This window comes from Nostoc sp. C117, from assembly GCF_043099735.1.
GTDB lineage: Bacteria > Cyanobacteriota > Cyanobacteriia > Cyanobacteriales > Nostocaceae > Nostoc.
In genome coordinates, this window is sequence record NZ_CP170991.1 from 6,808,742 (window position 1) to 6,866,412 (window position 57,671).

45 protein-coding genes, 1 tRNA gene and 2 pseudogenes (2 of these 48 running past the window's edge) are annotated in these 57,671 nt (G+C 41.3%); 25 read left to right on the forward strand and 23 right to left on the reverse strand.

What is annotated here, in order from left to right; translation table 11 throughout:
- Positions 1-1,428, forward strand: partial view of a cytochrome-c peroxidase gene (locus ACFG4S_RS29155; protein ID WP_392532383.1) — the 3' portion only. It extends 594 nt beyond the left edge of the window; only the last 1,428 of its 2,022 coding nucleotides appear in the window; its start codon lies off the left edge, out of view; it ends in the stop codon at positions 1,426-1,428.
- Between the two features lie 342 nt (positions 1,429-1,770).
- On the opposite strand, the gene ACFG4S_RS29160 is transcribed toward ACFG4S_RS29155, so the two are convergent.
- Positions 1,771-5,634 carry a tetratricopeptide repeat protein gene (locus ACFG4S_RS29160; protein ID WP_392532384.1) on the reverse strand — a complete coding sequence of 1,288 codons (3,864 nt, stop codon included), beginning with the start codon at positions 5,632-5,634 and terminating at the stop codon, positions 1,771-1,773.
- A 273-nt stretch (positions 5,635-5,907) separates the two neighbouring features.
- Complete coding sequence (locus tag ACFG4S_RS29165) at positions 5,908-6,594, reverse strand: hypothetical protein (RefSeq protein ID WP_392536103.1); 687 nt, start codon at positions 6,592-6,594, stop codon at positions 5,908-5,910.
- A gap of 388 nt (positions 6,595-6,982) precedes the next feature.
- Here ACFG4S_RS29165 and ACFG4S_RS29170 point away from each other — a divergent pair, with 388 nt between their 5' ends.
- A complete protein-coding gene (locus ACFG4S_RS29170) occupies positions 6,983-9,145 on the forward strand; it encodes a DNA polymerase III subunit gamma/tau (RefSeq protein ID WP_392532385.1) in 2,163 nt (720 codons plus the stop codon).
- A gap of 53 nt (positions 9,146-9,198) precedes the next feature.
- Here the strand turns inward: ACFG4S_RS29170 and ACFG4S_RS29175 are convergent, their stop codons facing one another.
- Positions 9,199-10,605 (reverse strand): glycosyltransferase, encoded by a 1,407-nt coding sequence (locus tag ACFG4S_RS29175; protein ID WP_392532386.1) that lies wholly within the window; start codon positions 10,603-10,605, stop codon positions 9,199-9,201.
- 202 nt (positions 10,606-10,807) lie between these two features.
- Complete coding sequence (locus ACFG4S_RS29180; protein WP_392532387.1) at positions 10,808-10,954, reverse strand: hypothetical protein; 147 nt, start codon at positions 10,952-10,954, stop codon at positions 10,808-10,810.
- Between the two features lie 274 nt (positions 10,955-11,228).
- Here ACFG4S_RS29180 and ebsA point away from each other — a divergent pair, with 274 nt between their 5' ends.
- Positions 11,229-11,603, forward strand: a complete 375-nt coding sequence (gene ebsA, locus ACFG4S_RS29185) for a type IV pilus biogenesis protein EbsA (RefSeq protein ID WP_392532388.1) — start codon at positions 11,229-11,231, stop codon at positions 11,601-11,603.
- A 590-nt stretch (positions 11,604-12,193) separates the two neighbouring features.
- Here ebsA and ACFG4S_RS29190 read toward each other — a convergent pair.
- From ACFG4S_RS29190 to psbZ, 5 genes are all read right to left on the reverse strand, one after another.
- Complete coding sequence (locus ACFG4S_RS29190) at positions 12,194-13,459, reverse strand: glutamate-5-semialdehyde dehydrogenase (RefSeq protein ID WP_392532389.1); 1,266 nt, start codon at positions 13,457-13,459, stop codon at positions 12,194-12,196.
- Between the two features lie 4 nt (positions 13,460-13,463).
- On the reverse strand, positions 13,464-13,871 hold the full coding sequence (locus tag ACFG4S_RS29195; protein ID WP_392532390.1) for a hypothetical protein: 408 nt from the start codon (positions 13,869-13,871) through the stop codon (positions 13,464-13,466).
- Between the two features lie 677 nt (positions 13,872-14,548).
- Positions 14,549-14,620 (reverse strand) — tRNA-Gly (locus tag ACFG4S_RS29200).
- Positions 14,621-14,778: 158 nt separating this feature from the next.
- Positions 14,779-15,360, reverse strand: coding sequence for a 6,7-dimethyl-8-ribityllumazine synthase (gene ribH, locus ACFG4S_RS29205; protein WP_392532391.1), 582 nt, complete (start codon positions 15,358-15,360; stop codon positions 14,779-14,781).
- 188 nt (positions 15,361-15,548) lie between these two features.
- Positions 15,549-15,737: a photosystem II reaction center protein PsbZ gene (psbZ, locus tag ACFG4S_RS29210; RefSeq protein WP_179068007.1), complete on the reverse strand. Its 189-nt coding sequence runs from the start codon at positions 15,735-15,737 to the stop codon at positions 15,549-15,551.
- A 164-nt stretch (positions 15,738-15,901) separates the two neighbouring features.
- On the opposite strand from psbZ, the gene ACFG4S_RS29215 reads away from it, so the two are divergent.
- Positions 15,902-18,613, forward strand: a complete 2,712-nt coding sequence (locus tag ACFG4S_RS29215; protein ID WP_392536104.1) for a CBS domain-containing protein — start codon at positions 15,902-15,904, stop codon at positions 18,611-18,613.
- Positions 18,614-18,638: 25 nt separating this feature from the next.
- Positions 18,639-19,237, forward strand: a pseudogene (locus ACFG4S_RS29220) (Uma2 family endonuclease).
- A gap of 74 nt (positions 19,238-19,311) precedes the next feature.
- On the opposite strand, the gene ACFG4S_RS29225 reads toward ACFG4S_RS29220, so the two are convergent.
- Positions 19,312-20,055 (reverse strand): Uma2 family endonuclease, encoded by a 744-nt coding sequence (locus tag ACFG4S_RS29225; protein WP_392532392.1) that lies wholly within the window; start codon positions 20,053-20,055, stop codon positions 19,312-19,314.
- A gap of 371 nt (positions 20,056-20,426) precedes the next feature.
- On the opposite strand from ACFG4S_RS29225, the gene abc-f reads away from it, so the two are divergent.
- From abc-f to ACFG4S_RS29250, 5 genes are all read left to right on the forward strand, one after another.
- Positions 20,427-22,043, forward strand: coding sequence for a ribosomal protection-like ABC-F family protein (gene abc-f / locus ACFG4S_RS29230; protein ID WP_392532393.1), 1,617 nt, complete (start codon positions 20,427-20,429; stop codon positions 22,041-22,043).
- Positions 22,044-22,249: 206 nt separating this feature from the next.
- Positions 22,250-22,576, forward strand: coding sequence for a DUF6825 family protein (locus ACFG4S_RS29235; protein WP_392532394.1), 327 nt, complete (start codon positions 22,250-22,252; stop codon positions 22,574-22,576).
- 137 nt (positions 22,577-22,713) lie between these two features.
- Positions 22,714-24,399, forward strand: coding sequence for an ABC1 kinase family protein (locus ACFG4S_RS29240; RefSeq protein WP_392532395.1), 1,686 nt, complete (start codon positions 22,714-22,716; stop codon positions 24,397-24,399).
- 15 nt (positions 24,400-24,414) lie between these two features.
- Positions 24,415-25,152: a Stp1/IreP family PP2C-type Ser/Thr phosphatase gene (locus ACFG4S_RS29245; protein ID WP_392532396.1), complete on the forward strand. Its 738-nt coding sequence runs from the start codon at positions 24,415-24,417 to the stop codon at positions 25,150-25,152.
- 678 nt (positions 25,153-25,830) lie between these two features.
- Positions 25,831-26,028, forward strand: a complete 198-nt coding sequence (locus tag ACFG4S_RS29250; protein WP_392532397.1) for an NblA/ycf18 family protein — start codon at positions 25,831-25,833, stop codon at positions 26,026-26,028.
- 450 nt (positions 26,029-26,478) lie between these two features.
- Here ACFG4S_RS29250 and ACFG4S_RS29255 read toward each other — a convergent pair whose 3' ends face one another.
- The gene (locus ACFG4S_RS29255; RefSeq protein ID WP_392532398.1) at positions 26,479-28,035 is read right to left on the reverse strand and encodes a serine/threonine-protein kinase; all 1,557 of its coding nucleotides are present in this window, start codon (positions 28,033-28,035) and stop codon (positions 26,479-26,481) included.
- Positions 28,036-29,498: 1,463 nt separating this feature from the next.
- Here ACFG4S_RS29255 and ACFG4S_RS29260 point away from each other — a divergent pair.
- The 3 genes and pseudogenes from ACFG4S_RS29260 to ACFG4S_RS29270 all read left to right on the forward strand — a co-directional run.
- On the forward strand, positions 29,499-32,297 hold the full coding sequence (locus ACFG4S_RS29260; RefSeq protein WP_392532399.1) for a PAS domain S-box protein: 2,799 nt from the start codon (positions 29,499-29,501) through the stop codon (positions 32,295-32,297).
- 106 nt (positions 32,298-32,403) lie between these two features.
- Complete coding sequence (locus ACFG4S_RS29265; protein ID WP_392530881.1) at positions 32,404-33,903, forward strand: IS5 family transposase; 1,500 nt, start codon at positions 32,404-32,406, stop codon at positions 33,901-33,903.
- An 83-nt stretch (positions 33,904-33,986) separates the two neighbouring features.
- Positions 33,987-34,226 (forward strand): annotated as a pseudogene (locus ACFG4S_RS29270) (sensor histidine kinase); the annotation flags it as partial.
- 75 nt (positions 34,227-34,301) lie between these two features.
- Here ACFG4S_RS29270 and ACFG4S_RS29275 read toward each other — a convergent pair.
- A complete protein-coding gene (locus ACFG4S_RS29275) occupies positions 34,302-35,084 on the reverse strand; it encodes an RDD family protein (protein ID WP_392532400.1) in 783 nt (260 codons plus the stop codon).
- A gap of 45 nt (positions 35,085-35,129) precedes the next feature.
- A complete protein-coding gene (locus tag ACFG4S_RS29280; protein ID WP_392532401.1) occupies positions 35,130-35,981 on the reverse strand; it encodes a hypothetical protein in 852 nt (283 codons plus the stop codon).
- Positions 35,982-36,061: 80 nt separating this feature from the next.
- On the opposite strand from ACFG4S_RS29280, the gene ACFG4S_RS29285 reads away from it, so the two are divergent.
- Together ACFG4S_RS29285 and ACFG4S_RS29290 are read left to right on the forward strand one after the other, a co-directional pair.
- Positions 36,062-37,045 carry a stage II sporulation protein M gene (locus ACFG4S_RS29285; protein ID WP_392532402.1) on the forward strand — a complete coding sequence of 328 codons (984 nt, stop codon included), beginning with the start codon at positions 36,062-36,064 and terminating at the stop codon, positions 37,043-37,045.
- A gap of 108 nt (positions 37,046-37,153) precedes the next feature.
- Positions 37,154-37,873: a chromophore lyase CpcT/CpeT gene (locus ACFG4S_RS29290; protein ID WP_392532403.1), complete on the forward strand. Its 720-nt coding sequence runs from the start codon at positions 37,154-37,156 to the stop codon at positions 37,871-37,873.
- Positions 37,874-37,907: 34 nt separating this feature from the next.
- Here ACFG4S_RS29290 and ACFG4S_RS29295 read toward each other — a convergent pair whose 3' ends face one another.
- The 3 genes from ACFG4S_RS29295 to ACFG4S_RS29305 all read right to left on the reverse strand — a co-directional run bounded on the left by ACFG4S_RS29295 (position 37,908) and on the right by ACFG4S_RS29305 (position 39,510).
- Positions 37,908-38,099: an RNA-binding S4 domain-containing protein gene (locus tag ACFG4S_RS29295; RefSeq protein ID WP_392536105.1), complete on the reverse strand. Its 192-nt coding sequence runs from the start codon at positions 38,097-38,099 to the stop codon at positions 37,908-37,910.
- A 17-nt stretch (positions 38,100-38,116) separates the two neighbouring features.
- Positions 38,117-38,272: a hypothetical protein gene (locus tag ACFG4S_RS29300; protein WP_392532404.1), complete on the reverse strand. Its 156-nt coding sequence runs from the start codon at positions 38,270-38,272 to the stop codon at positions 38,117-38,119.
- A gap of 182 nt (positions 38,273-38,454) precedes the next feature.
- A complete protein-coding gene (locus ACFG4S_RS29305) occupies positions 38,455-39,510 on the reverse strand; it encodes a glycosyl hydrolase (protein ID WP_392532405.1) in 1,056 nt (351 codons plus the stop codon).
- Positions 39,511-40,147: 637 nt separating this feature from the next.
- On the opposite strand from ACFG4S_RS29305, the gene ACFG4S_RS29310 reads away from it, so the two are divergent.
- From ACFG4S_RS29310 to ACFG4S_RS29330, 5 genes are all read left to right on the forward strand, one after another.
- On the forward strand, positions 40,148-40,576 hold the full coding sequence (locus tag ACFG4S_RS29310; protein ID WP_392536106.1) for an RICIN domain-containing protein: 429 nt from the start codon (positions 40,148-40,150) through the stop codon (positions 40,574-40,576).
- A gap of 135 nt (positions 40,577-40,711) precedes the next feature.
- Complete coding sequence (topA, locus tag ACFG4S_RS29315) at positions 40,712-42,874, forward strand: type I DNA topoisomerase (RefSeq protein ID WP_392532406.1); 2,163 nt, start codon at positions 40,712-40,714, stop codon at positions 42,872-42,874.
- A gap of 190 nt (positions 42,875-43,064) precedes the next feature.
- Positions 43,065-43,346, forward strand: a complete 282-nt coding sequence (locus ACFG4S_RS29320) for a hypothetical protein (RefSeq protein ID WP_392532407.1) — start codon at positions 43,065-43,067, stop codon at positions 43,344-43,346.
- 365 nt (positions 43,347-43,711) lie between these two features.
- Positions 43,712-45,382 (forward strand): dipeptide ABC transporter ATP-binding protein, encoded by a 1,671-nt coding sequence (locus tag ACFG4S_RS29325; RefSeq protein WP_392532408.1) that lies wholly within the window; start codon positions 43,712-43,714, stop codon positions 45,380-45,382.
- Positions 45,383-45,545: 163 nt separating this feature from the next.
- Complete coding sequence (locus tag ACFG4S_RS29330) at positions 45,546-46,037, forward strand: GNAT family N-acetyltransferase (protein ID WP_392532409.1); 492 nt, start codon at positions 45,546-45,548, stop codon at positions 46,035-46,037.
- A gap of 117 nt (positions 46,038-46,154) precedes the next feature.
- Here the strand turns inward: ACFG4S_RS29330 and ACFG4S_RS29335 are convergent, their stop codons facing one another.
- The 5 genes from ACFG4S_RS29335 to ACFG4S_RS29355 form a co-directional block, all read right to left on the reverse strand.
- Entirely contained in the window at positions 46,155-46,367 is a 213-nt protein-coding gene (locus ACFG4S_RS29335; RefSeq protein ID WP_392532410.1) for a type II toxin-antitoxin system HicB family antitoxin, read from the reverse strand.
- Complete coding sequence (locus ACFG4S_RS29340; protein WP_392532411.1) at positions 46,351-46,617, reverse strand: type II toxin-antitoxin system HicA family toxin; 267 nt, start codon at positions 46,615-46,617, stop codon at positions 46,351-46,353. Before ACFG4S_RS29340 ends, ACFG4S_RS29335 begins: the two co-directional genes overlap by 17 nt.
- 470 nt (positions 46,618-47,087) lie before the next feature.
- The gene (locus ACFG4S_RS29345) at positions 47,088-47,477 is read right to left on the reverse strand and encodes a 6-pyruvoyl tetrahydropterin synthase family protein (protein WP_392532412.1); all 390 of its coding nucleotides are present in this window, start codon (positions 47,475-47,477) and stop codon (positions 47,088-47,090) included.
- A 151-nt stretch (positions 47,478-47,628) separates the two neighbouring features.
- Positions 47,629-47,808 carry a hypothetical protein gene (locus ACFG4S_RS29350; protein ID WP_392532413.1) on the reverse strand — a complete coding sequence of 60 codons (180 nt, stop codon included), beginning with the start codon at positions 47,806-47,808 and terminating at the stop codon, positions 47,629-47,631.
- Positions 47,809-48,002: 194 nt separating this feature from the next.
- Positions 48,003-49,145: a BMP family ABC transporter substrate-binding protein gene (locus tag ACFG4S_RS29355; protein ID WP_392532414.1), complete on the reverse strand. Its 1,143-nt coding sequence runs from the start codon at positions 49,143-49,145 to the stop codon at positions 48,003-48,005.
- A 476-nt stretch (positions 49,146-49,621) separates the two neighbouring features.
- Here ACFG4S_RS29355 and ACFG4S_RS29360 point away from each other — a divergent pair, with 476 nt between their 5' ends.
- Positions 49,622-51,178, forward strand: coding sequence for an acyl--CoA ligase (locus ACFG4S_RS29360; protein ID WP_392532415.1), 1,557 nt, complete (start codon positions 49,622-49,624; stop codon positions 51,176-51,178).
- 154 nt (positions 51,179-51,332) lie between these two features.
- On the opposite strand, the gene bioD is transcribed toward ACFG4S_RS29360, so the two are convergent.
- The gene (bioD, locus tag ACFG4S_RS29365) at positions 51,333-52,022 is read right to left on the reverse strand and encodes a dethiobiotin synthase (protein WP_392532416.1); all 690 of its coding nucleotides are present in this window, start codon (positions 52,020-52,022) and stop codon (positions 51,333-51,335) included.
- A gap of 201 nt (positions 52,023-52,223) precedes the next feature.
- Positions 52,224-53,981: a protein kinase gene (locus ACFG4S_RS29370; RefSeq protein ID WP_392532417.1), complete on the reverse strand. Its 1,758-nt coding sequence runs from the start codon at positions 53,979-53,981 to the stop codon at positions 52,224-52,226.
- 762 nt (positions 53,982-54,743) lie between these two features.
- On the opposite strand from ACFG4S_RS29370, the gene ACFG4S_RS29375 reads away from it, so the two are divergent.
- From ACFG4S_RS29375 to ACFG4S_RS29390, 4 genes are all read left to right on the forward strand, one after another.
- On the forward strand, positions 54,744-55,760 hold the full coding sequence (locus tag ACFG4S_RS29375) for a ribose-phosphate pyrophosphokinase (RefSeq protein WP_392532418.1): 1,017 nt from the start codon (positions 54,744-54,746) through the stop codon (positions 55,758-55,760).
- Positions 55,761-55,931: 171 nt separating this feature from the next.
- Entirely contained in the window at positions 55,932-56,507 is a 576-nt protein-coding gene (locus ACFG4S_RS29380) for a Uma2 family endonuclease (RefSeq protein WP_392532419.1), read from the forward strand.
- Positions 56,508-56,854: 347 nt separating this feature from the next.
- On the forward strand, positions 56,855-57,565 hold the full coding sequence (locus ACFG4S_RS29385; RefSeq protein ID WP_392532420.1) for a DUF2993 domain-containing protein: 711 nt from the start codon (positions 56,855-56,857) through the stop codon (positions 57,563-57,565).
- Positions 57,566-57,633: 68 nt separating this feature from the next.
- Positions 57,634-57,671 carry the 5' end (the start) of a DUF2231 domain-containing protein gene (locus tag ACFG4S_RS29390; RefSeq protein WP_392532421.1) on the forward strand. The gene runs 514 nt beyond the window's last position, so the window shows 38 of its 552 coding nt (coding positions 1-38); its start codon is at positions 57,634-57,636; the stop codon falls past the right edge of the window.

The window sequence follows — 57,671 nt, forward strand, 5'->3', positions numbered from 1 at the left end:
ATCAATGCGGTATTCAATTTCCGCAACTTTTGGGACGGACGAGCACAAAACATCTTCAACGGCGTAGATCAATTTGGCACAAGAAACCCTAATGCTCAACTTTATAAGTCAACAACCCCATCTGACCTAAAACCAGTCAGTGTTCAACTAAAAAATTCATCTCTAGCTTCACAAGCAGTAGCGCCACCAGTCAGCTCCGTCGAGATGTCCGGAAACGGCCGCACATTTGAGGAGATTGGTGACAAATTTGGGTCTGGACGGGTCAATTTATTAAAACGCGTTGTCTCTGAGGACGGACTAATAACAACCAATATTTCTAAAAGGTTACGTGGAATAAGACCACTTGCCAAGCAAACCGTAGATCCGACTGACAGCGTTTTAGGTAATTACAGCAGAGCATCTCAAAACCAAAAGGGACTAACAATCACCAGCTATGAAGAGATGATCAAAGCAGCCTTCAAGCCTGAGTGGTGGCAATCTTCTAAATATATTCAGGTTGATACAGCAAACAATAATATCCGAAAAGTTGTCCTCGCTCCGGATTCGTCCGATACTACCAAAGAGTACACACAATTGGAATACAACTTGTCACTCTTCTTTGGGCTAGCAATTCAACTGTACGAATCTACACTAATATCTGACAATGCACCCATTGACCAGTTCTTGAAAGGAAAAACTAGCGCTCTAACTGCTGATGCACAGGCAGGTCGAACTATTTTTGAGGAAAGTGGTTGCATTAGTTGCCACGGCGGAGCAGAATTTACAGCGGCTTCGGTCAGGCAAGTAAAGACTTACGGACGACTTAGCCGTTCGCGAGCACCAGGCGCACCGATTGAAGATACTGGTTTTTTTACTATTGGAGTCAAACCAGCACTTAACGATTTAGGTGTAGGTGCTAACGACGGTTTAAAACCGGAGTCGCGATCGCTTTCGGAGGCGCGGCTAGCTCAATTAGGAAAGTTTCAAGAAGTTTTTGGTGAAGTGCCAAACATCATACCTAGTTCTGGTCTTCATGATGTAGCAGATCAAGGATCGTTTAAATCTCCAGGACTTCGCAATGTGGAGTTGACCGCTCCTTATATGCACAATGGTGGAATGTTAACTCTCGAACAAGTGGTCGATTTCTACAATCGGGGTGCGGCTGATGATAATGCCAGTATACCTAAATTGCGTTTGCTTGGATTGACAGAGAAGCAAAAACAACAATTGGTAGCCTTTTTAAAGGCACTGACTGATGAGCGAGTCCGTTACGAAAGAGCGCCTTTTGATCATCCACAACTGTTTATCCCCAATGGACATCCAGGAGACGAAAATTCCGTCACCGATGACGGCACAGGGAAAGCCACTGATGCCTTTATAGAGATCCCATCTGTCGGCAGTAATGGGCGTAGCAAACCTAATCCTAACTTTCTTGAAAAGACTTTCTAAAAAGTAGGGTAATCGCATCTAATGTTTTAGCTAAATTTACAGATTATCCCTTTTTAATTACTCTTGCCAAAGAGTAATTAAAAAGGGTTCGGGTTATGAAAGAGGCTGTTTGAAAAGTCTAACAGGTTGTAAAAAAACTCTGGTGATTGGTGGAGTTTAGTTCAATATTTAATGCAATTGAGTCGCTATAAGCAGAGACTTATTTACAAAGAATGAGAGCAATAAAGCTTATATATTCAGCTTTATTGCCTTCATATCAAACCTTCCGGCTTTTATCTCAAAGAGCTTAACCCGAACTCAGGTTAACTAGTTGGACTGTAATTCTGACTCCTGAATTCTTCTTCAGTTTGGCTTACCTGTAATCGTAAATGCAGCCCAATAATAGGGATGATTATAAAGCTTTTTATCGGATGCCATTTTACTATTTCTATATAATTGTGTTGCTAAATAAGCTCTAATTCGTACTTCCTCAGGATGCAGATTATTAAGTAAATCTTCATACCATTTTGTCAGTTCTCCAGCAGTTAGTTCTTTTAGCCATAGTGTTGCTTCAGCTAAGGCTGTAACTGGTGATTGATTGGGCTGTAATCTTCGGTAAAATTCTATCACTGCTAAGGCACTAGCCGAAGATTCTACACTCCACAGAGTACTCACTACATGAGGAACACCCTGATTCAAAAAACCATTGACTAAACTCACATATTCGCTGCTGGTAATGTGGGTGCTGGTACTGACATTTTCACAGACAGAGAAAGTCACAAGGTTGTAACTTGCTAAATTTTGTTGGCAAATTTCCTCTAAAGTCAGTTTCTCTTCACCTGCTAATGCCAATTCTGATTTTTTCGGTTCATTTAAGTTATTAGTGACATAACCAGTAAAGTGAAAAATATTGTAATTATTAAATAATGCATTTTCTACAATATTTTTTGTAGCTTCTAAACCCTGAATTCGCTGGTTGTTGTTAAACATTTCGCTGACGATTTCCGACTCCAGTTTGGCAAATTTCAGCGCGGGATAACTTGCACTTTCCGGGTGTTCTACACTAAGCAATAACTGATTTTGCCAGGGGAAAAAATCTTCATTTCTGATGGACAAACCTATTTGGGCACTAGGCAAATAAGTAACTGTGAAATTTGACTCGACATTTGGTAATTCTTCCTGAGATGGAGAAGAGAGATGGAAAAGAGTATGAATAGGCAATCTGTACAAATCGCGATGAGGAATTAAAATCAGTTGGGTGATACCTTCAAGTTCTTGAGCAATTGTGGAAATGTTCAGGATTTCATACAACTGCAAGAGCTTTTGTTCCATATCCACTCGCCAAGAATGCTGACTTTTACTTTCTTTATCTTGGGCTGTGGCGCGATATTCTTGATATTGTTGATGCCAATCTTCTAGCCAATTGTCAAATTCAATTAGGCGTCGCACTCCTTCGGGTAGAGGCAATTCATTTAGACGAATAGCATCTTCTCCTAAAGTTATTGCCCCAACATCTTGGATGGGTGTAAATAGTAGAATCGGTGATGGCGCTTGGTCTTTAAGAATGAAGGTGTGTAGGGCAACTGGACTAATATGCCAGTAAATAATTGCCGTTGTGGGATTGAATAGCTCTTGAATCGCCCCATAATGAGGTGAATAAATATTACGATCCCAGCGAAAAAGCAGCCAATTTAAACAAGTATTTTTTCCTTGCTCGGCAATTTCCCAAGCTTCTACTAGATCGCCGGAATCTACAGCTAAATCAACTGCCAATTGATCGAAACCTGCAAATTTCAAAGCTAACTGTTTTTTACTTTCTTCAGAACGAGTCTCTTCGCTCAGTAATTGTCGTAATAAGTCTGTGCCGCGTTGCAGTAATTCTTGAACTTGGGTTGTTTGTCCTAAACCCATCAGCACTTTACTAAGGGATTGTAAAACTTCTAGATGCAACTGGGGAAAATATTCTAATGTGAGGGTTAACAGCGCTTGATGATATTCAGATGCAGCTTTCCGCCAATAGTCACGAGGATTAGGCTGTTTCTTGCCTTGTTCGTAGTAGGTATTACCGATCGCCACATGCAATCTACCCCATCCTTCTGGATGGGTATCTGTACGCAGATGCTTTAATCCTTCCTCGTAGCTGGCTAATTTTCCTTCGTAGCCAACCTGTTCTAAGGCGGGATTGTTCGCTGTTATATTACTTGATAAATTCCGCAATGGGTAAGAATTGGCTAAATTACCGATCGCAGTTCCCCGACCAATCCAAGCTTCCCAATAATCTTGTTTAATTTGCAAAGCGTTGTCATAACAAGCGATCGCTTCGGCAAATTCTTCTAAATAAAATAATGCTACTGCTTGATTATACCAAGCTAAGTGGAAGTCGGGTTTAATGGCGATCGCTTGGCGATAGGAAGCGATCGCTTCTGGGCGGCGTCCTAAGTTATCTAACGCCACACCCCGGTTATACCAAGCTAAATAGAAGTCGGCTTGAACTGAAAGTGCTTTATCCCAAGACTCGATCGCTTCTGACCAGCGTCCCAAATTAAACAGGACTACACCCCGATCTATCCACACTTCATGATATTCTGGGTCAATTTGTAGTGACCTGTCATAAGATATAATTGCTTCTTCAAATTGTTCGCCGACAGCTAATGCTATGCCTCGGTGATACCAATTTTCTTGGTCTTGTGGTTCGAGATTCAGGGCTTGGTCATAACTAGAAATTGCTTCTCGTAGCCAGCCTAATTTTAGTAGCGCTAAACCTTTACTAGACCAAGCCTCTTCATAGTCTGGTTTGATTTCTATGGCTTTGTCAAAAGAAGCGATCGCTTCTTCAAAGTATCCTAATTCTCCCAGAGTTCCACCCCGGTTGTACCAAGCTTTGTAGAAGTCTGGTTTGATTTCTATGGCTGTTTCGTAAGCGGCGATCGCTTCATCAAAACGTTCTAAATGAAACAGCGTCAAGCCTCGATTAAACCAATATTCTGATAATTCGGGTTGCAGTTCAATCGCTTGGTCATAAGAGGCGATCGCGCCTAATAAATCACCTGTTTTAGCTTGCTGAAGACCTTGGTAAAACCAAGCTTGAGCCTGTGTAACAGGATTATCGCTATATCGCTCAATGATACCTGAAGAATTGCTGCTTTGAACTGCCAAGTTAGAAGCAAGTTGCTGGACTAAATTGCTACTTTGATCCAACCTCACCCACAACTCATCTAACGTATTAGCCACATCTGGCTCTAAATTCGTTAAAGTGTTATCCCAGGTTTGCTCTGACGTAGAAGTTGTTAATTCACTTCTTTGTCTAGTGGGAAGGAGATTTGCTGGTATTGCGGTTTGAATATCTTCTTGTTCGTTGCCCCACCTCAGTTCGGCTAATGTAGTGATTGAATCTTCGGGTGGGGGAAGAGGGATATTTGCGGGTATTGTGCTTTGGGTATCTTGTTGATACTCCAATATCACTTCTTCTAAGTCCTCAGTTAATATTTCTTCAACAGAGGCATTTTCCGCTACTGGTGGGATTGTTTGGGCATCTGGATCGTCATACTCCCATAACTGTTCGCCTAAATTACGGATTAGCTCTTGCCCAGGCGAAGTTACTAGAATTTCTTCATTTATTGTCGGTTCAATGACATCTGGCTCATCATATTCCCATAACTGTTCGCCTAAATTGCGGATTAGTTCTTGCCCAGGAGTAGTTTCGATGAAAGGCTGATCGTACTCCCATAACTGTTCGCCTAAGTCCCTCAGTAGTTCTTGTCCAGGAGTAGTTTCAATTACATTTTGCGCCTGATTGTCCTCAGACTGTATTTCTGTTTCTATCTCTGTAGGTAAGTTTTGCATCAGCCGTATGCCAATCTCATAGGCAACGTCTCCAATTCTGCCAATACCAAGTTCTCCCAATTGCACCATTTGTATTGCTAACTGTTCATTGGGTGTGGGTGAAGCTAGTAAGCCTTCGCCAAACATCACCAACCAATCTATCCAGCGTTCAGCCGGAATACGATTTTCGATTCGTTGCAGATACCTCAATGCCCACTGTCGTCCTCGTGCTTGATGCACGCCTTCTAGCAATTGGATAAACAATTGTTCCAGATCGGCATTAGTTAGTTCTGGTAGTACCTCTACCAGATTATGTTCTCTTGCACCCTTAAGAGAACTCGTCTGCTTACTTTCGATGAGGCGCTTTAAAAACCTTTTAAGCGACTGCGATATCCGCCTGAGCATCTGCCACACTCTTGGATTTTGTTTTTCTAGATTGTAGCCATCGTTGTGTTAAAAAAGTCATGAATTACGCAAAAGCTCATTATATCCGCACAATGCTTCTGTGGCAGGCTAGCAAAAAATACACAAAAGTTCAAAATTACAGTATTACAACGCTACAATTCCCAGACTCAACTCTGGAATTTTGAAGGCGAAATACTACCGTGCTGATTTTCCTTGGGAATATAACCAAAGAATTTAGGCAATGCAGTGGCTTCTTTTGACTTTCGGAAGTAATTAATTTTCTGTTTGCTCTGTAGTTGATTGACCAGCCGGATATAGTTGACTAATTAACGCTTGTACAAGAACTTGCGGATCGTCTGTCTCAACGGCCAGCTGCTGGGCAATTTGTTGACGTAAGTTTTCATCCTCCTGTAACATGACAAACAATTCTTCTAGAGTAACAGTTTGATATTCTCCCTCTGGTGGATTTTCTCCCCCATCTACTTCTTCAGATGCTGAAGTAGGTAGTTCAACTGGCAAAGGTGTACTTAGAGAATCTGGTCCTTCGTATTCCCAAATTGGTTCGCCTTCATTGCGTGTTAACAACTGCATTCCGATATTATAGGCAACATCGCTGATTTCTCCGATGCCCAACTCACCCAGTTGTACCAACCGCGCCGCCATCTCATTATTAGGTGTAGGTGATGCCAGCAATCTTTCACCAAGGCGCCCCAACCACTCAACCCAGCGTTCAGTGGTGATGCGATGTTCAATATTATCCAGCCACTTCCGTGCCCAAGTTTCCCCGCGTGCCTGATGGACTCCTTGCAACAGTTCGTTGAAGAGAAATTCCAGATCCGTATCGCTTAGGGGTGGTGCTGGTTCTTTTTCCAGATTTCCCCTAGTTTTTGAGGCAGTCTGTTTTCCACCAAACAAGCCCGCAAAGAGCTTTTTGAGCCATTGAAATAGCCGCTTGAGCATCTGCTGCACCATTGAGTATTGCTTATCCTTTAAGATTGTAGCGATCGCACTGCGCTATGGCGTTAGTTACTTCAATAAAATTCTTTATGGAATGGGCATTGGGAATTGGGCATTGGGCATTGGAAATTGGTTGTTGTTAAATGACAAATACTAGAACAAATGTACTAAATGATATGCTATAATTCGGATCGATTGATGGTGAAATCATAGTTAAAAATATGTTCTCTGGGCTTGCTTTTCTTAGTGCCAAAATTTACAAACTTAATTTAGTGGAATTGGGATGGCAACATCGACAAACAAAGCAGGCGCAAGAGCTTAAAATAATTGAATCCCAAACTCGGCTCGGTGCTATTAATCAACGTTGAAAGGCATTGAAGTCTATATTTCCATGTCTTATGAACCCCTGCACCACAAATATCGCCCCAAGAGTTTTGCTGAACTGGTGGGACAAGAGGCGATCGCAACCACCCTCACAAATGCGATCGGCACATCCAAAATTGCCCCTGCTTATTTGTTCACTGGCCCGAGAGGTACAGGGAAAACCTCTAGTGCGCGAATTCTAGCTAAATCTCTCAATTGTCTCAAAAGTGACAAACCCACCGCGGAACCCTGCGGTGTTTGTGACGTGTGTCAGGGAATTACTAAAGGGTACTCGTTAGATGTAATTGAAATCGACGCCGCCAGCAATACTGGTGTCGATAATATCCGTGAGTTGATTGAAAAAGCCCAGTTTGCGCCTGTGCAGTGTCGCTATAAGGTTTATGTGGTGGATGAATGCCATATGCTCAGTACCCAGGCATTCAATGCGTTACTAAAGACATTAGAAGAACCACCGAGACATGTAGTTTTTGTATTGGCGACAACAGACCCGCAACGGGTCTTACCAACAATTATTTCGCGCTGTCAAAGGTTTGATTTTAGACGCATTCAGTTAGAGGCGATGGTAAAGCATTTAAGTGCGATCGCCTCTATAGAAAATATTCATATTTCACTTGATGCTGTAACCCTAGTAGCCCAACTTGCTCAGGGAGGGTTACGGGATGCTGAAAGTCTACTGGATCAATTGGGTTTGTTAGCGGGTGAAGTGACACCGGATCGAGTTTGGGATTTGGTGGGGACAGTAAGCGAACAAGACTTACTGGGGCTTTTAAAGGCGATCGCTCAAGATAAGCCAGAAGCAGTTCTAGACTGTACCCACTACATCCTCGATCGGGGTCGAGAACCATTGACTATTCTGCAAAATCTCGCCGCCTTCTACCGCGATTTACTCATAGCCAGAACAGCACCCAACCGCCACGATTTGGTTGCTTGTACTCAGCAAACTTGGACAGCATTGGTTGAGTTTGCCCAACAGTTTGATATGAGCGCGATTTTAGCAGGACAAGAACACCTGCGAAAGGCTGAAGTGCAAATCAAAAATACCACCCAGCCGCGTTTATGGTTGGAGGTAACATTATTAGGATTGTTACCCAGTGCGACGAATATTCAGCCACAAGCCCCAAGTATTGCACCGCGATTTAACACACCGCCTGCATCTTCCAACTATCCTCCAGCAGTTACCCAAAATCATCCAGTGGCTTCTGCGCCTTTAGTAGAACGACAAACAAATCATAATTCTGCCAACCATCATCAACCAGTTGCCCAAAATCACCCTGTTACTTCATCTGCGCCAGATGAACGGCAAACAAACGACAATTCGGTATCCTCAAACCATCATCAACCAGTTGCCCAAAATCACCCTGTTACTTCATCTGCGCCAGACGAACGGCAAACAAACGACAATTCGGCTGCTAACTCAGTTTCATCACCAACCCCAGAACCGATAGCTGTTCCTGTGCCACCTGCGAACATTGAACCAGTAACTTCAGAAGTTGTCGGGGAAGCACAATATGACTTAAATCAGGTTTGGCAACAGGTGCGTGCGAATTTTCCCATGCCATCCAGACAAGCTTTACTGGGGCAAATGTGCCAGCTAATAGAGTTTAACGGTACTGTAGCCCGTGTGGCTGTCAAAGGCTCTAAATGGTATGAAACACTGAAATCGGATCTGCCGATGATTAAGGCAGCTTTTCAGAAAACTTTTGGGTATGAAGTTCAGGTAAATCTGGAACAAGTAAGCTCTGTAACTCCTACCTCAGCCAGAAATAATCCTCCGCTCAAAGATTCCACTCGCGTTCAGCAATCACCTACTCCCAGTTACAACGGGCAAATTTCGCCTCCAGTATCACTACCACAGCCAGCAACTCCATCACCAACAGCACCAGTAAAAACTGACTCACCAGCAAGGAATGGAAATGGCAATGGCAATGGAATGAATGGCAATGGCCTAAATGGCAATGGGATGAATGCTAATAAGACGCAAACTTCGCCTCCAGCCTCAACCCGAACACCAACACCCGATTGGGAAATTGACGAAGTAGCGATCGCAGCTCAACGTTTCGCAGAATTTTTCAATGGGCAAATTATCCGCTTTGCAGATGATTTCCCAGAATTCTCCGACTCTATAACAACACCTGAATGGGTAGAGGAATCAGAAGTTGATGATGAATAAAAGAAATGCAAAATTATTTTTGGTAATTTTGCATTTTTAATTCCCCAAAGGGGCTATTCCCCATTCCCTGTATGCAAGGTTTTCACCCATTTCAGGCGTTTTGGTCTGACTGACATCCGGGCGGTTGTACTGCTCATAACGACTAACCAGTGCAGCATATATAAACTGCCACGCATGGTTTGCAGTAGCATCAGAAAATATGTAGAAAGTGGGAATTTTTGATCTTGTCGTATCCGCCTCAAACCTGTGTACATTCCCATCATCGACATACTAACAGACAAGCCGGTGATGGGACTTAACATTGGTGGACGATGACGGGCGATCGCCATTAATAAGTCTGGGACTGCTGCTGTGGGTAAGATATACATAATCAGCATAAATATCAGCAAATCCCAGCTTTTGCGGGTTCCCATCCGGTTTTTGAGAATTAAATCCCAATAATCCAAATAGCGTTGATATCCGCCTTCTGCCCATCGGTTGCGCTGATGCCAGAGTGCAACGGCGTTTGTCACTCCTTCTTCTTGCACTGCTGGATGGAAAACACACTCAATATCCCATTTTTCCAAATGTAAACGGATTGTCAAATCCAAATCATCCGTAATGGTTTCCTCATTCCAGCCACCGCAGCTGTCTAAGGCTGAACGCCTCACAAATTGACCATTACCCCGCAGTTCGCCAATGCCACCAAGGGCAGTCCGCTGTTGTTGAAACCAGGTATCAAGTGCCATTTCGGCCATTTGACCCTTAGTCCAAAAGTTTTCTTTAGCGTTGGCGATCGCTTTTCGCACCTGCACCGCCCCCACATTTTCTCTTTGGAATAAAGGTATTACTTGCAATAACAAGTCTGGTGTCACTTGGGCATCAGCATCAAACACGGCGATGATTTCGCCTTTGGTTAGCGGTAGTACTTGATTCAACGCCCCTGACTTGCCGCCACTAGCTTCTGCGGAACGTCTTAGTACTTTCAGTTGCTTGTATTTCTGCTCTAGTTCTGCTAATAGATGGGGTGTATTATCGGTACTGCGATCGTCAATTATCCATACTTCGTATTTCCCATCTGGATATTCCAAATGACAAAGATTATTGACTAATTGAGCAATTACCGCTTCTTCATTTTTAGCAGCCACTAACACAGATACGTAGGGATAATCTCCCTGCATTTCTTTTGGATGGCGACGGGGTTTAGTAAACACTACCACCAAAGCATGAACGCCTAGAACGGTGGTCAATCCTAGTATAAATATGGAAGCCCAAGAAACTAAATGCAGAGCGATCGTGCCACTCCAGACAATACTCAAGACTAGAGCTGCTTTACCTCTACGACCTTGAAACCGGGATGGTAGAGACATGGGTTCTGTCTCTAACCCAGACTCCTCATCTACTGATACGTCAGATAACAAGGAGTTGAGTGGATCGAGCTCTTGATAAGAATCTTCTTCGGGCCAGGAATTCGCTGGCATAGGTTAGGTTGCTTGATTTAAAAACCACTATTTGTCTACAGTTAGTAATTTTACGGACAAATATCCCTAATCTACTTTTCCCGATATTAATCGGAATGGGCAAACTGCAATACCCGCTATCCCTAAACCAAAATCGGCTAGGATTACTTTTGTTTTCACCGCCACTCTGCTTAATTACCTAGCGTTAATATCTTTGCCACTCTTAAACAGAGGCTTGATTCCTTTGATAGCCACTTGGGCAGGAAGCTTGTAAAGTCAGACTTTCACTAATGGAAACTCCAGTTTCGGCAAAGCGATCGCAAGATAGCAGCAATTTATTGTTGAGAGAAACAGCAATAACAGCATCCACAACTTTACAGTGAGGATTTTTCAGTGTATTGCGCTCAACCTCGATAAAAGTTAATGCAGCCTTATTGTAACCGAAATTTTAATATTTCTTAGCAGTAACTTCATTTATTGGGGATTGGGCATTGGGCATCAGAGATTTCCTCTCTGCTCCCTCATCTCCCTCATCTCCCCACACTCCCCACACTCCCCACTATGTGCTTTAGATACATTTTTGGGAATACTACTAAGAGCCACTAGTATCCCTAGTTCCCAACTAACTTGAGGAATATTTAACAATGTCTATTGAGCAAATACAGCCTGCGACTCAACAACAAGCCAGTGTTTACTTACCTTATGTTCAAGGCGCTAAACGGAATTTTTTACCCTTTGCTATCGGTCTTTATCAAAAAGGTGTTTTGGAGGGACACCGAAAGATAGAAGCTAGTGAGCATGTCCCCTTTGTCGCCTCTTGGAATGTTGCTACCCTACCCTCAGACTTAACACGTTGCCGAGTACAGTTTGATGGCAATGCTGAACTGAGTTATGAACTGATGATGGCTAGTTTTGAGTTTATTAATTTTTTAATTGAACTTATGGATAATTATAAACGACATCGTGCCACCGATTTTTCCCAAGCGTTTTATCGCAAGCTGTTACGCATAGATGATTGATGGAACTCAGCCAGATTTTTGTCAGTTCTACTCATCTAAAAAAGAAGATTCTCGACTTCTGTAATAAATCGGGAATCTCAACTAAAAATATTAATTTTATTCATCAGCATCAGCAAAAGTAACTTGCTTGTAAAGGTTGATAAGTTGAATTTGAAAATCAATTGTTTGTAGCAATTAATCGATAACAGTAGAATCCGATCGCTCTTCAGGAAGAGATAGAGACTTATAAGCTGATGCGTGTCTAGAGGATATAAACACTCTTGATGGTTTTTGACTGTTGACGGGTTTTCAGTCATCAGTCATCAGGTAAACGTACTAGTTTTAAGCGTAACAGCTTAGCTTGCTACTGAAGCAATTACTAAAACTAACATAAAAGACCGATCGCCTAATTTCCCAAACCATCGTCATAAAGTGCTGGCGATCGCTCGTTTATACTAAAAGTTTTTGAACCCTTCTCTACCTATTTTTGAGGCTATTTTCTACATCTCGTTGCCGCTTTAAATACTTGACATAAAGTTCGCTCAAGATACCTGCAAGCGCTTCAGTTTTATTTCCAAATTCAGAATTTTGGTGTATGGATTACGAATTATTTAAAACCTACCATTTCCCTGAACAATGTGCTTAACAGTGGTCAAGGTTTCCAGACTAATAAATCCCCGCCGATGTCCTTTTTGGTTCGACATGCCGAGAAATACTGAATCTCCCCGCGAGGGGTTGCGGGAAAACCGCGGGGAAGTATTGATGTAGGTAGACGCACTATTAACTCCTAAAGCAAACTGCCGACTTTCCTGGTAGGATTCAGTAACGATTGAGTCGGCATGACCGCTGCTGTATCGATTAATCCAGGCGATCGCACCTTCTAAGCTATCCACCAGTTTAAAAGCTACTGTCCTAGTTAAATAAGGATTTCCCCATTCGCCTTCTTTGACTAGCTGCAACTGGGGAAAGGCTTGTACTAGTTCTGCATCCCCTTTGATTTCAAAGCCTTTTTCCATTAAGCTGTTCCACAGAACGGCTAAAGATGATGGTAAGGCTTGACGATGAATTAGTACCTTTTCAATGGCGTTGACTTGATCTGGTTCGCTCTGATGGCTATCAAGAATCATCCAGCGCACCATTTCTAAACTTGCATTTAGCGACCAGTAGAGATAACAGTTACCCATTGCTGACTTTAATACTGGGCAAGTTGACTGTCGTACTACCTGCTGTATCAAGCTGGAACGTCCGTAGGGAATGACTAAATTTACGTACTCGTCTTGGATGACTAAATCCCGAATCGAAGCACCATGTTCGGCTGTAATCAGTTCTACACAACCTGGGGGTAGACCAACTTCGGCGATGGCAGTTTGCAGTGCTTCGGCAATGGCAGCGTTAGAATGGCTAGCTTCAGTACTACCTTTGAGAATTATGCTATTGCCAGTTTTGATACAAAAACCCGCTGCGATCGCGCCTAAATCAGGGAATGCTTCATAAATAAATCCAATCACTCCCAAGGGCATTAATTGGGAGTAACTCTGGGAATCTTCCAATTGATAATCAGCATTCCTGACGCGCCGCAGCGGATCTGATAATTCCCCCAACCGTTGTAAAATGTCCACAGTTGTCTCTAGCCTTCTGGGAGTCAGCTTTAGCCAGTCTAATATCAATTCTGGCACTGCCATTTCTCGACTAGCCTCTAAATCCAAGGTGTTGGCTTCGAGAATGTCGTCAAATGAGCGCTCAAGAGCCTGTGCCATCGCCAATACTGCGCGACTCCTATCAGCTCCCTTTGTCATCCCCAATTTGAGGGAAGCTTGATAGGCTCGTTTAGCACTAGTAATCGGTTCGGGGCGATCGTCCAAAACTTCAACAGTCATTGAGTTAACGTCTGTAGGTAAGCCAGACCATTAGTGCTGGTAGGATAGCCAACAGTACCGCCACTATTGCCCACGCAATAATGCTGGAACCATTTGCCAATCGCAGCGCTAATGGCAGCCATATAATCACTAGCACGAAAATAATGCCAAGTGCTATAGGCAGATAGCTTTCTCCCAAACGGGGATGGACAACATGCCAACTATTTCCCATCCACCGCCAAGCTCGCTTGTAAGGATAAGTGGTAGAAAGTTGTTCTAGAACATTACCATTATCTTCTACTACAAAGATTTGCTGACAGCGATCGCAACCAAATGCTTCTGTCAACGTAATCGGAATTAACTGACCCCGGCGACGACAGGGACAGGGGTATTCGGTATTGAAGTCTATTTTTTCGGGTTTTTGAGATTGCACAAGCGTTCTAATAACTTGAGCGTGTTTTTAACAAACTGTGGAAATTACGATCCCTTGGTAAATGCCTTGAGAACTTCTCTTTTGATATAAATCATCAGGCGAAGCAGACATCGGCATCATTGCAAACAGTAAATGCAGCCAACTCTAAGTAGTCTAATTGCCATATCAATACAGGGTTCTCTGTTTGTAGTCTTTGCCTGTAGCTAGCAATCTTGTTTAAAAATTTCCTTCTCTTCATTTGTCGCTTTAAAGATAATGTGGTTGCGTTTTTGGGCATTCATTGTGCTGACACACCTGGTAGAATTTTAAGCTGACGTAGCGATCGCCCATAAAATAAATCATTTGGGAAGGCTACGCTTGTAAATAACACCCTACTAGCAAACCCTAAATTTTTCTTTGGCACCCGACACAAAACGAATTGACTACACCTATAAAGATTGTAGCCAAGCTAATCAATATCTAGACTACTCTCAAGTTGGGTTTTATATTTCTTAGCAAGTGGGTAACGCCATTTCAACCAGCGTCTTGACCTGAATATAGTAGACAATTTGTTATTCAATCTGTTGTCTACATTGAAATCATTTCACAAAAATGCATCTCAATTGGACAGACACTTGAACGAGCATGAAAAGACTAAACCTCCTGGAATTTACTTACTCCAAGAGGTCTTAGTTGGAAGCGGGCAACGCGATTCGAACGCGCGACATTCACCTTGGCAAGGTGACGCTCTACCACTGAGCTATGCCCGCACTCATCAACCAAATACTAGTCTCTCAGATTTATCTCTAATTGTCAACCTTTTAATTTTAGTTATTAGGCATTGGGCTTTAGGAGTGCTGAGTTCTGAGTTAGGAGTTTTGTTTATCTCCTTGTCCCCCAATCCCCAATCCCTAATTCCCATACCCTATTAACTTAGTTCTTCTGACTCTGCTGTTAAATTGCTGACGCTGGCACTTTGAAAAGAGACTGGCAAAGTAGGCTGGTTATTACGAGAATATGGCTCTGCCAAATTAGAACGTAATTGCCGCATCAGACTAGCCATTTCTAAGGCATTCAGGGCGTAATCCCAACCATGATTACCTTTAATACCTGCTCGTTCTAAGGCTTGCTGCATAGTATCTACTGTCAAAATGCCAAAAATGACTGGCACCCCAGTTTGAAAACTGGCCGCGGCAATGCCTTTAGAAACTTCGGCGGATACGTAATCAAAATGGGGTGTTTGCCCTCGAATGACTGCGCCAAGACAGATTACAGCATCATAACGATGGGAAAGTGCTAGTTGGCGAGCTACTAAAGGCACTTCAAAACTTCCTGGCACCCAAACATAATCCACCTGACTACCATCGGGATTAGGGTCTACACCGTGGCGTTTCAAACAATCTTGACATCCCTCTAGCAGCTTTCCGGTAACGAGGTCATTGAATCGTCCAATAACCACTGCAAAACGCAAAGGCTCCGTTTGAGTAAAAGTTCCCTCGAAAACTGCCATGACTGCCTCTTAATCAACTATACTTCTGGCCAATATACATTTCTTATTTAAATCTAGAGGAGCAGGAAAGCAAGATCAAAAAGAAGGAATAAGGAAAAATCTCTCCTTTTTTCCCTTGACTTTTGACCTTGGCTCTTCTGCCCCTCTAGTTCTTATATTATGTGGCTGCGCCAGAGCGAAGCCGTCGCCTACACGACAAAAAAGTTTAACAAACCAACTAAAAATACCAAACCAATCCAGACGCCAGAACCAACCCAGAGCAGTTTTTTCGATTCACCCCAATTTTGAGGTGTGGCGTAAGCGACAGGAACGCCGACAACTAGGACAAAAGACAATAGGACTAAGCCTATCAAAGCGAATTGGAATATTATAGTCATTTTTGCTTCTCCCAATACAGCGGAATACTAAAGATAGAATATCTTAAAGGGCGACACCAACACTTTCTTCTTATTTTTAAGCTACCAGAAATTGCAACATTTTAGTCATTTGTCCTTTGTCTAAGTACCAATGACAAACAACAAATGATAAATGACTCATGACTATGGATTTAATTCTTTGCCACACAACAGCTGATTTTGATGCGCTAGGAGCCGCAGTAGGACTAACACGCTTACTACCAGGAAGCAAGATTGTGCTTACTGGCGGATCTCACCCTCCTGTCCGGGATTTTTTAGCGCTGCATCGGGATGAATATCCGCTGATTGAACGCCGTTCGGTGAATGGAGAAAAAATTCGATCGCTGACTGTGGTGGATACGCAACACCGCGATCGCTTAGGTAAAGCAGCTGAGTGGTTAGATTTACCTAATATAAGAGAGATTATAGTTTATGACCATCACTTAGGACAAGAATCAGATATTCCAGCGACGCGATCGCATATTTCTTCTGTGGGAGCCACCACAACTTTAATTGTGGAGCAATTGCAAGAACAACAAGTCTCCCTGACTCCTGCCGAAGCCACAGTAATGGCTTTGGGTATTCACGTTGATACTGGCTCGTTGACCTTTGACCAGTCGACACCACGGGATGCTTTAGCTTTGGCTTGGTTAATGCAACAAGATGCCAGTTTATCAGTAATTTCTACCTACCGCGACCCTGGATTGTCTCCTCAATTGCAGCAGTTACTAACTGAGGCGCTAGAAAGTTTAGAATATCTTTGTCTGCGTGGATATACGATTGCTTGGGTATTTTTACGAACCGATGCTTTTGTGCCAGGATTATCGAGTTTGGCTTCACAACTCGTAGAATTAACCGAAATTGATGCGATACTGTTAGCTAATGAGTATCCTTTGGGTGAAGGTGATGCACGGTTAACTGTAATTGGGCGATCGCAAATTCCGCAAACAAATCTCAATCTATTATTCCAACTTCTAGGCGGTGGCGGCCATTCCCAAGCCGCATCCCTAAATTTACGTGGAGTAGATTCACAGGCAATATTACAACAACTCCTGGACGGAGTAAAAGCACAAATTCCCCATCCGCCTACTGCTAGGGACTTGATGTCTTCTCCTGTCCGCACGATTCTGCCTGAAACCACAATTGCCGAATCCCAACGCATTTTGTTGCGTTATGGACATTCTGGTTTATCTGTAGTCGATGCCCAAGGACAACTAGTAGGTATTATTTCGCGGCGGGATATTGATATTGCCTTGCACCACGGGTTTAGTCATGCGCCAGTCAAGGGCTACATGACTAAGAATCTCAAAACAATTACACCAGATACGACACTGCCACAAATTGAGTCAGTGATGGTGACATACGATATCGGGCGTTTACCAGTATTAGAAAATGGACAGTTAATAGGTATTGTCACCCGCACTGATGTGTTACGGGAATTGCATCAAAACAGTTCTCAGTTCCGAGTGTTGAGTCTTGAATCTCAATCATCACTCACAAGGCAACATTTAGAACTCAGCACGGAGTTGCAGAAAAAACTTGCTCCTCAACTGTGGCAATTACTCACCACAGCATCCCAAGAAGCAGAAAAACGAGGTTGGCATCTTTATCTTGTCGGGGGTGCGGTGCGGGATTTGCTATTAGCCGAAGCCACAGCACAGACCTTAATGATTAAAGATATTGACCTCGTAGTTGATGGCTTTCACAAATCAGCAGAAGTTGGTGCTGGTGTGGAACTAGCTAAGGCACTCGAACAACTTTACCCAACAGCCCGTTTAGAAATTCACGGGGCTTTTCAAACTGCTGCCTTGCTGTGGCACAAAGACCCAGAATTAGATTCTCTATGGGTGGATATTGCTACCGCGAGAACAGAATTTTATCCTTACCCAGCAGCAAATCCAGAAGTTGAGGCGAGTTCCATTCGTCAAGATTTGTATCGTCGAGATTTTACCATCAACGCCCTTGCTTTGCGCCTTACTTCCCCTCGTGCTGGTGAATTACTCGATTTTTTTGGTGGTTTACTCGATTTAGAAGCTAAACAAATTCGGGTTTTACACGCCAATAGTTTTATCGAAGACCCTACCCGCATTTATCGCGGCGTCCGTTTTGCCGTGCGCTTCGGATTTGAAATTGAACCGCAAACAGAAGAGTTTATTCGCTATGCCATTAACAGTGGTGTTTACGATCGCACTACTCAAGAGAATAGCAAAACTCCAGCCCTACAAACTCGACTGAAAACAGAATTAAAGCACATCCTAGAAGCCTCCTATTGGAAATCGGCTTTACAGTTACTCGATAACTTAAAGGCGTTGCAATGTATCCATCCTACCCTGAACCTAGATGGGTCACTTTTGCGACAATTACGTTTGCTAGAACGCTGTTTGCGGCGATTTGACCCGCAACCAAACTTAATTCACTGGGAAATGCGTTTAGAAGCGTTAATCACCCACCTAGAACCACAATATCGGGGAAAAGTCGCAAAAAATCTGCAATTACAAGAGGATGCGATTAAACGCTTAGAAAACGTAGCTACGGCTAAAGCTGAAGTCTTAAAATCTTTAACTGCTTCTCAACGCCCCAGTCAAGTAGTTAAATTTCTACGACAGTACGACTTACCAATGTTAATTTTAATTGCCTTGCAAAGCCAGCAAGAAATGAGGCGACAGATATGGCATTACTTGACAGTTTTGGCTAACATGCAGCCACTTTTAAATGGTAATGACTTAAAAAAATTAGGTTATAAACCAGGGGCGCAGTATCGACTAATGCTAGATGATATACTTGGTGCTACCTTGGATAGAATGATTAAAGATAGGACTGAGGCTAAGGAGTTTTTAGCCAAGAATTATCCCCAGTAATTTTTATCTCCTAAATGTGGTTTTTATGCAAACACAAACACAAAAGAAATACTACACTCCAGAGAAATATTTAGAAATAGAGGAGACATCAGAATCTAAAAATGAGTACCGAGATGGAGAAATAGTTCCTATAGCTGGTGGTACGACTAATCATAATGAAATCGCCCTGAATTTTTGTACTAACTAATTTTAAATTTAAAATGCGGGGTAAAAATTACAAAATCCACATGGGTGATGTGAAATTCTGGATACCGCGTTACCGGATATACGCTTATCCTGATGTTATGGTTATTCAGGGAAAACCAATATATGAGGGCAATGGCACTACCAAAGTGACAAATCCTTTAATGATTGTAGAAGTGCTATCCAACTCGACAGAGAATCACGATAAAACTAATCAATTTAGATTTTATCGTTCTCTTCCGGAACTACAAGAATATATTATAATTAATCAATATGAATACCTTGTTGGGCAGTTTAATAAAAAAAAATGCTGAAGGTCAATGGTTATTAAATGAATACGAATCACTAGATGCTGTATTATCCATCAAATCAATGGATTTTCAAATTTCCTTCAGCGATATTTATGAAGGGGTAAATTTTGAAATTGATGAACAATTATAACTCTATTAAGATCCGATTTTTATTTAAAATTGCACTACATTAAATAGGTTATAAAAAAAGGCGATCGCAGTAGTCTAAATTATATCTGGATCGATATTTAACTCACGCAGTTTTGCAGCCAAATATTCTGCTTTTTGTTCCGCTTGTTCTGCTTTTTGTTCTGCTTGTTCTGCTTTTTGTTCTGCTTGTTTTGCTTTTTGTTCTGCTTGTTCTGTCGTTTCTTCAGGTGTTGGCACTAGTTGCCGATCTCGTGTAAAAAACCGCAATAGTCCCTGATAAACTCCTAAATATAACCCTAGCTGATGACTCCATAAATATCCAAGTTCATTTGTTTCTAGAGGTTGATATTCTCCGTCTACTAAATGAAATCCGGCAAATTCTTGTGTGTAAGGGTCAAACCAAAAATAATCGGGTGTGCGAAAGGTATCTTGATAAATTTCTTTTTTTAAACCTCTATCTGTCTTCGCTGTTGAGCTAGACAAAATTTCGAGAATTACATTGGGATATTTGCCATCTTCTTCCCAGACTACCCAGCTTTTGCGGGTTTTGCGTTCAGTCCCTAGCACTACAAAAAAGTCTGGGCCTCGGAAGTATTCTGATTTAAGTTGGCGTGGACTATAGTATATAGTCAAGTTTCCCGCTGCATAGAAATCATTTCTATCTCGCCACAGCCATTCCAGACATGTTAAAAGTAAGATTATTTGTCGTAGGTGCAGTTCGCTTTCCAAGGGAGGCTCATCACTAAATAAATCACCAGGAGGAAATATAACATCTTGACAGATGCCTTCTTGAGAATCTAATTCTTGAGCTATGGTCATAGAAATGATACGGCATCAAGTAGTTATGGATTTATTTTAGCAGTCTTGTAGTTGGCGATCGCCCCGCACTTTGCCAAATTGCTTTGTGCTACACTGTAGTTAATATCAAACCTCATCACAACTCCAACGAGATAGCACCAATGAAGTAGTACCAACACCCGTTGCACTAAGGCAACAAATGTCAACGAACAATAAATGTAACTAGTTTGACAGGGTTACTTCACGTAGTCATTCATTAAAGATATTGTCATCATTCGTATCTATATCAAACCCCTTAATCAATGTCTGCGGTTAAGTTTCTTTTGTGTCTCATCTACCCGAAGTCGTTGTAAATATACGGGTGGAAGTTTGCGAGTTGAGGTTTGAAAATAATGCAGAAAAAATCAATCTTATTAGCTGAAAATTTAACCTATGAACTCAGCTTAGAAAAAACTTTGTTTCAAAAAGTTCAGGTGAATATTGAAACAAGCGATCGCATTGCTTTAGTCGGTCGCAACGGTGTAGGTAAATCAACTCTACTCAAGATACTTGCAGGTCAAATTACCCCTAATGTCGGTTCAGTTTGTGTTAATAGTATTGTTTACTATTTGCCCCAAATTAGTACTCTTAGACAAGAAATCACAGCAGATACAGTACTGAATTTTTTTATTTCTATTTCTGATGAGTGGTGGAATATTGAGGATATTTTGCAAACACAATTCCATACAAAAATTGACTTATCTTTACCAATTGCTAACTTGAGTGGTGGAGAACTCACAAAACTATTTTTAGCCATTGGTTTATCTCAACAGCCCAACTTATTATTGCTGGATGAACCAACTAATCACATGGATTTGCAAGCCTTAGAAAGTTTAAAACAGTTTCTTTTAAATTTCACTGGTGCGTATGTGATTGTCTCCCACAAACCTTTTTTCTTAGAACAGGTGACAGATGTTACTTGGGAACTTACACCTGTTGGTCTGAAAGTATATGGTGGCAATTTTTCTCAGTATCGAGAACAGCAAGAAATTGAGTTAGAAGCCGCATTGCGATCGCACGAAGCCGCCAGAAAGGAACTCAAACGTACCCAAGCCACAGCAATGCAACAACAGCAACGCGCAGCCCAATCTAGTCGCAACGGTCGCGCCAAGCTTCTAAATGGTAGTATTGATAAAATGGCAGCCGGACTGATTAAAACCAAAGCTGAGGTGTCTACCGGAACTGCGAAGAAGAAACATGAAGCAGCAGTAGCAAAGGCTAATGAAAAGGTTACAGAGACAAAGGTCAAAACTACCAAAGTCACGAGTATTCAGCTAGAAGAAAAAAATCAAAAGCGCCGAAATCTAATTAATATTCAGGGTGCAAATCTTAGGATATCAGAGCGTCTATTGATTCAAAATATTCAGTTGCATATTTCTTCTGGCGATCGCCTTGCAATTATCGGCGCAAATGGTTCGGGTAAATCGAGTTTGGTAAAGGCAATTTTGGGAATGCAAAACCAAACAGCAGTTTTAGAATCAGGTCAGATTTTGCTTGCATCAGCAATGAAAGCTATATATCTCGATCAAACCTATGAATTGGTAAATCGCCAGTACACAATTCTGCAAAATATGCAAGCTGCGAATCAAAATCTCAACTATCAGCTTTTACGCCAACAATTGGGACATTTTCTCTTTAAATACGATGACGTTCACAAAACAGCATCTATACTGAGTGGAGGGGAGTTGGCAAGATTAGCAATCGCTATGATCGGCATCTCTGAAATCGATCTCCTGATTCTCGATGAACCAACTAATAACTTAGACATTGAAACCGTTGAACAAATGGTAGTAGGCATTAATGACTATCAAGGCGCACTTTGGCTGATTTCTCATGATATCGATTTCCTCAGTCGGATTAATATTACCCAAAGTTTCAAATTGAAAGAACAAACCTTGCAAATGACAACCTATTTACCCAATACACCAGAACTATATTATCAATCGTTATTAGTATCTAATAACGATTGATATCTATGTTTATTGAGTTATTGTTAATACCTAGGCAAACTTTTCACTCAGTAGAAACTAAAATAATAGCAATATTTGTTACCATTATTTTATTTTGTACTTAACTTTGCTACTCATCTGCAATGTAAATCTCAACCCATACAATAGAAGCCGTAAAGCATACAGGCAAGTTATAATTCTTTTGCTGATGAACGTAACAAAAATTTATGAGTAACCCCCTTGTACAAGCCTTTTTTGTAGGCAGAGCTGTAGCTGAAGTAGTTAATGAGCGTTTAGAGGTCGCCTTGACCGATGCTTTGAGCGATCTGGGCAAATTTGATGCCGAAACTAGAGAGCAATTGCGCCAATTTACAGACGAAGTCCTAGAGCGGGCAAATCGAGCAGCAGAGGCTGCTAATGCTGGACAACCTAACACAGGTACTAGGAAATCTGGTTCAGATGGTGTAGATGTGCAAGCAGATATTGATGAATTGCGTGCAGAAATTGCCTTGTTGCGAACAGAATTGCAACATTATCGCAGAACTTCTGCCTAAATTTGGGCATTGGTCATTAGTTATTCCTCAAAAACAAAGGACAAATGACAAATGACAAATGGCAATTGACAATTTAGTAATCAGAGTCTCTTTTTTTGCAGATAATATCAGTTGCAAACCAACGGTACACGGAACATATGGAACAAGGTTATTCAGAGAAAGCATACCGTTGGAATCGGGAAAAATACTCTAGCAGACGGCGTTTTGTGGACATTTGGTCTTTTGTTTTGACCTTATTATTCAAACTTTGGCTGTACAACAAATCTTGGAGTTATCCTGGTGGTGTAACTGAAGTCAAGCAAACCACAAGACGCAAAACCCAAGCGGTTTGGATTCGCAATACCCTGCTGGACTTAGGCCCAACTTTCATCAAAGTTGGGCAATTGTTTTCTACCCGTGCTGATATATTCCCGATTGAATATGTAGAAGAACTAGCCAAATTACAAGACAAAGTACCGGCATTTAGCTATGAACAAGTAGAAAGAATTATTGAGCAAGAATTAGGCAAGAAAATTCCGGAACTATTTCCAAATTTTGAACCTATTCCCTTAGCGGCTGCTAGCTTGGGGCAAGTACACAAAGCTGTACTACATACTGGAGAATCAGTAGTAGTCAAGGTGCAACGTCCGGGATTAAAGAAGTTATTTGAAATAGATTTACAAATTCTCAAAGGAATTACCCGCTACTTTCAAAACCATCCCAAGTGGGGAAAGGGGCGAGATTGGCTGGGTATTTATGAAGAGTGTTGCCGCATTCTTTGGGAAGAAATTGATTATCTCAATGAAGGTCGTAACGCTGATACTTTTCGCCGTAACTTTCGCGGCTACGACTGGGTAAATGTCCCGAAAGTCTATTGGCGTTACACGACTTCCCGCATTTTGACCCTAGAATATCTTCCTGGAATTAAAATCAGCCAATACGAAGCTTTGGAAGCAGCGGGTTTGGATCGGAAAATCATCGCTCGTCAAGGCGCTCAAGCCTATTTGCTACAGTTACTCAATAATGGCTTTTTCCACGCCGATCCCCACCCAGGAAATATTGCGATTAGTGCAAGTGGTGCTTTGATATTCTACGATTTTGGAATGATGGGGCGAATTAAGTCCAATATTCGTGAAGGACTGATGCAAACACTGTTTGGTATTGCTCAAAAAGATGGCGATCGCGTTGTCCAATCTCTCATCGATTTAGGTGCGATCGCCCCAACGGATGATATGGGACCAGTACGCCGTTCCGTCCAGTATATGCTGGACAATTTCATGGATAAGCCCTTTGAAAACCAATCAGTAGCGGCAATTAGTGACGACCTTTACGAAATAGCTTATAATCAGCCATTTAGATTTCCAGCAACTTTCACTTTTGTGATGCGAGCTTTTTCTACTCTGGAGGGAGTAGGCAAAGGCTTAGATCCAGAGTTTAACTTTATGGAAGTTGCCAAACCATATGCAATGGAACTTATGACCGATATGAATGGTTCTGAGGGGAATAGTTTTCTGAACGAATTGAGTCGTCAAGCAGCTCAAGTAAGTAGTACTGCGTTGGGTCTACCACGTAGGTTGGAGGATACCCTAGAAAAGCTAGAACGGGGAGATATGCGCCTCCGCGTTCGATCTATAGAAACAGAACGTTTGCTACGGCGGCAGAGTAATATTCAGCTCTCAATGAGTTATGCTCTGTTAATTAGTGGTTTCACACTTTCAGCTACTATTTTAGTAGTTAAGAATTATCTATGGTTAGCACTGCTGCCTACTTTAATTGCAGCAGCTATTTCAGCGATACTGATCAGACTACTTTTACGCCTTGACCGTTATGACCGTATGTATTGATTGTTCAAAAAATTTATGAAAATTAATTTTACCGGTCTTAGCGATCCGGGACTTATTCGTTCTAATAATCAAGATGCTTACTATATCGACCCAGAGGGACGATTTTTTGTAGTTGCTGATGGAATGGGTGGTCATGCAGGAGGAGAAGAAGCAAGTCGCATTGCTACTACCGAAATTCAGGCGTATTTAGTCGCAAATTGGGAATCTTCTCAATCTTCTCAAGAATTGCTAGAGGAAGCATTGTGGCGCGCTAATCAAGCGATTTTGAACGATCAACAAAATCATCCCGAACGCGCCGACATGGGTACAACGGTTGTAGCAATAATTTTTCGCGCGTCAGAGCCACCCTGGTGCGCTCATGTTGGTGATTCGCGTCTGTATCGCTTCCGAGAATCACAATTAGAACAAGTGACAGAAGACCACACTTGGGTAGCACGGGCAATCAAAATAGGGGACATCACCTCAGATGAAGCCCGATTACATCCTTTTCGTCATGTATTATCCCGTTGTTTGGGGCGTCAAGACCTGCATCAAATTGACGTGCAACCACTGGATGTAAAAATTGGCGATCGCTTTCTGCTATGTAGTGATGGTCTAACAGAAGAACTTGTCGAGCAAAAGATTGCTAGTTGTCTCCAAGAAACCCCTTGGCTCGATAAAGCCGCCATCTCTCTAATTGAGGCTGCTAAAGAGCAAGGAGGACACGATAACATTACTGTTGTCATCGTCGCCCTCGAAGAAAATAGTCATTAGGTATTTGGGCATTGGGCATTGATTGCAGCCCAATTCTTAGTAGCTTAAAAAAAAGACAAACGATAAATGGCAAACGACAAATCCGGTAAATATACTCACCAATTTGTTCAGCCTGAGCATTTTTCCTTTTTACAATTTGATACAAATATTTTTAGCCTCCAAAATGACCTAAGGAGGCTAAATTTGCATAAATTCAGTAAATTGACATCTTGCACGTAATCAGGTAGAGCGACTATAATTCACGCTTATTACCATTCATTCCTCACCCTCTTTAAAGACCCTACCCCCGGAAGTTTTCTCCATACTGGCAAAGAAAGCATCCTAGTTTTTCTTAACCAAGGAAACTATCGAGGATTAGGCATAATACCTAATATTCTCCCCAACGGAGAGTTATAGAAAGTAGGAAGGAGTAAAGCAGGTAGATATACTTATCTAAGACAAAATAGAGCGTATTTTCCGGAATATGACTCATCGCTCTTGGGTGGTATATCAGGGGAATTAGGTGCAAGATATCAGATCGCAAAAATTCCACACTTCGGATGTGGGCAATCTGTCAAACAGTTGTTATCTTTCTTAATACGGAGGAACAAATGTGGGACAGATACAAGTCCAAGTATTATCCCTTTTGGACTTCTGTGAACGATATCACCATCACGCGTTGTTTTTTCGGAGTTAAAAATGAACCAACCCATGAAACTATCTTTAGAACAGCAATTCAGTATTTGCTCATTTGCTACTCAGGTACAGAATATGAGCAATGAACAGGCTAAGGACTTTTTAGTTAAGCTCTATGAGCAAATGGTAGTACGCGAGGCCACTTATCAAGAGCTTCTTAAGCATCAGTGGGGCTTAGATTCAGGTTCCACTATGGCATAGAATCTTTCTGATGTCGCAGTGGGCGACCTCCTTCTCTTGCTTGGTTCCAATGCAGGAAAAGAGCTGGGGATGTCGGGGCGTCAACTTCGATAAACGATTTTACGAATGTCTGGGGAAATGTCAACTCACGAAATTAGTTAAGAATGAGTAAAAATTTCTACTGTAGGTTTGTTTCAGTCTAGAGTTAATTTCCGACTCCAGTTTAAATCTACTTTGTAACTTTAGTCAAATTTTTTGTTGTTTCATCTAGGGTGAGAATCACACCTGCGTAAATTTATACTAACTTTCAATGTACACGAATGGGTTACATAGTGTCAGTTTTACAGATAATGCATTTCACTCTTTATACATATAACTAGAACTTAGACTCTTATATATATTTTGTTTATAAAAATTTACATGTGTTAAGTTAACGCTCTTGGGTTAAAGAGAAAACTTCAGACATTATTCCTAGCTCGAAAGATCGTATGGAGAATCTGTATCAATACTTTCGAGTTTTGCTAGAATTTGAGGCTTGATCTTTTCATATTCGCTTTTGAGCAAGTTTTTACTCATTTGTGGGTCAGCAGAGGAAATCAAGGTGTTGCTGATTTTGACCCACTCTTGCAGCCGTTGGCGTTGGGCAGAAGCGACACTAGAAAGCAGGATATGAGTACAGCGACTTGGTGTTTCTCGTGCAAAGAACAACAGACGGTAGTAACCTGTTTGTTGTAGTAAGCGGGACATTTCTTGACCAAGACTAGTTTTCAGATCGAGGTAGTAATGTAACCATTTAGCTCCGTGTTTGCGGTTGTAAATGACAGTAATCCACAACAGCACCGGATGGGGAACGGATATGAAAAGAAATTGATTATAGCGGGTACAAACTAAGCGCTTTTGAATTTCCTGTTGGGGTAGCATCACCCACAAGGCTGGTAAAACCTCCCCATTTATATGTATAGCTTGGGGAAAGACAATATCGGCAATTGGTTTATTTTGAGGCCAGGAAGTCGCACGAACAATTTCATCGTTAGAGGAGGATATCCGCAAATCGGCTTTTGTCTTTTCTTCAAGCTCAGTAGTGACTGTAATTGTTGCAGGAACTAGCGCATGATTGTTTTGTCTAATTTTGCCTGTGTAGTCAGGTTGCTCTATGAATGCTAAAACCTTCAGAATTTCACTGATGCTTTGGGGGCGATCGCGTGCTACTTTGGCTAGACAACTCATCACCAAATTTTCGATCTCTTTTGGTAGTTCTAATCCAGGCGAAACCTCAGCAAAGGAACGTGGTTTTTGATAGTGATGTGTTTTATACCATGCTCCAAACGAGTGAGTTGGTGCCACCAGTGGCATTTTACCTGTGAGCATCTCAAACATCATTACGCCTAAACTATAAATATCAGAACGGTTGTCTAATTCTTTACCCTCCATCTGTTCGGGAGAAGAATAAGCTAGAGTTCCCAAATAAAATTTTGTGTGGTCGCCATCTGACTGTAATAACTTAGCAATGCCAAAGTCTAGAACCTTAACCAATTCTCCAAAACTGGGATCTTGAATCACCAGCATATTACTTGGCTTGACATCCCGATGGATAATTGGGCAAATTGCGCCTTCAACCGGGATACCATCATGAGCGCACTGTAAACCCAAGCTCAGTTGACGCGCCATACTGATAAATCTTGGTAAAGGCAGTCTTTGCTTGCGAATAATATTGTTCAGGCTTTGTCCTTGTAAGTATTCCATGACGTAGAACGGGGTATCATTGTCATCTACGCCATAGTCCATCACTCGGACTATGTGAATACTTTTTTGTCCTAGTAAAGCACAGGTTTTTGCTTCTCGCTCAAAGCGGTCTTGCAATCGCATCTTTTCATTTTGGATGGATAGGGCGAGAAACTTCACAGCAACAGGTACACCACCCAACAAAATATCCTTAGCACGATAAACTCGACCCATTGCTCCAGTACCGATTAACTCCTGGAGTTGGTAGCGTTTGACGAGTAAGCGACCAATGTTGGGGTCTGACATAGAAAATTCGACTCTAAAAGCAGGTTGTAAGTGTTTGGGATGAAAAGTGCGTTCCAACTCATATCTCAATTCTTGCGCCCAGAAATTGCTTTCCAGGCTAGTAGTTAAAGTCAATCAGTGAACTAGCTTTTTTCAATCCTCTTTGAGAGGATTGAAACTATAATTTTGCAGTTGGCAATCAAGACAATTATTACAAATAGTGCAATATGCCAGATCAAACAAGCAAAAAGGGTAAATGTATACTGACGTTTTGTAGAATTGAGTATTTTATTTACGATGTAGTTTTAGTTTGCCCAATTTTGACTAAATAGATAACTCTCAAAGCTCCCAAAAATGCTGATTAGGGAACGCCAGACTCAACACACAATTCTGACAACTAAGTAATTACTAGGGGATTTTAAATATTCTGGGGGAAGAATCCAGTAATTAACAATTCATAATTCAAGGGTGGAGCCAGAGATAGTCTGCGAAGCCCTCACAATAGACTACGCTACAGCCTTCTGCACTCTTCATAGCAGTAAAACACCTTTTATTCCCGGCTTTGAGACAAATTGTTATCTACTTAAACCGACTTGAAATCTCCTGTAATTGCCAAAAAATCCAGAGCGAAGGTTTCTTGCGCTCTGGATTTTTTAATAGAAGCCATCCTCCAATAACACATAGATCGTGTTTTCAAACTAGTGGTTCATCGCATTAATTTTGTAAGCTTTAAAAATTCTCAGCATCTCCGTGTCAGCTTTATCCCTTGAGAACTAATGCGACACTCTCGTTTTTAGATGCCCCTAAATCTCCATCAGCTCGCAATACGGTTCGGTTAAAGGGGAAAGGTTAAAGGGACTCATGTTTTGAATACATCCTTTCCCCTTTACCCTTTCCCCTTTACCCCTTACCCTTTCCCCAGACCACACTCGATTGTGAAAAATGCTTATCCGAACCGTATTGCATCAGCTCGTATAACAGGTAGAAAATACACAACCGAATTAAAAAGGGAGGTTGTGAAGATCTAATGGGACCTTGAAAACACGCCCTAAAGATGAATTGTAGGGAAAAACAGAAGTAGGTGCTTCTGGTTGAGACCACGAATTTTGACTAATCAAATAGTTTCCATGAAGCAGAACCAGATCTTTCAGCCATGAAATTACATAATCAACATAAATTTACAGATCCTTTAAAGTAAAAAACTGCTTCAGTAATTTACTCGAAGTATGGGTATTTGTGATTTTAGTAAAAACCATCGAGTTAATCTTAATGATAACTTCAGGATTTCTCTAATTTATTTACACAAAAACAGGAGTTGTCACACATATAAAAATAAATAAAGTATTAATATAATTAACATAACTAACTAAGTTTAATAATATTGCTTAAAAGATCTATTTTTAGAGATATTGATTTAGTGATTTCAGAAGAGTAGGGAAACCAAAGTGTGTTCTAGACAGGTGCAAAGCTACGTTAACCAAATCATGAACGAACAAAAAAAAATACAACACGATGAAAAGCTATTTTGCCAACAGGCTAAATTCACAGAAGAAAAAAAGCAGAAAACAGAATTAAAAAAATTAGGGGAGCAACTGCAAGCTGAAACTGCAAAACGCCAAGCAGTTGAAGCACGCTTACGCGAAAAAACATCAGAATTGGCAGCTATTTTGCAAGTAGTACCTGATTTATACTTTCGGATTGATGGTAATGGAACTATTCTAGATTACAAATCAGGAAACATCGAAAGTCTCTATATTCCACCAGGAGTTTTTCAGGGGAAGAGGCTGCGAGAATCTCTCCCGACTGTTGTCGGCGATCGCTTTGAGCAAGCAATTACTGAAGTACTTGAAACTGAATATGCAGTCAGTTTTAAATATACCTTACCCTTATCACAAGGAAATGTTAACTTTGAAGCTAGGTTATTACCATTACCAGAGCAGCAAATTATAGTTCTGATCCGCGAAACCAGCGACAAAGTACAAGCAGCATTGATGGAAAGTGATGCCAAGTTTCGCACCATTATTGAAAATGCTCATAACATTATTTTTGCGCTGACGGTTGAAGGAATCTTTTCCTACGTTTCCCCTAATTGGACTGATATTTTAGGGCATGATATTGCCGAAGTTCAAGGTAAATCGTTCGTCCCCTTCGTGCATCCCGATGATGTATCCATCTGTGTAAATTATTTCCAAAGAATATTGACAACAGGTGAAAGACAAGACGCAATTGAATATCGGCTAAAACATAAAAATGGCAGTTGGCGATGGCATACAAGCAACTCATCTGTTATTAGAGATGCTAATGGCAATGTTTTGAACTTCGTTGGTATTTGTTATGACACCACTGACCGCAAAGAAGCAGAGGAAGCATTAGCAGAGCGAGCGCGTTTAGCAAATTTTCGTGCCGATGTAGACGCAGCCCTAACTCAGAGTGACACTATAGAGAACATGATGCGCCGCTGCACTGAAGCTTTAGTTCAACATCTTGATGCAGCCTTTGCTCGAATCTGGACGCTGAACAAACAGGATAATGTGCTAGAGTTACAAGTCAGTTCGGGAATATATACCCACATTGATGGTCCCCATAGACGTGTACCAGTTGGTCAATTCACAATTGGTTTGATTGCCGAAGAGGGTAAACCCCATCTGACTAACTCTGTGCAGACAGATCCCCATGTGGGTAACAAAGAGTGGGCGCAGCGAGAAGGAATGGTGGCCTTCGCCGGCTATCCTTTGATTGTTGAAGATGAAACGGTAGGGGTGATAGCCATATTTACCCGCCAAATAGTTACAGAATCAACTTTTAAAGCCCTGGAATTTGCTGCTCAAGAAATTGCCATTGGTATCAAGCGTAAACAAGCTGAAGAAGCACTACGACATAGCGAAGCCAAATTTAGAGAAATTGCCCAACGGGAAGCGTTAATCAATCGTCTTTCTAGCCAGATTCGAGCTTCCTTAGATCTCAATTACATTGTGGAAACAGCAGTCAAGGAGATTCGTAACTTATTCCAGATCGATCGCTGCACCTTCTTGTGGTATCGACAAAACACTGATATGCCTTACTGGGAGAGTGTTTATGAGGCAAAAAGTTCCTTATTACCCTGTCTGCTTAGCGACCGAGCAACTAAGGCAGAAATTGAACTAATTGCGGCCAAAACCTTAAACAGAGAAATCATCCGCATTGATAATATGGAAACTGAAAGCGATGGGCTAGGCCTAAGCACTGCACGGGACTTTTTGGGCGATTTCGGTTTTACGGCTTTTATGTCACTACCAGTACATACTCAATCCGGCGAGATTGGTGCATTTACCTGTGGTTATTGTAATGGCTTCCGGCCTTGGCTGGACAACGAAGTAAAATTATTACAAGCAGTTACAGACCAACTAGCGATCGCCATTGACCAAGCGAAACTTTATACCCAAAGTCGCATTGCTGCTGAAAATGCCCAAGACAAAGCCCAGCAACTAGAAGCAGCGCTGTTAGAACTTCAACAAACCCAAGCGCAACTGATTCAAACTGAAAAAATGTCTAGTTTAGGACAGTTGGTAGCGGGAATTGCTCACGAAATCAATAATCCTGTCAATTTTATTTATGGCAACATTACCCATGCCCGTGAATATATTCAAGATTTGCTGCACTTAATAGAACTTTATCAAGTACACTACTGCCCACCAGTACCAGAGATTCAACAACAAATCTATACTATAGATCTAGAATTTCTCAAGCAGGATTTGCCCAAAATCTTGAATTCTATGAATATGGGAGCCGAACGCATTCGGCAGATTGTCCTATCTTTACGCAATTTCTCTCGCCTTGATGAAGACGGGATGAAACCAGTAGATATCCATGAAGGTTTGAATAACACCTTGCTGCTGTTGCAAAATCGTTTGAAAGCTAAACCAGGACATCCGGAAATCCAAGTAATTCAAGAATACGGCAACCTGCCTTTAATTGTGTGTCACGCTGGACAGATGAATCAAGTATTTATGAATCTGTTAACAAATGCGATCGATGCAATTGAAGAGGTAACAGAGGAGAATAACCAATGCCCCATACCCACTTGCCCTGAGCAACTCGTGCCGAGCGGACTTGTACTGAGCGGACTTTTACTGAGCGGAGCCGAAGTAGCCGAAGTAGCCGAAGTAGCCGAGGTAAATCGTTCGCGTAGCGTCTCGCAGAGAAGGGATGCCCCATACCCAATACCCACAATTCGTATTCGCACCCTGATTCAAGAAAATTATGTAGGGGTTGCTGAAAAAGAAAGAGAAGCTCACAGGATATAGATTATCTGACCAAAGAAGTATATTCAGGTGCAAGACTTGAGGGTAAAATAGCCCAAAATCCTTGCATAACCGCGACCAGCAGTACACAAGTGTGCTGTTTGTAACCATGTACCGAAAACAGGGGCAAAATCCAATCTCACCAGAGAACTTTGAATTTCCGTTTTCAGGCAAGTTGTCATCAGATAATCGTTGGATTATTCTGGCGAATTTAATACCCTGGGCAGAATTTGAAGAGGAATATTCATCCGGGTTCTCTGTAGAGATGGGAGCGCCAGCAAAGTCATTTCGGATGGCATTAGGGGCATTAATAATCAAAGAAAAACTAGGAATAAGTGATAGAGAGACAGTAGAACAAATCAAGGAAAACCCTTATCTACAGTACTTCATAGGGATGTCATCCTATATTAATGAAGCTCCATTTAATGCATCGATGCTAGTCCATTTTCGTGAAAGAATTAGTGCAGAATTAGTAAACAAAGTAAATCAAGAAACTGTTAAGAGGATACTAGAGACAACATCTTCGACTTTAGCAACTGAATCAATTGAATCAACTGAATCAACTCAAAAAAAAAAAGAAGAATTAGAAAAAGAAGATAACACGCCAAAAAATCGGGGAGAATTAATATTAGATGCGACTTGTGCGCCAGCAGACATCAGCTATCCAACAGATTTCGAGCTATTGAACCAAGCAAGAAAACAGACAGAACAAATAATAGACCTTCTTTATGAACAGATAAAAGGTACATTAGAGAAAAAACCAAGGACTTATCGGGAAATAGCAAGAATTGACTACTTAGAAGTCGCTAAAAAGCGTCGTGTATCCCAAAAAGATAGGAAAAAAGCGATTAAAAAGCAGCTTCAATATATCAAAAGAAACTTATCTCATATTGACCAGCTAATCAGAACAGGAGCAACTCTAGAAAAACTAAGTACTAGACAATATAAAATGTTGCTTGTAGTTGTAGAAGTTTATCGTCAACAACTATGGTTGTATGAAAATAAAAAACAGAGTATTGATGACCGAATCGTTAGTTTAAGCCAACCACATATCCGTCCAATTGTCCGTGGAAAAGCTGGGAAAGCCGTGGAATTTGGGGCAAAATTATCAGCTAGTTATTTTGATGGATATGTATTTTTAGACCATATTAGTTGGGATAATTTTAATGAATCAGGAGACTTAAAAGCACAAGTAGAAGCATATAAAAATTATACTGGCTATTATCCAGAATCGGTTCATGTAGATAAAATTTATCGCACAAGAGAGAATAGAGCTTGGTGCAAAGAAAGAGGTATTATCATCAGTGGCCCTCCTTTGGGAAGACCACCTGCTAATCTTAGTAAAGAAAAAAAGAAACAAGATTTAGAATCTGAGAAAATTCGTAATTGTATTGAAGGAAAATTTGGGCAAGCTAAAAGAAGGTTTAGCCTCAATCGAGTGATGGCGAAACTTTCCCATACTTCTGAAACTGCAATTGCTATTACTTTTTTAGTGATGAATCTTTCTACTCACCTGTCGCGCGTGTTTTATGCTTTTTTATGTCTATTTTTGAAAACTGCACCTTTTTTGCAGTTTCCTATAACTGAAAGTTATTATTTTCTGAATTAGAGACAACAAAAGCTTATCTTTCATTTTGCTTGAATAACTAGTCAACCCAAAAGAATTGCTTTTTCATACTTTTTCAGCAACCCCTAATTATTCGCATTGCTGACAATGGCCCAGGGATAACAGAGGAAATACGCAGACGGTTATTTGATCCCTTTTTCACGACGAAGCCTGTGGGTAAAGGCACGGGTATGGGGCTATCAATTAGTTACCAAATTGTTGTCAAAAAACACAATGGGCAAATCCAGTGTATTTCAGCACCAGGAGAAGGCGCTGAGTTTGCGATCGCGATTCCACTCAAGCCGCAACCGCGATCGTTGATATAATCTAAGACTAATTTATCCTCAATCAGCGATGAATTAATCACCACGAACTAGGATTTCTTCCTGAGTTTTTTCAATCTAAAATTCTTGGTGTTGATAGACAAGATAAATAGCTTCTAAAAAGACATCAGGTGTTATGCCTTCTGGCAACTTTTCTAAATTAATAATAGCTATAACTTGCTCAGCTAACTTTAAAGATAGCGATGCTTTTGCTTTTAATGACATTGCACTACGTCGCTGCAAATACTCACGAATAATAGCAAAATCATCAGGCAACAATTGAGATAAATTAGCAGTTTGTAGTAACTCCTCGTGAAGTATCTTTGCTGGTGCGGAAATTGTCAATGTTGCTGATGCGGTGGTTGGTTGAGCTTGAATTACAATTGTTCCAGCTGCCAAATCACCCAAACGCTTTTCGCGGCTACCTAACATAATTAAAAAAGCCCCAATAAACAAAGTCTCATCAAAGGGTCGCAGTAAGGCGCGTAGGGTTGCTTGTTGTAGCCCGATAAGTCTACCATCATCTCGAACCACGCGAATTTTAGCAATGCGTTTACCAGGGGTTTGTCCAAACCATAGGGTTTCAAAAAATACAAAATAGCTAATGTAAATTGCAAAGGCGATAATGAAGAATATTGCTAACAACCAAAGTCCTAACTGACCATTGTTAAAAAAATCTTCTAGAAAATTGAACAGTTGTGTTGAGAAAAAAGTCCATAACAACACAAGCATGAGCAAACTTATACCCAAAAGTGTATAGTCAATTAGGAGTGCAAAAGCTCGATTGCCGATTCCTGCTAGAGTAAATTCCAACTCTACACTTTCTGGAGTCTGGAATGTAATGCGATTAAAAAAGCGCATATTTGAAGTAATTGAAAATTAAGAGAGTTGAACTTAGGTGTTGACTTAACGAAAATCTTGTGAGGGGGGTTCTCGTAACTGCAAACCCAAACCTTCACGCCGACTACGCAAGTCAAAATATAAAACAGCTTTTAGTGCTTGCCAAAATGGCATGATTAAAACTCCACCTATTAAGCTGCCAATCCAAGAAATAAGATAGACAATGGAGTAGAGAGCAGAGCCTTGCTCAAGCCTGATAAGGAATAAGCTAGGTAAATAGTTTAATACAAATATCAAAGGTAGTGTCACGAGAAAAGCAACTACAACGACACCCTGAATGCGAAATACTGAGTCTTTAGTTAACTCCCAACTTCTAGCGACACTTTCCCCGCCATTAATATTTTCCTCAACTGCGAGGGGTACTTCAGCTACTACCCAACGCGAGTAAAACCAGGTTAGTCCCAATACCATAATAATTACTGTTACAATTATTGCCAGTGTGGTTGTAAGTAATACAGTACCTGTATTACCACCTAATATGCTTCCTAATAGTATTCCCAGTAAGGCAGTGAAGATACCCCCAACGATCGCTAATCCAAAATAAATTACCAGCACAGATATTCCTACTTGGAAAGCAACTCTTAAAAATGACCACAAACGTTGATTAATATGGCTGCTAGCAGTTTGGACACTTTCTGGTTGGTAAACTAATTCTCCAAAGGCCAAGCGAGAAATTAATCCTGAAATGGCTGCATACTTTGCCCAGCCATAGATGGGAACTATAATCCACAAGTGAGCGATCGCGGCCAGATTAAGATAAGTCTTGAGATGAGAACGATACAGTCGCACCGCAGCACTGACAACGTTACCAATACTCAGTGGTTGTATGTGAGCGGAAGATCCAAAGTTTTCAGACATAATACCAAATTTCCCTTGAAAGTACGGATCTGAATTTGAGGCTATCTTAAGCTAAGTTAAACTCAGTGTTCCCAAAATTCATGAATATTCAACGTTGGATTGCACGACGAGAACCAAATTGGCAGCGTTTGGATGCCTTATTAAAGCAAGTAGAAAAAAAAGGGCTAAAGTCTCTAAAGGCGGCGGAAATTAGAGAGTTAGCTAGTTTGTATCGTTCAGTAGCGGCAGATTTAGCCCGCGCCCGCACGCAGCAAATCAGCAATACTTTGATCCAAAGTTTACAATCTTTAACAACTCGTGCCTATACGCAGATTTACCAAGGTTCGCGGCGACAGGAATGGCAAGCAATCTTAGAATTTTACCGTTGGGGATTACCATTTGTAATCCAGAAAACATTTGTATATATTGCTGCTGCAACGGCGCTGTTTCTACTGGGTGGATTAGTAGCTTGGTGGTATTCTTGGCAAAATCCTAGCTTTATGTCCTCGATCGTACCTGAAAGCTTGATTACCAAGGTGCGAGATGAGCATAAATTGTGGATGGGGTCAATTGTCGGCATTGAGCCTCTGGCATCGAGCAGTATCACGATCAATAACCTATCGGTGTCCTTTGCGGCTGTCGCTGGGGGCTTCACAGCTGGGGCATACACAGCTTATTTGATGGTATTTAATGGTTTATTAATTGGTGCTGTTGGTACTTTAGTTGGTCAAAATAATTTGGCTTATCCTTTTTGGGCTTTTGTATTTCCGCATGGTTCCTTAGAATTACCCGCAATCTTTTTTGCTGGAGGTGCGGGATTTTTATTAGCAAGAGCAATTTTATTTCCGGGAAAATATCGCCGTGGAGATGCACTGAAATTTTATGGTTCTCAGGCAGTGCAGTTAGTATTTGGGATTGTACCAATGTTGATTATTGCAGGTACGATCGAAGGCTTTTTTTCACCAAATCCTAACGTACCAGATCCGATTAAATATCTAGCAGGAATGGGATTGTTTGTACTTTTGGTGCTGTATTGTAGTCGAAAGCCAGTATCAAATAATTTAGCTGGTGAAGGCACAAGGTAAAAGAGAGGTTAACAATTAAAAATTAAAAATTAAACGTAAACGATATTGCTAAAAGTCGCAGCAATAGTAAGATAAAATACTTTGAGGTTTCGGATGTTGGATTAATTTATGAATCTCGTCAAAGTATATACTCTGACAGCTTTGTTTTCAGCATTGACATTTGTTCAGGGAACTCGCGCTACTGCCATTACTGCACCACCACTTGAGACACAGGTTAAGCAAGTAGCGCAGTGGTTTACTGGTTTGTTCAATAATTCCCAACAAGTGGCAACTAATCCTTCTGTTCCACTGATTACTCTGTCAAGTTGTAATGTGGAATTGACCAATACTGACTCTGTAACTGGAACAGAGAATATTTATCTTGAACAAAAAAGTATTAATCGCTTCCGTCTTTATTCTTTTAGCCAAGACAATTCAGCAGTGAATCTCAGCATTCGTGCGTTTGATACCAACTATTCTCTTACTGGATTATGTAATCGGCCAGAGTCAGAACATATCGTTGACTCAAGCAAAGTTTTATCAACAAGCTGCAACTTAGAACTTTTCTGGGAACCGACTGACTACATTGGGAATAACTCTCCCAATGGCTGTCCAACAAGTTCTGGCGGTAAGGTGGTTTCTAGTGTCACTGTCAAAATAAATGGCATCGACTCTTTAGACAAGATTTTTGGGGCTAATGGTAATTTGCTTTTCGCTACGCCGATTGAGTTTCGCCGAGTTGACTCTATTCCTGAACCTTCATTTACATTAGGAATACTAGCTTTAGGTATTTGGGGTACAAGCAAAACAATTTTAGGTAAACACAAACAGAAATCCACAGTTAAGTAATTCACAGAGCAAGCAGCCCTGCGATCGCCATTATTTATTTGATGACATCACCAACCTCAAAAGTTCGCCCTTGTATTGTTACTCGATCGCTTGATACTAATTTTCGTCCCCGCCGGATTTCAACTGTGCCATTGACCTTAACATCGCCATCAAGAATCATCAGTTTGGCTTGCCCTCCAGTTGAGGCTATACCCACCAGCTTTAAAAACTGGTCGAGTTTAATTATGTTGTCAGTTGTCAAAATTAATTCCCTCTCCACAACCACTCAATTTTATGATGTGGAATGCGTCCAAACAGAATTAGTAGCAAAAGAGCGATCGCTCTTTTCGAGGCTCCATAGCTTTCGCCCAGCGTTTCGTAGAGAAGTGTTGATAATCGTCGACTGTTGACGGTTAACATTCATCAGTTACCAGTCATGTGGTAAATGTACTGGTAGTTCGCCAAGTGAACTTTGCGGGGTAAAGGGTAAGGGGGAAAGGGGAAAGGGTTTAAATCTCTTACCCTTTTCCCTTTCCCCTTTCCCCAGTCCTCACTTAGCATTTTTGGGTTGGTAGACTACTAGTTTTATGCGTAACGGCTTACTATTCTCCCCAGCGATACCACTGGCGAAAATTGGTTCCGGCGCTCACAGCTAAACCAATTTGGTGCTGTGAAGATAGTTCATCGTGGCCACCTTCGTTTGCACCAATGTAGTACATACGGAAACTGCCATCATCCATTGTGACTACACAAGGTGTCCCTACTGCGCGTGCATCCCAGCGACCAGAATCCTTTTGAGCATGAGAAAAGATTGAACCTCCCGCTTGCTCCCCTTTCTCTTTTTGCCAATGAATCCCGTCCTCAGAAATAGCTAGACCAATGGAGTGATAACCACTGGTGTTAACGCCTTCATAGAACATTAGGTACTGTCCGTTTATTTTCAAGACATGGCGAGTACCAATGCCTCGCTCATCAAAACTTTCAGACTCACCTGCTGCTAAAATCTCACCGACTTTTTCCCAGCGAAAACCATCGGTAGAAACAGCTAAACCGACTAAAAACCCTCTTTCAGGATTTAAGGTGTGATAGTACAATTTCCACGTTCCATCATCAACTAACACTTGTGGCCAGGCACAAAACAAACTATCAAACTCCCCTACTTTGCCTACATCAAGAAAAGCTCCTTGATAATTACCTTCCAAGCGTACCCAATTGATGCCATCACGGGAGATAGCGCAACCGGGGCGCATATTTAACCCCTTAGCTTTGAAGCCTCCCATATCGACAACTGTGCGATCGCCACCAAAATACCACATCCAATAAAGACCATCGTGAAAGTAGACATTGCTCACACCAACATGAGCTGAGTCAAACCGATGCGAATCTGGGTGAGGTTCAAAGACAGCCCCCATAGTTAATAATCCCTGAACGCGTTGCCAATCAATTCCATCAGCAGAAACTGCTAAACCACAGCGACCAGTAGGTAAATTGATTTGGCGATCGAACGAGGCATCCCGACCGTAATACCACATTTTCCAGGTTCCATCGGGACAGTACAAGACTTGTGGTGAAGAGACTCGTTCGGAATCCCACCAGCCTTCTGAACCAGGTGTGAGAACTAGTCCAGGTTGATGAATTGGTGTGTTTGGGTAACTCATATCTCTTCAGGGGACTGGGAACTTAGGCGCTTGATAAAGCTATTCTCCAAACTAGCGATCGCTCACTTAAGCTTTCTCCATCATCCCACGCAAATATACCTCACTAGGATAAAAAATTAACCCACGGAGGCAGGGTATAAAGCCCAGTCAAAAAGTGAGACGCACAGTGCGACTTCATTGCGTCCTTAGGGACTTCCAGAGAATAAATTATCCCAAATTCTTTGTACATTTCTAGGGGTTAATTGCTGTCAACTTAAGCCTTGGCAAATAGAATTAGCAGCTACACAACCAAAGTCCCCCTGCGCGGACTAAAGTCAAATTAAGGGCTTGAAACCCACGGAGGTGGGTTTTGTTTGTGTAGACGCGGTTTCTAACCGCCCATTTCGCTGCAATTTATTTCTCTAACTGTAAAGTTTTTAGCTAAATTGCGAAAATACAGGCTCGTGCCGTGATTAAAGATATTAGTTTGCCAGAAAATATTTGATCTATTCGACACACGCCACCAAAAGGAGAAACATCATGATGGATATTTTGTCGCCAGCCCGACGATTTGGCCTCAGCCGGCTTATTTGCGGTAGGACTGCTAGCTGCCGTCTTTTCCTCTGTCTCACTTGCTGAGACCTCCGCCAACGAACTGATGCTGATTAATGTGCAAACCAACAAATGTCTCACTATTGCCGGGGGAGTAAGTACCGAAAACAACGTCGAGGCACTCCAATACGACTGCGACAGCGATCCGTCGCGCCGTTGGATAATAACTGATGTCACTGGCGCAGGTATTTATCAGATTAGGAATGTGCAAACCAACAAATGTCTCACTATTGCCGGGGGAAGAAGTACCGAAAACAACGTAACAGCCCTTCAATACGAGTGCGACAGCGATGCGTCGCGCACTTGGAGAATAACCGATGTGACTGGCGCTGGTGTTTATCAGATTAGGAATGTGCAAACCAACAAATGTCTCACTATTGCTGGGGGAAGAAGTACTGAAAACAACGTAACAGCTCTTCAATACAACTGCGACAGCGACCCGTCGCGCCGCTGGACGCTGAGAGTGAAGCTGTAGCTCTCATCTGCGTGAGAGAAAAACATACCTGAAAATAGCTGTAACTGTAAAAATTCTTAAAATAGCCAACCATAATAGTACCTATATACTAAAATATGCAATTGCCTATCTAAAGCACTATTCAGCGCAGGTGCTATGCCCAAACGCCTTCTTGTAGTCGAATCTCCCGGAAAAGTCAAAAAACTCAGTCAAATCCTCGGTTCAGAATGGATTGTTCGTGCTAGCTGCGGCCATATCCGCGAACTGAGCAATGAAGGCGAAGATTCATTAGGCTTCAGCATGGATGGTAGTAGCGTCAAGTGCAATTATATTCCCCGCGACCAACGAGCCAAGGAAACCATTCAGCAACTAAAAGCTGCCGTCAAACAGGTTGATGAAGTTGTCATCGCCACTGACCCAGACCGAGAGGGAGAAACCATCGCTTGGCATCTGAAGGAAGTGCTGGGATTAAAAGAGCCAAAACGGGTAATTTACACGGAAATTACAGCCTCAGCAGTTCGAGAAGCGATCGCTAAACCCAGAAAACTAGATGTTAACTTAGTCGGGGCGGGACTATGCCGCGATTGTCTCGATAAATTAGTCGGCTACAAGGGAAGTCCCCTAGTTTGGGCATTAAACAATGGCGCAAAAAGCGTTGGTCGAGTTCAAAGCGCCACATTACACTTGATTTGTCAGCGCGAAAGAGAAATTCAAATATTTGTACCCCAAGATTACTGGAGTGTCTGGGTAGATTACGCGGAAGGATTTCGGGCTTTCTACAAAGGGGCAGCAAATTCTGACTCAGATACACCAGAACAAAAAACTGAAACGGATGATGATGCAGCAGTAAATACTACACAAGTCCCCGAAAGCAAGCGGGTTCTCTCGGAAGCAGAAGCCAACAGGTTAGTTGAAGAAGCACGCCACCATCCTCATCAGGTAATCAAAGCTGAGGGGAAAATAGTTAATCGCCAACCACCTCCGCCATTCACCACCTCCACCCTCCAACAAGCAGCCGGTTCCAAGCTGAGATTTTCTCCAGACAAAACCATGCAAGTAGCCCAAAAGCTTTATGAGGCTGGGCTAATCACCTATATGCGAACAGATTCGGTGATGTTAAGTCCAGAGTTTTGTACTAGTGCGCGTCAGTGGTTGGAGCAAAATGACCCGCAGAATGTACCGCAGTTCTTAGCCAAACATCGCAGTGCAAAATCCGCTCAAGAAGCGCATGAAGCTATCCGCCCAACAGATGTTTTCCGTCCTTCAGCCCAGTTGCGAGAAGAACTGCCAACTGATGAGTTTAATCTGTATGTGATGATTTGGAAACGCGCAATTGCTTCTCAATGTCGGGCGGCGCAATTGCGTAAAACTCAAGTAATCACTCAGTCAGGAAATCTGCTGTGGTTGTGTCATGGACAGGTAATTGAGTTCTACGGTTATGCGCGGTACTGGAATAATCTCAGTAAAGATACTGTTATACCTGAGTTGCGACAGGGACAGATAGTCACCTTAAAGAATGCACAGCATGAGAAAAAACAGACCCAACCACCGCCTCGCTACAGTGAACCGAAACTAGTGCAACTCATGGAGCGTAAAGGTATTGGTCGTCCTAGTACTTACGCTCCCACTGTCGCCACCCTGAAGAAGCGGGATTATGTGCAGTTGACAAAGGATCATCTCCAACCAACGGCTTTGGGGTTAGAAGTTGATGCTTTCTTAGAGAAGGCGTTACCGGATTTATTAGAGGCAGAATTCACAGCTAAGATGGAAGATGCTCTAGATGCGATCGCAGTTGGCAAACAAGGCTGGCAGCAATACTTAAGTACTTGGAATCAAGAATACTTTGCACCAGCTTTAGCAAAAGCCAAAACTGTAGTTGCTGGCGCTGCATCTCTAAACAAAGTTTCACCAGGGCAAGAACGCAAATATGAAACTTCCAAAACTCGCTGCCCTGAATGCAAAAGTTTTCTCGCCAAAATTAAGAGCAGCAAGGTCAAAAAGAAGTACTTTCTTAAATGTGTTAGCGGCTGTGAAAACGTTGTCCTTTTTTGGAATGACATTAATAAAACTTGGGAACAACCTCGAAACAAAGCACACAAGGATGAAAGTATTCCCAAGCCTCCAGTGAAGTCAACTTCATACTCTTGCCCAGTATGTAAAAAGCCATTACAGGAGTACAGCTACATTAAGGAAGGACAGAGCAAGACAATGCTCCGGTGTTCCAATCCTCAATCTCGTCAAGATAAAAAACATCAAGATGTGGCTTATTTTTCTACACAAAAAGGTTGGTGGAGTCCTAAGTTTGGTGAGTTGAATTAACTTTCAAGTCACATAAATACTGGGTAATTTAGATAAAAATCGGATTATTTATAAAGATATAGGAGTTCCCCAAATTTTTTAATATTTTCCAAAAATAATTATACAAAATAATCACAGTATTTTTACTGTTGTACAATCTGTTAATGCTTACTTAATATGTAGCACAATATTTTTTATTATCTTAGCCATTGTGAAATCTCTTCTACAGACTTACTTAGAACAAGAAATCTGGATACTAATACGAGAAAAGTGGTATTTTGCGACAATTATCGGAGTTTGGGATGATTTGTTGTGGTTTAAACACAGAACTTACAACAAAGAAACAGAGGAAGATACTCTTTGGGAAATGGTTGTACAAATCAAAGAAGTAATTGCCATTGATAAAGTTCAATCTGTGATGAGTCGAAAACCAGATGTGCTGATTTCACGACTGCTAGAAAGTGAGCAAGGCACAACGGATCATCATCAATAGCATGAACATTAAGGGACTGACAAATAAAAAAATATTCCCCTGTTCACAGTCAACACTTCGGCTCATTTCGGTTCATTTCGGCTACGCTCAATGACCAACGCTCAAATCGAGCGACTTGCACTGAGCAGCGTCGAAGTGAGTCGAGATTCAGTAACCACAGTCACCAACTTCATATGGGATAATTTATTACCTGGAGTTCCCTTATTCTTTGACTTTTTAAGCACTAAAGTGCTTACTACAAACCTTGCAAAAGGCATTCTCTAAGACACTCAAAATGTTTTCACAAGGGAGATTTAATAATAATCTGCTAAACTATCTGAAATTTGAAATTATTGAAACTGGTAGCTCAGGGCTGATAACTAAGTATGAGTGAAGCCTTATTTTGTATCGAAAATCTCCGAGTTGCCTATCCTCAACGAAGTGGAGAAGAATTAAGCTGGGCAGTTGATGATGTATCTTTCACTCTACAACGAGGTGAGAGAATGGGATTGGTAGGAGAGTCGGGTTGTGGGAAATCAACTATTGGACGTGCAGTAATGCGCTTACTACCAGCCGCTAGTCGCATTGAGGGAAAAGTGATATTTCAAGGACAGTCGGTGTTTGACTTGACGCCTAAGCAGTTGCGGAAATTTCGCGGAGAAGCGATCGCCTTAATTTTTCAAGATCCGATGACACGCCTCGATCCGCTGATGACCATTGGTAAGCATTGTATCGAAACCCTGCAAGCACACTCACCAGAATTATCAACATCGCAAGCCAAAGAAAAAGCACTTGCAACATTAGCAAAGGTAAATATTCCCGCCAGCCGCTGGAATCAATATCCTCATGAGTTTAGCGGCGGAATGCGACAAAGGGTAGCGATCGCTCTAGCTTTACTCCTCAATCCCAAGTTCATTGTTGCTGATGAACCCACCACTAGTTTAGATGTCACCGTTTCCGCGCAGATATTACAAGAATTAACTCGCCTGTGCGGTGAAGAAAACATGGGATTACTGCTAATTTCTCATGATTTAGCAATGGTTGCTGAGTATTGCGATCGGATTGGCGTCATGTACCACGGCAAGATGGTAGAAATGGGTTCTACAGAAAGTGTATTTAGACAACCACAACATGAATACACGCGATCGCTCTTAAAAGCAGCTTTACACATTCAAGCAGTAGATGATAGTGGCGAATTAATACTTGTTAATGACGAATCAAAGCAATTACCGAATATTAATGAGAAATCCCCAATTCTGAGTGTTACAGAACTCAAGCAATACTACAGCATAGAGCCTAACTTTATCGAAAAACTGTTTAACAGACAAGAGCAGACAATCAAAGCAGTAGATGGTATTAACCTGGATCTTTATCCAGGAGAAATTCTTGGCTTAGTGGGAGAATCAGGTTGCGGTAAAAGTACATTATCACGAACAATTTTGCAACTAATTCGTCCTACAGCTGGCAAAGTTGAGTTTTTAGGGAAAGATTTAACTAAACTGTCGCGTCAAGAAATTCGCTCCTCAAGGCGACAAATACAAATGGTCTTTCAAGACCCCCATGCTTGTCTCAATCCAGCGATGACAGTAGGACAAAGTATAGCCGATCCTTTATTTATTCATAATCTTGCCGATGCCATTAAGGCAAAAGAACAAGTTTTGTGGATGTTAGAAAAAGTTGGCTTAACACCGCCACAGGTGTATTATGAGCGTTATCCATCAGATTTGTCTGGAGGACAACAGCAACGAGTAGCGATCGCTCGTGCTTTGATTACTCATCCTAAACTTTTGATTTGCGATGAACCAGTAAGTATGTTGGATGCTAGCGTGCAGTCACAAGTGCTGGATTTGATGTTGCAATTAAAAGAAGAGTTTGAGTTAACTTATTTGTTCATTACTCACGATCTTTGGTTAGCTAGATTTTTGTGCGATCGAATTGCCGTTATGAATGGCGGTAAAATTGTTGAAATCGGTGATACAAAAAAGATTTTCGCTAATCCTCAGCACCCTTATACCAAAACTTTACTAGCTGCTGCTCCTTTACTAGCACGTGCTTAATTACAGCAGTTTGCAAGTAAATTAGGTAGAAAATGTAAAATTCAAAATCGTAATAGAAAAAGTCTTTTTATCTCCTGTCTCCTGTCTCCCAACCCGTAGCTTTGTACCTCATGCAAAAGAAAACTTTTAAATATTTTCTGAAGATTTCTCTGAGACAGCAGCAATGATTATTCGTCATGCGACTGAAACTGATTTGCCTACAATTGTAGCAATTTACAATTCTGCAATTCCCACCCGCATGGCAACTGCTGATTTAGAGCCGGTATCTGTGGAAAGCCGCCTTGCTTGGTTTAAAGGGCGATCGCCTTCAAAACGGCCACTTTGGGTAATCGAAGTAGAAGGAGTAATTGCTGGGTGGCTTAGTTTCCAGTCCTTTTACGGGCGACCTGCCTATAGTAAGACTGCTGAAATTAGTATTTACATAGCCCCTAACTATCATCGTCGTGGTTTAGGAAGGCAACTTTTAGCACAAGCAATTCACGAAAGTTCTAATTTGGGTTTAAAAACTTTAGTATGTTTCATTTTTGCTCACAATCAACCAAGTTTAAAGCTGTTTGAAACATTTGGGTTTGAACACTGGGGACATTTGCCTAAAGTTGCTGAACTTGACAGTGTTGAACGAGACTTAGTTATTATGGGACTGAGAATTAATTAGCCTGTTATTTAATTGGAATGATTGCTAAAAACCAACTACTTAAAAGTAGACCTACCAATTCTTTTTATTGTAGATGTACTTGATTTGAAAAAGCAAAATCTCAAATCCAAAATGGTATTAGATGGATACCGAACGCGATTTAGCTTCAGGAATTGAACGCCCTAAATCCTTAGCTGTTTCTATCCACTCCTCCATCACAAGTTCTACATTATGCAGAGCTTCTTGATAAGTCTCACCATCAGCAGCACAGCCGGGTAATTCTGGTACTTCGGCAATAAAAGCTTCATTTTCTCTACTCCAGTAGAGGCTAATTTCATAGCGAAATATCATTTTTACTTCCTAGCTGATACTTGAGAATTACTGCACGAACTTGTTTAACTTGATAGCTTTTGGCTTTTCCTCTTTTATGTTGCAGGTTTAATATTTCCTCAACACCATCTTTGACAAAAATACGATGATCGCCACGAATCCGTTCATCAAAGCCTAGTTTGTATAAGAGTTGCCACAATTGGGCAAAAGGGATGTCTGTATCAGAAGTCCCAGAGAGAATTTTTCCTAAGAGTTTATCTTGCTGACTCACATTTTTCCGGCTGTCTTCACATTTCTATAGTCTCATATTTTTTGAAAATTGGTTGATCATAAGAGAAAAACAAGTCTTATTTTTGCCAAATCGAGAATGTTTATGACAGTCTATAACTTATGCACTTGGTCTTTTGTATAAATTCAGCAAATATCAAGCGCTCTCTAGCTTAATAAACTTGATGCCCTAATTCTTTCGCAATCTTGATTTACTAAATTTTACCAGATACCTTCAAGATTAACTATAAATCCAGGTAATATCATAATGTGCTTTTAAATTACATAATTCGATCGCTTGACGAAATTTTTAAATTAATTAAGAGACTATTTATCAAGTAAAAATAGAATTACCGTAGAGTGTGTTAGATGCATATTTTGATCCTCAGTCAGAGATTTTCAGACAAAATAGCGATCGCTTTTTATCCGGTTTGATTACCGTTAGGTAATCTTTGAATTTTGAATGTTGAATTGTTAATCATCTTCATACTCTGCCCAAGAATTGGGAGTTTCTGATACTGCAACCTTTAGTTGTACATTAGAAGGGACTTGCTTCTTAGTTTCATCATAGATATATTTGGCAATCATCTCCGCTGTCGTTTCATACTCAGGAGGTAATACATCATTAAGAACACAATGATCTAGACCCCCTTTTGTAACGTCTTTTTTAGCCCAGCGTAAGGTTCTAAAATCTGTCACCATAACCGAATGGGGACAGTATTCTGAAGAGTGTAACTGTGATGATGTTGCTTCAATTCGCACTTTGTAGGTGTGTCCGTGCATTCGACCACATGGACCCTTGTAATCTTTGATATAATGGGCACTATCAAATGTAAATTCTGTTACTAGTTTCCATTTAGGCATTTAGCATTCCTTTAGTCTACCAACACAAAATTAGAGCCAGCATTCAGGCGGAATCTTAGTGTACAAGGTATTTCATGCAGTTGTTGTAACACATATTGAACTTGTGCGTGACTTGGCTGGCTTGATTTTTCCAGAAGCTTGGACTTGGTGGCTAAATACAGCATATTTCAAGCCTATTTATTCTGTATGTGGTTCTCCCCTTCCCCTTTACCTCTTCCTTGACTAGTAAATTGTTGTGATAGTAGCCAATTCCACCCATCCAGCGCCCAATCTCATCGCGGTTAGTATCTGCAATTAGCTTGAATTTACGCGATCGCACACAACTTGTCATTAGGGAACTCCAAGAAATAAAAACAACCGCTTAAAGTTGCTGACTGTTGACTGTTGACTGTGAGCAGTGGAATATTTTTTTATTTGTCAGTTCCTTATTGCATTACAACAGGAAATTGGCACTAAACAATAAGCTAAAATTGCGCTTTTTCGGATTGGGGTACATGTTCAACAGTTGAGTATTGTTTCGCAAAACTATAATTTTTGCTTAGGAATTGACCCTTCAATTCCTTCAACATACCAATCCATTGCCAGTTGTTGCTTATCATTTAATACCTTACCTTTTGGTACTCGCACCACGCCTTTTTGGTCTTTGATTGGTCCATCAAAAGGATGTGCAGTACCTTGAATAAATTCATCGCGCTTTGCATTTACTAATTGTTGTACATCAGATGGAATCACCTGATTCATTGGAGAAATATCTACCATTCCTTCACTAATACCATCCCAAACATCTTGAGACTTCCAAGTATTAGTCATTACAGTTAAGGCTTTATCTGTGTAAAATTTCCCCCATTTATTAACAACTGATGTTAGGTGAGCTTTTTCGCCAAACTTGCTCATATCAGTGTTATGTCCAAAAGCGTAGATGCCTTTTTCCTCAGCCAATTGGACAACAGCAGCAGAGTCGGTATGCTGCGTCAGGATATCCGCACTTAAATTGACCAAAGCTTGAGCCGCTTCTCTCTCTTTAGCTGGATCGTACCAAGTTTGCACCCAAAGTACCTTCACTTTTGCCAGAGGATTTGTTAGCCGTACTCCTTGAGTAAATGCACTTATTCCTCGAATTACTTCCGGAATTGGGTATGCACCAATAAAACCAATTACATTTGATTTTGTCATCTTGCCAGCAATCATACCGGTTAAGTAACGGGGTTCTTCAAAGCGTCCCAAATAAGTGCCAACATTAACAGCACGTTTGTATCCTGTACAATGTTCAAAGATAATATTAGGAAAATCCTTGGCAACTTTCATTGTTGGGTTCATGTAGCCAAAGGAAGTTGTGAAAATCAACTTATTACCATCTAATGCTAATTGATGAATTACTTTTTCAGCATCAGCACCTTCATTAACATTTTCAACAAAGGTAGTTTTTACCTTGTCTTGAAGATTGGCTTCCATGTGTCTGCGACCTAAATCATGGGCATAAGTCCAGCCAAAATCACCCACAGGTCCGACATAAACAAATCCCACTTTCAGAGGTTCATTTACTACTACAGGCGATGCTGAAGGAGATATCTCACTGGGTAAGTTGGAATTTTTGCCTTGAATACAACTAGTTAAGGCAAAGCTAGATCCTGCTAAAGTGACATAGTTAAGAAATTTCCGACGATCCATATTTATCGATTTGGTTTAGCTGCTGAAAAAGTTTTTTCTGATTTTTAGTAGTCACAGACACAGTATTTAATTAATTTTAGCTTTTTATTTTTGCAGAAAACTTAATGGGGAATGGGGCAAAACAGTTCCAAGTTCCGTTAGCGGTAGCGGGGCGTTTAGCCCGTTCTGAGTAAAAAACTGAAATTCCCTACTCAGCACTCCTGAAGGGAATGGGGCATAGGGAAACTAGTAGTTTGCCAACCCAAAATTGCTAGGTTTGGACTGGGAAAAGGGGAAAGGGGAAGGGATTAAAACCTTTACCCCTTACCCTTTCCCCTTTACCCTTTTCCCCGCCAAGTTTCCTTGGCGAACTACTAGTCTTTTTCCTCTCTCTCTGACTTGAAAGTGGTGAGTAAAATTTTTTCATCTAAGGCTTGTGAAATTCGTTTCATCAAGACTGTCTCTTACTTCTAATCAATCGCTTTTGGAGGTTTTGAATGAACTTATTTGATCTGTTAGCTGGAGAAGACAATCATTTAGCCTTGGTTACACCTGAGGGGCGATCGCTAACCTATAAGCAATTGCGCGAAAATGTTGTTGGACTGGCATCCCAACTCTACAGCTTTGGATTGCAAAAAAGCGAACGCATTGCCATTGCCATGACTAATGGTTCCCCAATGGCAATTACTTTTCTGGCTGCTGCTTTATGTGCTACAGCAGCACCTTTGAATCCCAAATACAAGCAAGAAGAATTTGCCTTCTACTACGCAGATACTCAAGCAAAAGCACTGATTACACTCTCAGGTGAACCAGAAGCAGCCATTGCCGCCCTCACACCTGATATAATGCTGATTAATGCTAAAGTCAACGCTGATGGTACTTTGAGCTTTGAATTAAGCATGTGGCATGGGGCATTGGGCATCGGACATGAGAAAGAGCCAGAACAGAAAAACTTACTGCAAGTTCCCCTCCGCCCCTCCGCCTCTTCTCCCTCGCCTTCGGCTGACGATGTAGCGATGATTCTCCACACCAGCGGCACAACGAGTCGTCCTAAACGGGTGCCGATTCGCCATCGCAATCTCGTGGCCTCTGCTAATAATATTATTGGTGCTTATTCTCTCACCCCAGATGACACTACACTTTGCTTAATGCCCTTATTCCACGTTCACGGATTGGTGGGCTGTTTGTTGGCAACTCTGGGATCTGGCGGTACACTGGTTTGTCCCAATGGTTTTAATGCCCTAGAGTTTTGGAAACTGGTAGAAACCTATAAACCTACTTGGTATTCCGCAGCACCAACTATGCACCAGACAATTCTGGCACGTGCTAGTCGCAACACAGAAATTGTTCAAGCAAATCGCTTCCGTTTTGTTCGCTCTAGTAGCGCTTCTTTGCCCCCAATTATCATTGAACAACTAGAGGCAACTCTCAATGCACCTGTGGTGGAATCTTACAGCATGACTGAAGCTTCTCACTTAATGACCACCAACCCCTTACCACCAAAAACCCGGAAACCGGGTACTGTCGGTTATGGCTTCGGCGTCGAAGTCGGGATTGTGGACTCTGAAGGCAATCTCCTCCCCCAAAGAAGTTTAGGGGAGGTGGTGGTAAAAGCACCCAATGTCATTGATGGCTATGAAAATAACCCAGAAGCCAACGCCACTGCTTTTGTCAATGGTTGGTTTCGTACAGGGGATCAAGGCACACTTGATGAAGATGGCTATCTTCGCCTGACTGGACGGATAAAAGAATTGATTAACCGGGGTGGGGAAAAAATTTCTCCCTTAGAAGTAGATGATATATTGCTACGCCATCCTGCTGTCGCTGAAGCCTTAGCCTTTGCCGTTCCCCACAAATCTTTAGGAGAAGATATTCACGCCGCTGTTGTTCTCAAAGCAGAAGCTAGCGAAAAAGAACTTTTAGCTCACTGTTCAACGATGCTGGCAAACTTCAAAGTCCCCAAGCAAATTCACATTTTAGATCGACTACCTCGTGGTGCTACTGGCAAATTGCAACGGCTGGCTATGGCGAAATTGCTTAATATAGGGCAGTAGCCTGGATTTCTCACAACCGAGAAATTGAGGGGTGTGGGGAGTGTGGGGAGAATGAGGAGGAATTGAGAATGGGCGCTTCGTGTCGATCGCTAGCATCTCCCACACCTCCCACACCCTATTAGTGAGAAATTCGGCAGTAGGCGATCGCGATCGCTTAATCATTCTGAAATATTAGTGTTTCTAAATCTAAATCTGAGGCTATTTGAGCAAGTTTATCTAAATCCGTTGGGTTTTCTAAATAGGGTAAGCAACCTAAAACCGGGATATTAGTTAACGATTGAATCAATTCTGGTGGTGTCCAGTCGGCTAATTCTGCATCGGAACGGGGTTGTACACAGTTCAAAACAATGCCTTTGAGATCCACACGCGATTGTCTCGCTAATGCGACATTCGCCACGGCTTGAGCGATCGCTCCTAATCTCACGGGTACCACCAATACCGACGGTAAACGCCATTCTGCCGCTAAATCAGCTACCGTTAATTCCTCCGTTACTGGTGAACCCAAGCCACCCAAGGCTTCTATAAGCACAAAATCACGTTGCGATCGCAATTTAGACAAAGCTTGCCACACCACTGCTAAATCTACTCGGCGATTTTCTCGAGCTGCGGCGAGCGGCGGAGCTAAGGGTGCTTGAAAATACAAAGGTGTAATTTCTTCGGCAGATTGTTCTAATGTGAATAGATTTTGATACCACTCGCGATCGCCAATCCCTGATTGAATCGGTTTCATGATTCCCCAGGTGCGCTGCGGGTAATATTTTTGCCAATAGGCTGCTAACGCTGTGGTTAAAACAGTTTTGCCAGCCTCGGTATCAGTTCCAGTAATCAGTAGTGCGTTTAACAATTTAGGATTGCTGTAGCGAAATATTATCGAATCTTTATTATAAATATTTTTGGTTATTAATTTATTGCCATTTACTTAAATTATAATTTTTTCTTCATTATTAGTTATTAATGATTATAAAATTACCAGTAATAACTAATAATTTATTTCGGTAAAGTTTAAACAACTAAATCCATTAATTGGGAGTATAAACTGCTAAATTTAGGGCGAATTTGTTGGAGAAGGAATTGGTTGGAGTGTACCATCAACAGGCGGATTATTGTTTTCTATCTCTGGAGTTGGAATTGGAGTTGAAATTGGTGGGGGTGTCTGTGTTGGAATTGGTGCGGGCGTCTCTATAGGAGTTGGTGTGGGTGTCTCTATTGGAATTGGTGGAGGTGTCTGTGTTGGAATTGGTGGAGGTGTCTGTGTTGGAATTGGTGGAGGTGTCTGTGTTGGAATTGGGTTGCTCAGTTTTTCTAATCCAATATTGAGATTGTAATTGCTTTCGGCAACGCCTGGAAGCAAAGTTAACTCAATCGTATATACACCACTAATTAGCAATGTGCCTTCATAATATGTAACTGGCTGAGCATTATTAATTGATTGCCCCTTGGGGTTTAAGACTGTTAGTAAAACGCTGCTTCCTGGGTTAATAAATGTAGTTAATTTAGCTCCTGCTCGCCCCGCAAAAGTGTATCGGCTGATTTGATTTGCTTGGAGAATACCTTCAACTGTAGTAGTGTTAAATGCTCCAAGATTGAGAGGCTTGGTAGATATAACAGGTTGTTCTTTGGTGGGTGTGGGTGTGGGCGTGGGTGTTTCTGTAGGTGTGGGCGTTAATGTAGTACCACCAGAAATTACTGGTGAAGGAAAATTTTGGGGAAGCCTTTCATCTAGTGGTGCTTTTGACTGACTGCGAATAGAACTTACCAATGCCCAAGAACCAAATCCCGCTAGGATAACTACAGCGATCGCAATTGCGGCGATCGCTAAGGGATTATCCAAGATTGAGCTAGTCTGACTTGGTGGAATCACCGGAGCAGGTTTTTTGGGCGAAGTTGCTGGTGATACCAAGTCAGGTCGACGACTCACAGCCATTGTCTGCAAATTGGAAACATTGGCAGTAGGGACACTGGGTTGCTGCAAAGATTGTAATGCTTGGGATACATCAGCAGCACTTTGATAGCGATCGCTCGGTAGATGATTTAACATTCGATTTAACACTACAGCAAATCGCGGATTCACATTTGCCCACCGCTGCCAATTCCAAGTTAGTTGGTTTTGATCGAATAGATCTGTTGGTTCTTTACCAGTCAGCAAAACAACTCCAGTCACCGCTAATGCATACAGATCGCTACTAGGATAAGCTCCTCCTGTTTGCACTTGTTCGCTAGGAGAGTAGCCTAATTTTCCCACAGTACTCACTGGCATTGGGCTATCTGGCGATCGCAAACGCGTTGCTAGTTCTTTTACCACTCCAAAGTCAATCAACACAGGTTTAGCATCGCTATCTCGCAAAATAATATTTTCTGGCGAGATATCTCGATGAATAATCCCTCGGCTGTGAATATGCTCTAAAACAGGCAACAACGACTGTATTAACTGCAATACTTCAGTTTCTGTGAAAGTTTGACCCACAGCTTGCTTCTGCTCTAGCAGAGTTCGGTAAGTTTCACCTGCAATGTAATCCTCCACCAAAAACAAGCGTTGGTCTTGCTCAAATCTTTCACGGAATTTTGGCACTTGTGGGTGTTCAATTTGATACAGAATAGCAGCTTCTCGGTGAAAAAGCTCTTGTGCCTTCTCTCTAGCCAAAGCCTCCGTTGCTGATGAAATCAATTCCTTGATCGCGCAAAGTTCGTTAAAGCGCCTCTGGTCTTCTGCCAGATAGGTTCTACCAAATCCCCCCTGTCCGAGAATTTGAATTATGCGGTAACGGTTTTGCAAGACAGTGCCAACTGTAATGGGTGGTTGCATGATCGATTGATTGAGTGTTATGGCAACTGAGGAGGAAGTCACCCACAAAGATTAAGTCCAAGAGGCGACGGACAGTTACATGCAGCGATATTTTACCTTACCTAATAGGTATATTTCCACTTAGGACTTATGGAAAGTAACACTTCAACTATTTTATGCAGACAGGAGGCAGAAGGAACTTCTCCTCTTGGGTTATGGTCTACCACTACTCTCATCTGAAAAAATAGTGGTGTCAGTAAAGAAACTATTGTCAGCGTACACCAACAGAACCCATGACTCTAAGAATTTGCTTAAATACGGGTATTTTCGGTTTCTATTGTGTTAATTAAAACTTAAAATGAAATCTGCCAGTTTATTTATTTCCGATTGATATCATAGAATATAATAAAATACCCCCTAAACACTTAGTCATAAGCCTTCTTCTGTCTAAGAACAAACTTTAATATCACTCAAGTTGTCAATGTATTGCTCTCACTTATAAATGAGATAGTTGGAACAATCTATATATCACATCAATGTTTGAGAGATTAGGGTTATTTAGCTCAACAGAAAAAAATTAAACTAGAGATCTAGTTGTTTGACTTGACTGAGTGTCAGTTAAGGTATCAATAGTTTGTTAGCCAAGAAAATTTAGATAATCAGCAAATGATAATTTTATGTAAAAATGTTTAAATTTTGTATGGAAGCTTCAACAAAACTCACAGATGTTTTTTTAGGCTATTTCTTGGTTAAATCTATTAAATCTGTAATCATAATATTGCTATGAATGCATATCGAGCATCTGCTGTACTCAGTTCTGCAACTTTAAAAGTGCAACCATCTGCAACAGGACTGACTGATAATCATCGTCTGCGTCTGTTTTCAGGCTCTGCGAATCTACAATTGTCTCAAGAAGTCTCTCGCTATCTCGGCATGGACTTGGGACCAATGATCCGCAAAAGATTTGCAGACGGAGAACTTTACGTTCAAATCCAAGAATCGATTCGGGGTTGTGATGTCTATCTAATTCAGCCATGTTGTCAACCCGTCAACGATCACTTGATGGAATTATTAATTATGGTTGACGCTTGTCGTCGAGCTTCTGCGCGACAGGTAACGGCTGTAATTCCCTACTATGGCTACGCCCGCGCCGATCGCAAAACCGCAGGACGAGAATCAATAACCGCCAAGCTAGTTGCTAACTTGATCACTGAAGCAGGTGCTAACCGCGTTCTGGCAATGGATTTGCACTCGGCTCAGATTCAGGGTTATTTCGATATACCCTTTGACCATGTTTATGGTTCGCCAGTATTGTTAGATTATCTAGCAAGCAAACAACTGCCCGACCTTGTGGTTGTTTCTCCCGATGTTGGTGGTGTAGCACGAGCCAGGGCATTTGCCAAAAAACTAAATGATGCTCCACTGGCAATTATTGACAAACGTCGTCAGGCACACAATGTTGCAGAAGTGTTAAATGTCATCGGCGATGTTAGAGGCAAAACCGCAGTGTTGGTAGATGACATGATCGACACTGGTGGCACCATCGCCGAAGGAGCGCGACTACTGCGTGAAGAAGGAGCGCGTCAGGTATACGCCTGTGCAACTCATGCGGTATTCTCACCACCTGCTATGGAACGGTTATCTAGTGGCTTGTTTGAAGAAGTCATTGTCACAAATACGATACCTATACCAGAAAGCAATCGCTTTCCTCAACTAGTAGTGCTGTCAGTGGCTAATTTGCTAGGAGAAACTATCTGGCGAATTCATGAAGATACCTCAGTTAGTAGTATGTTCCGCTAGCCAATAAAAGACTGTAATTATCCTTAGAGGCATGAAGGATGAAGTTTAAAAAACTCCATCCTTCATGCCTTATCTTTTTATTTATCCGAATTAAAAAAAGAAAACTACAGATCATCAAAAGCTAATGGAATCTCAGTCTAAAATTAAAGTATCTATTAAGTTTGCTAGATCATGAACAGCGAACAAGTAACAGTGCAGTCTTTATATACTGTCACTGATGAAGAATTAATGTTAATGAGTTTTCAAAACCCGGAACTGCGGTTTGAACGTAATGCTAATGGAACATTAGAAACTATGCCCCCAACTGGTGGAATTTCTGGTAATCGAGAAATAAAAGCAGGAGCTTATCTATTCAATTGGGTAGAAAGTCAGGATTTAGGTGAAGTTTTCAGTGCGAGTACAGGTTTTAGGTTAGCAAATACCGCAGTGCGATCGCCTGATGCAGCTTTTGTGGCTAAAGGGCGTTTACCAGAAGGTTGGGATCGGGAAGAGGACAAATTTATCAACTTAGCACCCGATTTTGTCATTGAAATTCGTTCTAAGAATGATAGCTTGGCAAAACTCAAAACCAAGATGGAAGAATATATTGCTAATGGTGTGCAATTGGGATGGTTAATTGATAGCAAAAATCAGCAAGCTTTAGTTTATCGCCGCGATGGTTCAATTACCCAGTATCCAGCTACAGCAATATTAAGTGGTGAAGATGTTGTCCCTGGGTTTTCATTACCTTTAAAAAAATTACTGTAGAAGTGATGCATACCGATGGGTACGCCTACACACTTTTAAATCCGATATAGCAACACAAAATTTTCTTGAGAAAAATATTGTAAATTTTTTGATGAAACAGATTTTAACTAGTATGTATTATGTATCAATATCATAAATCATAAAAATTATATATTCTATCTTTCTTTTGAACGATTTTATTCACAAATGGAGGTAAAAAACCAAAAAATTCCATCAGATCAGGAAAATATCGTTATACTTTTAGATAGACAATATTTTAAATTTTACTACATCGCTAGATAGATAAAATTCTCATGTTAGTTTATTAAATTGACTCAAGGAGATTAAAAACAGGAGTCAATTTGAGAATGCCAGAAAATTCTGGGATAGGAGAGCAGGCGCTAAATAAAGCCGCAGAAATAGGTTTATCTAGCCAGTTAGATGAAGTAGAAAATTTAGATGTAAATATTAAAACTGATCCACTTAAACTCCTTCAAGGACAAGTGGATACAGTGGTCATTCAAGGTGAAGGTTTAGTAATGCAAAAAGACCTCCGCATGGAGGAGTTAGAAATGCAAATGAGTAGTGTTGCCATAAATCCTCTGAGTGTAGCTTTTGGCAAAATTGAACTCACTCAACCTACTGAAGCTAATGCACGAGTTGTTTTAACCGAAGCTGATATCAATCGCGCCTTCAACTCAGAATATGTGCGCTCACAATTGCAAAATCAAAAAATACATGTTAACGGAGAAGTCAGGACTATTGAACCTCAAGATGTAGACTTTCGACTACCTGGTGATGAAAAAGTAGTACTGAATGCCAGCGTTAAATTAGTAGAAACAGGCGAAAATCAGCAAGTTGTCTTTTCAGCAGTACCCTGGATTAATGCTAATGGAAAAAGTGTTTCTTTGGAAAATGTTGAGTATGGCGAAAGTGAGGAAATCTCGCCAGAGTTGACAAAAGCTTTGATCGATCAAACGAGCGAAATTTTGAATTTGAGTCACTTTGATTTAGAGGGTATGAGTTTGCAAATTAACCAACTAAAAGTAGAAGTAGGTAAACTAACCCTAGAAGCCTAAGCTTATGTTGAACAAATTCCTTCAGCTTAAAAATTCGACAGTAAATAAATAAATTCAGGATACTAATAATGGAAACTACAGATACAACCCAAACAAATTCAACACC

Coding starts and splice junctions, on each gene's coding strand:
- ebsA (WP_392532388.1), top strand. CDS start 11,229: ATGTCTATTGAGCAAATACAGCCTGCGACTCAACAACAAGCCAGTGTT.
- ACFG4S_RS29235 (WP_392532394.1), top strand. CDS start 22,250: ATGAGTAACCCCCTTGTACAAGCCTTTTTTGTAGGCAGAGCTGTAGCT.
- ACFG4S_RS29380 (WP_392532419.1), top strand. CDS start 55,932: ATGAACAGCGAACAAGTAACAGTGCAGTCTTTATATACTGTCACTGAT.
- ACFG4S_RS29285 (WP_392532402.1), top strand. CDS start 36,062: ATGAATATTCAACGTTGGATTGCACGACGAGAACCAAATTGGCAGCGT.
- topA (WP_392532406.1), top strand. CDS start 40,712: ATGCCCAAACGCCTTCTTGTAGTCGAATCTCCCGGAAAAGTCAAAAAA.
- ACFG4S_RS29300 (WP_392532404.1), bottom strand. CDS start 38,272: ATGTTAACCGTCAACAGTCGACGATTATCAACACTTCTCTACGAAACG.
- ACFG4S_RS29330 (WP_392532409.1), top strand. CDS start 45,546: ATGATTATTCGTCATGCGACTGAAACTGATTTGCCTACAATTGTAGCA.
- ACFG4S_RS29250 (WP_392532397.1), top strand. CDS start 25,831: ATGAACCAACCCATGAAACTATCTTTAGAACAGCAATTCAGTATTTGC.
- ACFG4S_RS29245 (WP_392532396.1), top strand. CDS start 24,415: ATGAAAATTAATTTTACCGGTCTTAGCGATCCGGGACTTATTCGTTCT.
- ACFG4S_RS29385 (WP_392532420.1), top strand. CDS start 56,855: ATGCCAGAAAATTCTGGGATAGGAGAGCAGGCGCTAAATAAAGCCGCA.
- ACFG4S_RS29350 (WP_392532413.1), bottom strand. CDS start 47,808: ATGACAAGTTGTGTGCGATCGCGTAAATTCAAGCTAATTGCAGATACT.
- psbZ (WP_179068007.1), bottom strand. CDS start 15,737: ATGACTATAATATTCCAATTCGCTTTGATAGGCTTAGTCCTATTGTCT.
- ACFG4S_RS29240 (WP_392532395.1), top strand. CDS start 22,714: ATGGAACAAGGTTATTCAGAGAAAGCATACCGTTGGAATCGGGAAAAA.
- ribH (WP_392532391.1), bottom strand. CDS start 15,360: ATGGCAGTTTTCGAGGGAACTTTTACTCAAACGGAGCCTTTGCGTTTT.
- ACFG4S_RS29310 (WP_392536106.1), top strand. CDS start 40,148: ATGCTGATTAATGTGCAAACCAACAAATGTCTCACTATTGCCGGGGGA.
- ACFG4S_RS29165 (WP_392536103.1), bottom strand. CDS start 6,594: ATGCTCAAGCGGCTATTTCAATGGCTCAAAAAGCTCTTTGCGGGCTTG.
- ACFG4S_RS29355 (WP_392532414.1), bottom strand. CDS start 49,145: ATGGATCGTCGGAAATTTCTTAACTATGTCACTTTAGCAGGATCTAGC.
- ACFG4S_RS29265 (WP_392530881.1), top strand. CDS start 32,404: ATGTACCGAAAACAGGGGCAAAATCCAATCTCACCAGAGAACTTTGAA.
- ACFG4S_RS29275 (WP_392532400.1), bottom strand. CDS start 35,084: ATGCGCTTTTTTAATCGCATTACATTCCAGACTCCAGAAAGTGTAGAG.
- ACFG4S_RS29175 (WP_392532386.1), bottom strand. CDS start 10,605: ATGCCAGCGAATTCCTGGCCCGAAGAAGATTCTTATCAAGAGCTCGAT.
- ACFG4S_RS29325 (WP_392532408.1), top strand. CDS start 43,712: ATGAGTGAAGCCTTATTTTGTATCGAAAATCTCCGAGTTGCCTATCCT.
- ACFG4S_RS29375 (WP_392532418.1), top strand. CDS start 54,744: ATGAATGCATATCGAGCATCTGCTGTACTCAGTTCTGCAACTTTAAAA.
- ACFG4S_RS29370 (WP_392532417.1), bottom strand. CDS start 53,981: ATGCAACCACCCATTACAGTTGGCACTGTCTTGCAAAACCGTTACCGC.
- ACFG4S_RS29360 (WP_392532415.1), top strand. CDS start 49,622: ATGAACTTATTTGATCTGTTAGCTGGAGAAGACAATCATTTAGCCTTG.
- abc-f (WP_392532393.1), top strand. CDS start 20,427: ATGCAGAAAAAATCAATCTTATTAGCTGAAAATTTAACCTATGAACTC.
- ACFG4S_RS29280 (WP_392532401.1), bottom strand. CDS start 35,981: ATGTCTGAAAACTTTGGATCTTCCGCTCACATACAACCACTGAGTATT.
- ACFG4S_RS29260 (WP_392532399.1), top strand. CDS start 29,499: ATGAACGAACAAAAAAAAATACAACACGATGAAAAGCTATTTTGCCAA.
- ACFG4S_RS29225 (WP_392532392.1), bottom strand. CDS start 20,055: ATGACCATAGCTCAAGAATTAGATTCTCAAGAAGGCATCTGTCAAGAT.
- ACFG4S_RS29255 (WP_392532398.1), bottom strand. CDS start 28,035: ATGTCAGACCCCAACATTGGTCGCTTACTCGTCAAACGCTACCAACTC.
- ACFG4S_RS29215 (WP_392536104.1), top strand. CDS start 15,902: ATGGATTTAATTCTTTGCCACACAACAGCTGATTTTGATGCGCTAGGA.
- ACFG4S_RS29305 (WP_392532405.1), bottom strand. CDS start 39,510: ATGAGTTACCCAAACACACCAATTCATCAACCTGGACTAGTTCTCACA.
- ACFG4S_RS29345 (WP_392532412.1), bottom strand. CDS start 47,477: ATGCCTAAATGGAAACTAGTAACAGAATTTACATTTGATAGTGCCCAT.
- ACFG4S_RS29335 (WP_392532410.1), bottom strand. CDS start 46,367: ATGATATTTCGCTATGAAATTAGCCTCTACTGGAGTAGAGAAAATGAA.
- ACFG4S_RS29170 (WP_392532385.1), top strand. CDS start 6,983: ATGTCTTATGAACCCCTGCACCACAAATATCGCCCCAAGAGTTTTGCT.
- ACFG4S_RS29160 (WP_392532384.1), bottom strand. CDS start 5,634: ATGCTCAGGCGGATATCGCAGTCGCTTAAAAGGTTTTTAAAGCGCCTC.
- ACFG4S_RS29290 (WP_392532403.1), top strand. CDS start 37,154: ATGAATCTCGTCAAAGTATATACTCTGACAGCTTTGTTTTCAGCATTG.
- ACFG4S_RS29190 (WP_392532389.1), bottom strand. CDS start 13,459: ATGACTGTTGAAGTTTTGGACGATCGCCCCGAACCGATTACTAGTGCT.